Source organism: Streptomyces sp. CNS606, assembly GCF_000426325.1.
In genome coordinates, this window is sequence record NZ_KE384522.1 from 57,672 (window position 1) to 115,342 (window position 57,671).

The window sequence follows — 57,671 nt, forward strand, 5'->3', positions numbered from 1 at the left end:
GTCACGAGCGTGGCGATCAGGTCGTGGAACTGCGTGGCACGCAGCAGGGTCCAGGGCAGCCCGGAGGACACCACGAGTCCTTCCGAGGCGAGCTTCGACCGGTAGTAGGGGAACGGCACGTCGTCGATGCCGACGATGGAGACCAGCACCACGTGCGGGGCCTCCCCCTCCGCCGCGGCGGCGCGCACGGCCCGCATCAGCCGCCGGGTCAGCTCGACGTCGCGCGCCCCGGTCGCGCAGTGCACGATCGTGCCGACGCCCCGGACCGCCGCGTCGACGCCCGCGTCCCCGCCGAGGTCGGCCTGCGCCCACTCGTACGGCCGGTCGTCCCCGGCCGGGCGCGGCCGCCGGCTCATCACCCGTACGGGTGATGAGCCGGCGAGCAGGCGCGTCACGAGGGGCCTGCCCAGCCGGCCGGTTCCGCCGGTCACCAGGATCGGTCCGTCCACACCCGTCTCCTCCCGCCCCGCATCGCGGGCCCGGCGCGTCAGTTGCTGGGGAAGACCTCGCCGCCGCCCGGGTCGCTGTCCTGCTCGCTCTGCTCACGCAGCCTGCGTGCCTTGTCCTGCAGCCGCTCGCGTTCGTGCGGGTCGGCGGCGCGTTCGGCCGCCTCGCTCAGCTGCTGCGCCTTCTCCTGCATCTGCCGCACCCGGCCGCGCAGCTCGTCCTCGGCACTCATGACCGCTCCTCACGCCGTCCGTTCCCTCCAGCCAACCACCACCCCGCCCCCTCGGCACCTCGTGCGCTCACGCCGCGTAGGGCGCCACGATCCCCGGACCGCCGCGCAGGTCGTGTGCGGTGGGTGGTGGGGACGGCATCGGTCAGGTGCCGCGCTGGAGCTGGACCTGGCGTTCGGTCTCGGTGAAGCCGAGCCGCCGGTAGAGGTCGACGGCGTGGTAGTCGGGGTCGGCGACGATGACGAGGGTGTTGGCGCGGAGTTCGGTGAGCGCCCAGTGGCCGGCGTGCTGGACGACTGCGGTGGCGAGGCCGTGGCGGCGGTGGTCCGGGTGCGTCTCGACGTTCTGGTAGCGGGCGAGTCCGGAGCCGTCGGTGAAGATGCCAGCGCCGGCGGCCATCCGGCCGTCGACGAAGGCGCCGAACCAGGCGCCGTAGCCGTCCTCGCAGAGGCGGCGGAGGTCCGCCTGCCGGTTCTCGGTGAACGCGCGGTGGGCCGGGTCGGACGGGTCCCCGTCGTCGCACGACGCGTGGACGCGGGCGGCCTGCGCCCAGTCGTCGTCCCCGTGCAGCGGGCGGATGTCGACGCCGGGCGGGGTGCGGTCCGGCGCGGGCATCTCCTCGGCGGTGAGCACCGCGTTGACCTCGACGGTCACGCCGAGCCGCGCCAGTTCCGCCGCGTCGCCGGCCTCGCCGTCGACTCCGTCGACGCCCAGCGAGAAGTGGGTGGCCTCCGGGAAGTACTCCCCGAACTCGTGCGTCCAGTGGTCCGCGTCGCCGTCGCGGAGCGGGGAGGCGACCAGTACGTAGTTGCCCCACCAGAACCCGGGGTTCGTCGGGGTGCGCACCACCTGGTGCGTGGAGCGGTCCACGACGACGGACCCGCTCATCTCCAGCATCATCAGGTCCGTGCGGAACCCCAGCGATATGACATTCACCCGCCCGACCCTACGTGTCCCCCCACCCGCGGTCAGCTGCTTTCCCGGTTGCCCCCTTTGCCCCGCCCGCCGGGACCGAGGCCGGTGCGCATGGCGTTCAGGCGTCGTCGGGCAGCAGGCGGAACGCACGGTGCCGCGTCAGCGGCCGGATCGCCCGGAAGTCGCGCCGGTCGAGCGTGAGCACGCAGTCCGTCTCGTAGGAGGCGGCGACCACCGCGTTCACGGCGTCCACCAGGTCCAGGTCGAGGTCGGCGTACCGGGCGCGGAGGCTCAGCGCGTCGGCGAGCATGTCCGGACCGACCTCGGCGAGCACGGCACGGGTCTGCCGGAACCGTTGCACGAGCATCCGTACCGCCGTGTCGGCGGCCGAGCGACCGGCCCGGCTGCCGGTGACCTGGTGGATCTCCGTGACGGTGAGCGGAGGGTCTCACGCCGGGCGCTCAGCGGAGGCGGAGGTGGGCGGTGACGGTCTTGCCGCCGGTGGAGCGCGGGGTGATCGTGACGTCCCGGGCCAGGCCGCAGGCGAGGGCCCAACCGTAGCCGCCCGTTCCCGTGGGGCCGACGGACAGGTCGCCCGCCTCCGGAGGCATCCGGTCGCTGGCGTCGCTGACGGTGAGGGTGAGCCGGTCGTCCGCGCACCGGGCGTCGAAGCCGGTGATCCCGCCGCCGTGCCGGAGGGCGTTGCCGGCCAGTTCGGAGGTGACCAGCAGCGCGTCGGCGATCACGACGTCGTCGCACAGCGCCTCCGCGTACCGGGGGCCGAAGTAGTCCTTGAGCACCTCCAGGACGCGTTCACGGGCATGCGCCGCGCTGGCGGGCAGCGGGACCGCCGGGCTCCCGGACGCCTGCCGGACCGGGTCGTCGCTTCTCAGGTCTTCCATGTCCGTGCCTCCTCCTCACATGCCGTGTGCGCGCCGTCAGACCGCTCGCCCTCGTGGCGGGCGGGGACGTCGGGGGTGTCGGAGCGGGGAGGGGACGGAGCATCCATGAGGGTGAAGAACGCGTCGGTGCCGGTGATGGTGAACAGCCGGTACAGGGATGCGCTGAACGGTCCGGCCAGCACCATCTGCCGCCCCGCCGCGCGGTGTTCGCGCTGCGCGGCGAGCAGGGTGTGCAGGGCGGACGAGTCCGCGAAGTCGACGCGGGAGAGGTCCAGCACGGTGCTGCGCACCGCCGGATCGGCGGCCGAGGTGAGCGCCACCTCCAGGTCGGGGCAGGTGTCGGCGTCTATGGCGCCCACGACGCGGATCGTGAGCACGTCGCCGGTCACGTCCCGGTCGACGGCGAGGTGCGCCTCGTCGGAGGCGCGCTCCTGGCCGGACGCGGTGGTGTGCTCGGCGGGGGTGGCGTGCCCGGCCGTGCCGGGGGCCTCGTGACGGGTTCTGTAGTGCGGCGGTGACATGGTGGGCGTTCGCTCTTTCTCGTGCTCGTGACGGAGACCTGGACCCCGGCGCGCCAGGGGGGAACGGGGAGCCGGAGCCCAGGAGCGGTGACCGGCGGTCAGGCCGGGAGGACGGAGTCGTCCCGGGTACGCGCGCCGGGCAGCTGGTGGCGGGCGGCTATCAGTGCGGCGTCGACGTCGCGGGTGCCGGTGGCCACGCACAGGGTGTACGCGATGTCGTCCAGCCGCTGACGGGCTTCGGCCCCGCCGTCCTCGGCGTGCAGGGCCTGCAGGGCCTCGTACTGGGCGACGAGGTCGATCAGGACGGCGGGGTGGGCCAGGAGCATGACGGATTCCTCCGGTCTGCGGGCGGTCTGCGGACGGTGTACGGGCGGTGTACGGGTGGGGGCGGGCTTGCGCCGACGGGGCGTGCGTCGGGCGGGGCGGACGGGGCGGGCCTCAGGCGGCGACACCGACCGGCCACCGGGCGGCGTCATCGTGGACCTGTTCCCGCACCTGCGTGCAGGCGTGCTTGATCAGCCGGGACACGTGCATCTGGGAGAGGCCGAGTTCCTCGCCGATCCGGGCCTGCGTCATGTCGTGGAAGAAGCGGAGGTGCAGGATGCGGCGTTCCCGTTCGGGCAGGTCCGCGAGATGCGGCTTGACGGTCTCGCGGTCGAGGACGGCGTCGTAGCTGCCCTCCGTCCGCCCGAGGGTGTCCGCCAGCGAGAAGTCGTCCTGCCCGCCCTGGAGCTGGGCGTCCAGGGACAGGGCGCGGAAGCTCTCGATGGCCTCCATGCCGGTCAGCACCTCTTCCTCGGTGAGACCTGCCTGTGCGGCGATCCGGGCGATGGTCGGCGACCGGTCGTCGGCGGTCACGGCCAGTTCGCGGATGGCGACCCGCACCTTGTTGCGCAGTTCCTGCACGCGTCGTGGCACGTGCACGTGCCAGCTGTGGTCACGGAAGTGCCGCTTGACCTCACCGACGATGGAGGGCACCGCGTACGACGGGAACGGCCCCTGCGCGGGGTCGTAGCGGTCGACGGCCTTCACCAGGCCGAGTGCGGCGACCTGTTCGAGGTCCTCCAGTTGCTCGCCGCGGGCGCGGAACCGGCGGGCCAGCCGGTGGGCCATCGGCAGCCAGGCTTCGACCAGGCCCTCGATGAGCAGGTCCCGTTCCGGCCCTTCGGGCAGACCGGCCAGCCGACGGAAGTCGGCGTCGGTGTCGGGGTTGTCCTCGTGCCTGCGGGTGTGCTTCGTGGTGTCCCGTACGGCGCTCATGAGCGCTCCTGCTCCTCCCGGTCCGTGTGCTCTGACGGTCGCGGGAGGCCTGCACAACACCTCGGGGCCCAAGAGGAACTGGGAGGACTCCCGCGTGATGTGCCTGCTGTTCCGAAGCACTGATCGGTCTTCTGTCCGGCTGCGCCGATGCCAAACGGAGACGCACCGAACTCTTTTCGCCCGCCCTTGCTTCTGCTAGTCGCCACGCGAACCGGCGGGGGACGGACGCCGGGCCGCCGCGCCGGCCGCGGGCGGCGTGGGCTGCGCGCGGAGCCCCGGGGTGAGGGCCACCGTGACGGCGAGGGAGAGCAGGGCCATGGCGGTCATGGCGGTCGGCGGGGAGGTGACTTCGGCGACGGCACCGGCGAGGGCCGCGCCCACGCCCTGCAGGGCGAGCAGCCCGGCGGAGTACAGCCCCAAGGCGTGCCCGCTGGTCTCGTCGGAGGTGAGGGCCATCAGGCGTTCCTGGAGCAGCAGGCTCGCGGCGAAGCCGACGGAGGCGACGAGGACGGCGATCACCGCGACGGGCAGCGGCGGGTGGAGGGCGAAGAGCAGGTACGGCACGGCGAGCAGCGCCCGCAGCGGCATGCTGAGCCGCTGCCGCCACCGCGCGGGCACGAAGCGGCCGACGAGGGTGTCGCCGGCCAGCATGCCGACCGCTCCCGCAAGGAACAGCACGCCGGCCCGCTCCGGGTCGTACGCGACGAACAGCGATTCGCAGCCGACGATCAGACCGTTGGGCACCCACAGGGCGAGGTAGACGGCCCGGCGGGGTCGGGAGGACCAGAGCAGGGCGTTGGTGCGCCAGGTCTGCGTGAGGGAGGGGCGTCCGGCGGCGCGGGCGGGGTGGTGGGTGAGGCCGAGGCGGGCGACGACGGCTGCCGCGAGGTACAGGGCCACGGCGACCAGCAGCACGCCGCGCGGCGACAGCGCGGTGAGCAGCACACCGCCCACCGCGAAGCCGCAGATCTGCATGGTGCCGACGGACATGTTGAGGACGGAGCGGCCGATCAGGAAGCCGTCGCGGGCCAGGATCTGGTGGAGCAGGCCGTAGCGCACGCCGCCGCCGAGCGCGGCGACGGTGCCGAGGGCGAACAGGAGGAGGAAGGTGCCCCAGACGGGCAGGCCGGGCACGGTCTGCCCGGCGGTGCAGAGGGCGAAGACCAGGGCGAGTCCGGTGAGCGCGGCGCGCGGCGGCAGCCGGTCGGCGGCGGAGAGCAGTACGGTCGCGCCGAGCACCTGGGCCAGTGAGGGCCCGAACATCGCCAGCGCGGAGAGCAGCGGGGAGCCGGTCGAGGCGTACACGAGGGTGCCGAGGGCGAGCGTGCTGACGGTCGATCCGGCGACCTGGAGGGTGCTGGTGAGGAAGAGCGGCGTGAACTCGGGGGTGCGGAAGAGGTCGCGGTAGGTGTGCATGGGCGGAGTCTGTGGGGGGCGGCCGGACCGGGGTTAATGTTTCGCGGGGAGGCGAAAGCATGGGCTGGTGGCAGGTCGGTGCGGACACCCTGGCGGGCAGCCGCTTCACGGTGTCCCCGCTGGCCGAGACGACCGGCGCGTTGACGTCCCTCGCGCGGGGCGCGCCCGCGCTGCCCGCCGAACGCGCCTGGCTGGACGCGCATCTGCCCGCCTACCGGGCGCGGCTGGCGGCCGACCCGGTCACGGCGGAGCTGGTGCGGGCGGCGCTGGGCCGTACCTGGATCGCCGACTTCCTGGCCCGTCCGCCGCTCCCCGCGGCGGTCACGGCCCGCAGCACGCCGGACGTCGCGGAGGAGCTGCCCGCCGTACGGGACACGCCGCCGGACGCGGCGCGCGCGGACCTGGCCGTCGCGCTGCGCGGACCGCTGCCGCCGGTTCTCGCCGACCGGGACGATCTGCCGGGGCGCGCGGCCGACCTGCTGGAGTGGGTGTGGGCGGAGACCGTACGCCCGTACTGGCCGCGCCGCCGCCGGGTGCTCGAGGCGGACGTGCTGGCCCGCACCGACGCGGTGAGCCGCGGCGGCTGGGCGGCGGCCCTGGACGGCATGGGCGGCGGGTTGCGCTGGCTCGGCCGGGGGCGTCTGCGGATCAACGCTCACGACAACCCGCCGCGCCGGATCACGGACGCGGAGCTGGCGTTCGTGCCCGTGACGGCGCGTCACGGCTGGGTCGCGTGGCACACCGGGGCGGAGGAGTCACCCGCCCGGTACGCCGTGGTGTATCCGTGCGCCGGCCTGCTCGCCGAGCCGGAGCGGACACCCGCGCCCGAGGCGTTGGGGCGGCTGCTCGGCCCGGGGCGGGCGGCCGTGCTGGTGGCGCTGGACTCGCCGAAGAGCACCACGCACCTGGTGGCGCTGACGGGCCTGGCGCTGGGGTCGGTGGGCCGTCATCTGCGAGTGCTGCTCGACGCGCGCCTGGTCGGACGCCGCCGGGCGGGCCGCTCGGTCCTCTACTTCCGTACGCCTGCCGGGGACACGCTGGTCGCCGCGCAGCGGGAGCGGTGACGCGGGAGGCGCGGCAGCGGGGGCGGGGCAGGTCAGGTCGGGTCGGGTCGGGTCGGGTCAGGAACGCCACGGTGCGCGGCGGAAGGCGGACGAGGCGTCGTTCAGGGGGCGACCGAGGCTCTTCATCGGCGTCTGCCAGAACGCGCGGAGCACGGCGAGGATGCGCCCCCGGGTCGGGGCGTCGAGGGCGCGGGCGGCGGACACGGCGGCGGACACGCCGCTGTGGTGCAGGAGTTCCAGCAGGTGGTGGAGGGCTCCGGCGCCGGTCTCGGCGCCCGGGAGCTGGTCCGTGGCGTTGGCCAGGGTGCCGCCGGTCCGGCGGGCCGACTGGTCGAGGGCGCGGACGAGGCGGATGAGGTTCTCCGGGCCGTGATCGGCGTCCTCGGCGACGCGCCGTTCCAGCTCGTCGGCGGGGCGGAGCCGGTTCCAGGCGTCGACCAGTTCGGCCAGCGTGGTGTCCGTCGGCGGGGCGGCTTTTCCGTTCTTGGGCATCGTCGTACTCGCGGGTGGGAGGGGAACGCGCGGCAGCCCGGTTCGCGGTGGTGACGCACTGGGCCACGGCGGCGGACCCAGTGAAGTGTGAACGTTTTCGCAAGCGTGGACAGTACGCTTTTCCGGCAACGGGAGCGCGCTCCCGTTGCCGGGTTGTGGCGGGCCGGTGTCAGTCCTCGGGAGATTTCTCGGAAGAGCCGGTGGCCGCGTCCGCGGTTTCCCGGCGCTTGCGCCGGCCCTTGCCCACCGGCCAGCGCGGGCCACGGTCGTCGTCCGGGATGCCGACGAGCTCCTCGACGTCGAAGACGCGGGCGATCGGGACGTCGGAGCTGCTGTGGGCGACGATCGAGAAGGCGATGGTGACGGCGATGAGCGTGAACGCCTCCTCGCCCCGCGGGATGCCCGCCTGGAGCACCAGCAGCCCGTAGACGACGGAGGCGAAGCCCTTCGGTCCGAACCAGGCCGCGGTCAGGCGCTCCCGGCGGTCGAACTCCGTGCCGGCCAGGGAGAGCAGCAGCGTCGCCGGGCGGACCAGCACGATGGCCAGCACGGCCACCACGTAGCCGCCGAAGGAGAGGTCGGCGAAGAGCTGCGGGGTGAGGAGTGCGCCGAAGACCAGGAGGGCGGCGAACTTGGCCAGTTCGGCGAGGGCTTCGCCCAGCGGCTCGAAGGCGTGCTTGGCCTCCGGGGAGACGGCGGCGAGGACGGCGCCGGCGCTGAACGCGGCGAGGTAGGGGTTGGCGTGGGTGAGGTGGCACAGGGCGTAGAGGCCGGTACCGATGGCCAGGGGCAGCAGCGGCTGCAGCTTGGGTTCGGCGCCGAGCACGGGCAGCCGGATCAGACCGGCGACGAGCAGCGGTGCGGCGACGCCGAAGAGCAGGCCGAGGGCGAGTTCCAGGGAGATGGTGCCGAACGAGGCGTCGGCGGCATCCATCGTCGGCCCGGCGGCGGCGATGAAGATGAGCACGAAGGGCAGGGCGAGGCCGTCGTTGACGCCGCTCTCGACGTTCAGCAGCTGCCGCAGCCGTCCCGGCACCTCCTTGCGCCCCACGATGGCGCTGGCGAACACGGGGTCCGTGGGCGACAGCACGGCACCGACCAGGAACGAGGTCGTCCAGTCCAGGCCGACGAGGTAGTGGGTGAGCAGCGAGATGCCGAGGAAGCACAGCGGCATGCCCAGTCCGAGGGCGCGGGCGGGGTTCTTCCAGCGGGCGCGCAGCTCGGAGAACCGGACCTGCATGCCGTCGGTGAACAGCACGGCGAACAGGGCGAGGTCGGCCGTGACGGCGACGATCTCGCTCTCCGGCGAGATGTGGACGAGTCCCAGGAAGCCGTCGCTGACCAGCGCGCCACCGACCAGGAACAGCAGCGAGGTCGACAGCACGGACCGGGCGGCGAGCCCGGACAGCAGGACGGCGATCAGAAGAGCGGCACCGAAGACCGCGACGAGTACCACTCAGGGCCCCCCGGGGACGAGTAAAGAAGACGTCAAGCAGGGGCGACCTTATCCGACGTCGCCGCACACGCCCCGGGCGCCCGGATGGTCTCCGGGGTCAGGGCTTGAGTGCCACCCCCGCCCAGAGGCTCACCTCGTCGTCGCCCGGCGCCTTGCGGGGTTTCGGGAGCAGGGCGTGGGCGGGCAGGGGAACGGACACGCCGGGCCGCCACTTGTGCGCGAGGGTGATCCCGGGGTCCAGCAGGTCCAGTCCGTCGAAGAAGCGCGCCACCTCCTCGCGGCCGCGCGCCTGGGTGGGCACTCCCCTCGCGTTGTAGACGTCCACCAGACGCCCCACTCCCCCCGGGTCGATGTCGGCCGTCACGTGCGACAGGAACAGCGCCGACCCCGAGGGCAGCGCCGCCAGCAGGCGCGCGACGATCCCGTACGGATCGCGGTCGTCGGGGACGAAGTGGAGCACCGCGTTCATGGACAGCGCCACGGGCCGGGTGAGATCGAGCGTGCGGGCCAGTTCGGGCGCTCCGAGAATGCCGTCCGGCTGGGTGATGTCTCCCTCCACGTAGGCGGTGCGTCCGTCGGCGGAGCTCGCCAGCAGGGCACGCGCGTGGGTGAGGACGATGGGATCGTTGTCGGCGTAGACGACGCGGGCCTCCGAGTGCACGCCCTGGGCGACCTCGTGGAGGTTCGGACTGGTGGGAATGCCGGTGCCGATGTCGAGGAACTGGGTGAACCCGGAGCCGGTGAGCACGTGCACGGCCCGGTGCATGAAGGACCGGTTGGCGCGGGCGGCGCTGCGGGCGGCCGGCCACGCCTGCAGGGCTTCCTCCGCACCTATGCGGTCGACCTCGTAGTTGGTCTTCCCGTTGAGGTAGTAGTCGTACATACGGGCGGAGTGAGGCCGGTCGAGCCCCAGATCCCGTGGTGGGGTGTTGTCGGAACGGCTCGCTGTCATGGTGCCTCCGCGCGGGACTCGCCCGTGGATCGGTCGGTGGACGAACACCTGCATCGTAGGGACGACGACCGCCGCCCGTGATCGTTTTTGCACATCAACCACCGCGTCGGTACGGCCTTTTCGCCGGCGAGACCGTTTCCTGGGCGCCTGGGCGCCGGGCCGGACGGGCGCGACGCGTCCCGGTGCACCGCCCGCCACACGCTCGTGCATCCCGCCGAAACGGTTCGCCGAGCGCGTCCGGGTGACGGCGGCCGGGAACCGTCGTCGATGTCACCCTCGCCCGCTAGTCTGACGTTCGACCAACTTCACAGCATTCGGGGGGAAATCGCCATGCAGGCGAGGGGGAAGGTGCTGCCCGGAAACGGGCGCTGCAAGGATCTGGCGCGTGAGCTGCGGGCGTTGCGGGGGCGGAGCGGGCTGACGCTGGCCGCGCTCGCCGAGCGCACCTGCTACAGCAAGTCGTCGTGGGAGCGGTATCTCAACGGCAAGTCGGTGCCGCCGGAGGCGGCGGTCCGGGCGTTCGCGTCGGCGGTGGGCGTGCCTCCGGGGCGGTTACTGGTACTGCACGGCCTGGCCGAGACGAACGAGGAAGGCACCGGGGTCCCGGCGGAGCCCGAGCCGGAGGCGGCGGGGCCGCCGGTGGCGGGCGTGCCACCGGTGCCCGCCGGGCCGGGGGCGGACACGACCGGCCGGCCGCGCCGCAGGCTCGCCGTGCCGGCGCTGTGCATACTCCTCGGTCTGCTCATGGGCGTGGCGACGGGAATCGGCGTCGCGCTGCTCCCGGGCGACGGCGGCACGACGGCGGGGCCGGGGGCGTCCTCCCTCTCGGCGGAGGACGCGACGAACCAGGCGCCCGGATGCGTGGGCTTCGCGTGCAACGGCAGGGACGCGGAACGCTTCGGCTGCCACCTGGAGGTCTGGACGGCCGCCGTGCGGAAGGTCGGTGCACGGTACGTCGAGCTGCGGTACAGCCCCGTGTGCCAGGCCGCCTGGGCGCGCGTCAGCTACGCCGACGTCGGGGACGCGGCCGTGGTCGAAGGGCCGGAGGACCACAGCGCCCGTCGCACGATCGTCTACGGCCACGACGTCTACTCGCCGATGGTCGACGCACCCTTCCCCGCCTCCGCGCGCGCCTGCGTGACCCTGGCGGAGGGCCGGACGGTGTGCACGCCTCGCGGCGGGGCGTCCCCCGCTCCCGCCGCGTCGCCGCACGAGACCAGATCCTGAGCGGGACGCGCTCCCCGGGAGACGGCGTCCCACGTCCCGTCAGGTCTCATCCGGCGCGGGAAACCCGCTGGTCGGAGGCGTCCCGTCTCGTCCCGTCCCGGGACGGGCGGGATTCCTCGACGCCGCTGGGGGCGCTCCGCGAAGCTCGTTCCACCAGCCCCGACGAGGGGGCTGCCACCACCTACTGGGGGAAACGAACCATGCGACGACGCATCCTGCAGCGCGCGGCAGCACTGGCGTTCACGCTCGGCGCCCTGACCACGGTCGGCGCGACCGCCGCCCAGGCGGCGCCGGCCGGGAGCACCTACCAGGGCTGCCCGTACGGCGCGGTGTGCATCTACCCGAACGCGTCCTGGAACAACGGCAACCCGGAGCACGTCTACTGGAGCTACGGCGCGCACAACCTCACGGACGAGTACGGCGTGCACCGCCTCTTCAACAACCAGTCCGGCGGCGCGACGGCCCGCACCTGCACCGGCTTCAACGGCACCGGCTGCCAGGGATACCTGCAGGCCTTCTCCTACATCGACAAGAACCTGACGCCGATCAACTCCATCACGCTCCAGCCGTAACGCCGTCCGGCGGCGACGGCGACAGGCACGGTGACGGGCCGTGTCGGGCGGGTCTCCCCTGCGGAGGCCCGCCCGGCGGCGGTGGGAGACACCTCCGGTGGGCGGGTTGCTCAGCGGGCGAGCTCCGCCCACACGGTCTTGCCGACCGGCGTGCGGGGCTCGGCGCCCCAGTCGTCGGCGAGAGTCGCGACGAGAAGCAGGCCGTAGCCCGACTCGGCCGGCTCCAGCGGCGCTCGGGCGGTGAGCGGCGGGTACCGCTCGTCGCGCGCGTCGGACACCTCGATGCGGACGGTCGTGTCGGTGACGGCGAGGGCGAGGGCGAAGTCGCGCCCGGCGACGTGCCCGTGGCGCACGGCGTTGGCGCACAGCTCCCCCACGATCAGTTCGGCGTCACGGGTGACGCGGCTGTCGTACGGGTGCCCCCACGCGTCCAGCCGTTCGACGGCCAGCCGACGGGCCAGGCGTGCGCCCCGACGGCTGGAGCTGAAACGCATGCGGAAGGTGTGTGTCGCCGTGTGGGGTGGATTCTCTGCTTTCACAGCGTGAGCGTCCCGTCACCCGCCTAGCGTGAGGAAGGTCAGTCATGTGTACCGTCCGGCCGTCCGTGCGCCGGTACGGGTGCTGTACGGGTCGGTGACGGGAAGTGGGCGACGGTGGCGCGGGCACAGACGAAGGTCGAGGCGTGGCGTTGCTACGGGCGCCTGTTGAAGCTCTTCCGGGAGCAGAAGCGTCTGACGCAGACGGAGTTGGCCGAGGCCGTGGGGTACTCCTACGAGCACACCGCGTCGGTGGAGCAGGGCCGCCGCCCGGCCAAGCTGGACTTCACGGAAGCGGTCGAACGCGTCCTCCCGGCCAACGGCACCCTGCTCGCCCTCCAGGACGAGGTGGAGCTGGCGAAGCTGCCCGACTTCTTCCAGGACTTCGCGAAGCTCGAAGCAGAAGCAGTGAGCCGCTTCGAGTACGAGCCCCAGATCGTTCCCGGACTGCTCCAGACCGAGGCGTACGCCCGAAGCGTCCTCGCGGGCCACTGCCCGCCGCTGGACGAGGAAACCCGCGAACAGCACCTCGAAGCGCGACTTGGAAGGCAACGCCTGCTCACGCGCACGCCACTGGTGCAGTTCTCGTTCATTCTCTGGGAACCCGTGCTGCGCAATCCGGTCGGCGGCACAGGCACCCTGGGGGCTCAACTCCGGCGACTGGCAGGGCTCAAGGAACAGCCCAACGTCGAACTTCAGGTGCTCCCTGGGGACTACGGGATGCACCCCGGGCTGAACGGGCCCATGGTGCTGCTGGAGACGAACGCTCACCGACAGGTCGGGTACGTCGAGTCGCAGGAGGTGGGATGCGTGATCTCTGAGCCGCATAAGGTCAGCGCGTTCGCGCTGCGCTATGGGAAGCTTCGGTCGCTGGCCCTCAGCATGGAGGAGTCCGCACGGCTGATCGAGCGTGTAGTCGAGGAGCTATGAAGACCGAGTTGGCCTGGTACAGGAGCAGCTACAGCGGCAGCGGCGGCGGAAACTGCGTGGAGGTGGCCTTCGCCTGGAGGAAGTCGTCCTACAGCGGGTCGGACGGCGGAAACTGCGTAGAGGTCGCCGACGCACCGGATGCCATCCGAGTCCGGGACTCGAAGGTGGGCGAGCGGGGGCCGCAGGTCGCGGTCAAAGCTCTGGCCTGGGCTTCTTTCGTGGAGTTCGCCGCGAAGCAGGGCTAATCGGGTGTACCGTGGGTCACGTCACTTTTCGTCTCCGTAGCGACGAAAGCGGCCCCTAGCACGGTGCGCGAACACCAGCTAAGGGCCTACACCGACGAGTGGATAAGGCCCACTGACGATGCCCAGCCAGGTTAGCGCGCCCGCACGCGCCCCGTTCCTCCAGACCCCCGAAGACCTCATCGACGACCCCGCGCTCAGCGACGCCGCCCTCCGGCTCCTGCAGGCCCTGGTCAAACTCCCGCCCCGCAACCGGCGCAACAGCGACGCCGTCGCCACCTCCCTGCGCATGGGCAAGGACAAACTCAACGCCGCCCGCAAATGCCTGCGCGCACACGGCCACTGGCACGCCCGCAAACGCCAGAACCTCCGAGGCGAGATCCGCGACCAGCGCCTCGCCTCCCTCACCCCCCTCCACACCCCCGACCAGATCGCCGAAGGCTGGGCCGCCGCCGAAGAGGCCGCCCACCTCGGCAAGGACACCACCACCTCCCGCCGCCTGGGAGTACGCCTGGTCAACGCCCTCGCCTGGATCCCGCAACCGGCGACCGGGAAACCCGCCCCACGGCCCACCCGGCGACGACCCCCCGAAGGGGACAAGACACAGAAGAACCACACCCCCCACCCCCTCCCCACGAGCAGCACCCCGCAGCCCGACGAAGGCCCCGGACGCCTCGACGGACCCCTCGCCCCCTACGCCGAACGCGCCGAACACCTCCTCCACACCCTCCGCCGCACCGAACCCCGCCTCGCCCTCCCCGCCACGGACGCCCGCGAACTCGCCCACCTCGCCGGCCACTACCTCCTCCGCGGCGAAGGCGCCGAAACCCTCCGCGCCGTCACCCTCCAAGGACTCCCACCCGGCGACATCCACGCCCCCGCCGCCTTCCTCCGCCACCGCCTCCTGCGCTACCTCCCACCCCTCCCCCAATGGCCCACACCCCCGCCACCCACCACACCCACACCCCCGCCCACGGCCCCAAAGGTCTCCCTCACCAAACCCACCCCACCCCGCCCCGGCAGCCCCGCCCACATCATCCAGAACGGCGGCACCTGGCGCGAAGCCCTCCACGCCGCCGCAGGCACCGGCACTGGCACTGGCACCGGCACCGGCACCGGCACCGGCACCGGCTGACGGAGCCCGGACGCAGGCGGTCACCGCTGCTCACCCGGTCGTATGTACGCAGCGTTGTGCAAGGTGCGGCTCACTGGGTACGCGGGCAGAGTGAGGACGTAGCGAGAGAGGTGTTCATCAGATGATCCTTCGTCGAGTTGCCCGTCCCTTGTTGGCTGCGACCATCGTGTACGGCGGGATCAGTGCCCTGCGTGCGGTGGAGGCCCACGCACAGGCCGCAAAGCCGCTCCTGGACCAGACCGTCGGCAGGTACGAGGACCAGATCCCCGACAACGTGCCCACGGATGCCGAGACGCTGGTCAAGATCGACGCCGCCGTGAAGATCGCCGCAGGGTCGGCGCTGGCCTTCGGCAAGGCGCCGCGCGTGGCGGCGCTCTTCCTCCTGGGCAGTCTGATTCCGACCACCGCGGCCACCCACCGCTTCTGGGAGGAGTCGGACCCGGAGGCCCGGGACCAGCAGCTCGTGCACTTCCTGAAGAACTGCGGGCTGGCGGGCGGGCTGCTGCTCGCCGCGGCCGACACGCACGGCAAGCCGTCCGCGGCCTGGCTGGCGCGGCACAGCGCGCACACGGCCGGCAAGCGCATCGGCACCGCCGGGCACGCGGCCGAGCTGTACGCGGCGCACGCCCTGAAGCACCACAAGAAGAACGCCAAGCGCGGCGCCAAGCTGGCGAAGAGCATGGGCAAGGGCGGCACCAAGGGCAAGCTCTTCGGCCGGTCGAGGAAGAGTGGTCTCCAGAAGGTGCAGCACGCGGTTCTGGACGCTCAGCACGCCGTGCTGGAAGCCCAGCACGACGGCATGCGGAAGGGTCGCAATGCCTGGGGGAAGTCCAGGAAGCACGGGCTCAAGAAGGCCCAGCACAGCGTGGCGCAGGCCCAGAAGCAGCGGGACGACCTCGCCAAGAAGGCCCGGCAGGGCGTCAAGCAGGCGAAGAAGTCCGACCTTGCCAAGAAGGCGCGCCACGGCGTCAAGCAGGCGCGCACATCCGACCTTGCCAAGAAGGCGCAGCACGGTGCCAAACAGGCCCGCAAGTCCGACCTGGGCAAGCGTGCCGAGCATCGCGTGCGTGCCGCACAGCACGCGACGCAGGCCCGGGCCGAGCAGGCCCGCGGCTACGCCCACAGCGCGGTGTCGGACGCCATGCCCCGCTGACGCCGGGCACTCCCCGGGCGCGCGCGTTCCGCAGGCCGGATGCGGCGGGGGCGGACGGTTCATGGAGAACCGCCCGCCCCCGCCGTCGTGTGCGTCTAGGCTCCGCAGCACGGACGGCACAGGCTCCGGGGGCGGTGGTCACCGGAGGACGAGGGGGGCACCGCCATGGCGATCGACTACGTGAAGCGGCCGGAGGGTGGCGGCGGAGGAGGAGCCGCGGTCGGCCTGGAGAAGATGCAGCGGGCCGCGCCGGGCCTCGTGAGCCTGTACAAGCAGGCCGCCGTCAGCCTGGAGAAGCGGCGGCTGAGCGGCGTACGGGCGGCGGTGTACCTGGTGCTGGACCGGTCGGGGTCCATGCGCCCCTACTACCGGGACGGTTCGGCGCAGCGGCTGGCCGAGCAGACACTCGGACTCGCGGCGCACTTCGACGACGACGGCCGCGTGCCGGTGGTGTTCTTCTCCACCGGGGTGGACGGTGTGGCCGAGGTGTCGCTGACGGACTACGCCGGGCGGATCGGGGCGCAGCACGACGCGCTGGGGCACATGGGCCGGACGAACTACCACCTGGCCATGCAGGCCGTGGTGGACCACTACCGGGCGAGCGGGGCGAGCGACCCGGCGTTCGTGGTGTTCCAGACGGACGGCGGCCCGACGTCGAAGTCGGCGGCGGAGCGGGTGCTGTGCGAGAGTGCGGCGCTGCCGCTCTTCTGGCAGTTCGTCGGGTTCGGCAAGGACGAGTTCCGGTTCCTGCGGAAGCTGGACGCTCTTCCGGTGCCGGCGAAGCGGGTGGTGGACAACGCCGGATTCCTGCCGCTGGGCGCCGATCCGCTCGGCTGGTCGGACGCCGCTCTGTACGAAGGGCTGACCGACGAGTTCCCGCAGTGGCTCGCCGCGGCCCGCGCCGCGGGCGTACTGCGCTGAGCCCTGTCCGGCGCTCTCGTGGGCGCCGCTACCGGGGGTCGGGCAGGCGCATCTCGAACCAGGTGGACTTGCCGCGCGGCAGCAGGTCGACGCCCCAGCGGTCGGCGAGGCGGTCGACGAGCCAGAGGCCGCGTCCGCTGGTGTCCATCTCCGTGACGGGCAGCAGGCAGGGCAGGCCGCGCGAGGGGTCGCGGACCTCGACGCGCAGCCGGCCGCGCCGGCGGTGCATACGCAGGCCGAAGGTGCTCGCGCCGGTGTGGCGTACGGCGTTGCCGACGAGTTCGGAGACCAGCAGCACGGCGTGCTCGGCGGTGGTGGCGGGGGCGGCCCAGCCCTGACGCAGTACGGCTTCGGCGAGGCGCCGCGCGGTGGCCGCGGACTCCGGGCGGTTGGGCAGCCGCACCTCGTCCCGCGTCGGGTCGCCCACGAGTTCCACGACGGCGCCGAGGGTCGGCGGGCTGCCCGGGGCGCCCAGGACGACTCCCGTCTCCGTCGCTGCTCCGGTCATGCTCGCCACGTCACCCTGTCCGGTCATGCGGACCATCATGGCGCGTGCAAGCACACTTCGTGGCTGTTCCGGAATATTGCTGACCTGGGAGTCAGGTCGGAGATCTCCGGATCTGGCATATGCCGTGACCCCCTCTGCCGCCCTGATCACGTCGATGACCAGCGACTACGTTCCGCGCAGGCATGATCACTACCCGTCCGCGGGCACGTGACACCTCCCCCGGAAACGGCGCAGGGGTGACGCGCGGGCGGCATGCGCCACCCCACGCCACCCCGGCCGTTCGGGAGCCTCGCGGACGGGTCAGCGGAACCTGGCCTTGCCCGGGCCGTCCTCCACAAAGCTGCGCATGCCGGTCTCCCGGTCCTCGGTGGCGAACAGGCCCGCGAACCAGTTGCGTTCGATGGTCAGGCCGGTGTCGATGTCCGTCTCCAGCCCCGCGTCGACCGACTCCTTGGCCGCGCGCAGCGCCATGGCCGGGCCCGCGGCGAGCTTCGCGGCCCACGCGTGCGCCGCCTCGTACACCTCGGCGTCCGGCACGACCCGGTCGACCAGGCCGAGGGTGAGCGCCTCGTCCGCCTTGACCTGGCGTCCGGTGAAGATGAGGTCCTTCGCCTTGGCCGGACCGACCAGGCGGGACAGGCGCTGCGTGCCGCCGGCTCCAGGAATCAGGCCGAGCAGGATCTCCGGCTGGCCGAGCTTGGCCTTCTCGCCCGCGATGCGGATGTCGGCGCACAGCGCCAGCTCGCAGCCGCCGCCGAGCGCGTAGCCGGTGACGGCTGCGACGACCGGCTTGGGGATGCGGGCCACCGCGGTGAAGGCGTCCTGGAGACCCTTGGACCGGGCGACCATCGCCGCGTGGTCCATGCGCTGCATCTCCTTGATGTCCGCGCCGGCCGCGAACACCTTCTCGCCGCCGTAGATCACGACCGCGCGGACGTCCTCACGGGCGGTCGCCTCGTGGGCGAGTTCGAGGAGCCGGTCCTGGGTGGCGACGTCCAGGGCGTTCATCGGCGGGCGGTCCAGGCGGAGAGTGCCGACGCCGTCGGCCACTTCGAGAGTCACAGTCATACGGGCAGGTTAGCGTTCGTTCACACGCTTCGGTCCCCGCACCCGGCGCGAAGGGCGCCGGGTGCGGGGACCGGTCGTGTCGGCCGGGCCGCCCGGAGGGCTACTGCTCGGCGGTCCATTCCTCCCAGGACATGTTCCAGGCGTTGAGGCCGTTGTCCGGGGCGATGGTCTCCGGGTCGTCGGAGTTCTTCACCTGCACGACGTCACCGATGAGGGAGTTCTCGAAGAACCAGGCGGCCGCCACCTTCTCGTCCCAGCCGCCGCGCACGTCGTCCAGGCCGATGCAGCCGTGGCTGGTGTTCGTGGAGCCGAACGTGGCCGACGAGGCCCAGTAGTTGCCGTGGATGAAGGTGCCGGAGGTGGACAGCCGCATCGCGTGCGGCACGTCCTTGATGTCGTACTCGCCCTCGCCGTCGTCGTCCGTGAAGCCGACGGTCGCGCCGTTCATGCGGGTGACCACGTGCTTCTCGCTGATCACCATGATGCCGTTGTACGTGGGCGTGGCCGGGGCTCCGGCGCTGATCGGCACCGTCCGCAGCTTCTTCCCGTCACGGGTGACCGTCATCGTCTTCTTCTTCGCGTCGACCACGCTGACCTGCGAGCGGCCGATCTCGAAGGTGACCGACTTCTTCTGCGACCCGTAGACGCCGTCCGCGCCCTGAACGCCGTCGAGGTCGAGGTCGAGCGTGACCTCGGTGCCGGCCTCCCAGTACTCCTCGGGACGGAAGTCGAGGCGCTGGTTGCCGAACCAGTGGCCCTCGATGTCCACCCCGGGCTCCGCCGTCACGGAGATGGCCTTCTCCACGGCCTCCAGGTCCTCGATGGCCCGGTTGAAGGTGATCGAGACCGGCATGCCGACACCGACCTCGTCGCCGTCCTCCGGCTGGAAGAAGCCGACGAAGGAGTCGCCGGGGACGAGGGTGGAGAACTTCGCGTTCTCGGCGGCCTTGCGCCCCTCGGAGTCGGTGGCGACCGCGTTCACGGTGTAGGTCGTCTTGGTCCGCAGGTGCCCCTCGGGCTTCCACGCGCTGCCGTCGGCGGTGATCGCGCCGGGCACCTTCTCGCCGTCCGCGGTGCGCACCACGACCTCGGTGAGCTTCCCCTTCTCGGCGCTCACCGCCAGTTCGCCCGTGGTGGCGACGTCGTCGGCGCCGTCCTCCGGAGCGATGGTGACGACCGCATCGGACGGCCCGGTCGGCTTCGCCTTCTCCGGAGTCCGTTCGTCGGCGGCGCTGTTGCCGCCCCCGCAGGACGACACCACCAGCAGCAGCACGACGAGGAGGACGACGAGTCCCGCCGCCCCTCCCCCTATGAGGCGGGCCCGGCCGCCCGCCCGCGTCTCCGCCCCGTCCAGTATGGCCTTGAGTTCCACTGTGGCCTGTTCTCCCCTCGCGCACGAACGCGCTCCCCAGGTGGCGCCGTCGGGAGCGCACCACGCGCGTGTGACCGGTCAGACAACCACACACATGCGGGGGTTGTGCACCTGCAGTGTCACCGTTCGGTCGCGGTTTCCGCCGGTGAGGGGCATGCCGGGAGAAAACGTGCGCGGCTGCGGCGCAGGGTGAGCGCTCCGCGCCGGGCTGTCACCCGTTCGGCGTCACCGGGAGCGGTTCCGGCCCTCCCCGGAGGGCCCGGCGGGTGAGGATCGCCGTGTGCACCGTGGAACGGAGGCTCACTGGTGACGCAGGCACCCGCGCGGACGAACGACCCGGCGGACCCGCCGGCCGTGTGGCCGGGCAGTCCGCAACCGCTCGGCGCGCGCCACCACCTGGGGCCGGACCGGACCCCGGGCACCAATTTCGCACTGTGGGCGGGCGGCGCCGAGGCCGTCGACCTGTGCCTCTTCGACGACGACGGACGGGAGACCCGGCACCGGCTGGCCGAGCCGACCCACGAGATCTGGCACGGCTTCGTCCCCGGAGCCCGGCCCGGTCAGCGCTACGGCTACCGGGTGCACGGCCGCTGGGACCCGTGGACCGGCGCACGCTGGAACCCGGCGAAACTGCTGCTCGACCCGTACGCCCGCGCAGTGGACGGCGAGTTCGTGCTGACGCCCGAGGTGTACGGCCACGTCCGCGACTGGCCGCAGCAGGACCTCGCCGACACCGTGCGGGACGAGCGCGACTCCGCGCCGCACGTACCGAAGGGCGTCGTCGTCGACGACCGCGACAGCTGGACCGACGACCGCCGCCCCAAGACCCCGTGGGCCGACACCGTGCTCTACGAACTGCACGTGCGGGGCTTCACCCAGCGCCATCCCGGTGTGCCCGAGGAACTGCGCGGCACCTACGCCGGACTCGCCCACCCGGCGGCCCTCGACCACCTCACCGGGCTCGGGGTGACGGCCGTCGAACTGCTGCCGGTGCACCAGTTCGCGCACGAGGACCACCTGCTGCGGCGCGGTCTGCGCAACTACTGGGGCTACAACTCCGTCGGCTGGTTCGCCCCGCACGCCGCCTACTCCGCCTCCGGCACCCGAGGCCAGCAGGTCGGCGAGTTCAAGCGGATGGTGCAGGCGCTGCACGGCGCCGGGATCGAGGTGATCCTCGACGTCGTCTACAACCACACCGCCGAAGCGGACGAACACGGGCCCACGCTGTCGCTGCGCGGCATCGACAACCGCGCCTACTACCGCCTCGCCGACGACGCCCGCCGCTACACCGACTACACCGGCTGCGGCAACACCCTGCACGTGGTGCGGCCGCACACACTGCGGCTGATCACCGACAGCCTGCGCTACTGGGTGCAGGAGATGGGCGTGGACGGCTTCCGCTTCGACCTGGCGGCGGCACTGGCCCGCTCCCTGCACGACGTCGACATGCTCTCGCCGTTCCTGGCCGTCATCGCCCAGGACCCGGTGCTCCGGCGGGTCAAGCTGATCGCCGAACCGTGGGACGTGGGCGCGGGCGGCTACCAGGTGGGCGCCTTCCCGCCCCTGTGGACGGAATGGAACGACCGCTACCGCGACACCGTGCGCGACTTCTGGCGGGGCGCGCTGCCCGACGTGCGGGACCTCGGCTACCGCCTGTCCGGGTCCAGCGACCTGTACGCCCGGGGCGGGCGGCGGCCCTACGCCTCGGTCAACTACGTCACCGCCCACGACGGCTTCACCCTGCGCGACCTGGTCAGCCACGACCGGAAGCACAACGAGGCCAACGGCGAGGACGACCGGGACGGCACCGACAACAACCGGTCCTGCAACCACGGCGCCGAAGGCGACACCGAGGACCCGGAGATCCTGGCGCTGCGGCGACGGCAGCTCCGCAACCTGCTCACCACGCTGCTGCTCTCCACGGGCGTGCCGATGCTGACGGCGGGCGACGAGGCGGGCCGTACCCAGGGCGGCAACAACAACGCCTACTGCCAGGACGACGAGACGTCCTGGACCGACTGGAGCCTGCTCGACGATCCGGGATGGCGGGGGCTGTACGAGCTGACCGCGCGGCTGCTGCGGCTGCGCCGCGCCCACCCCGTGCTGCGGCGCAAGGCGTTCTTCTCCGGCCGCCCGCACGGCCCGGAGGGGGTGCGGGACCTCACCTGGTTCACCGGGTACGGCGAGGAGATGACCGAGGCCGACTGGTTCGCGCCGGGCGCCACCCTGGGGATGTACCTGCACGGGCGGGACCTGCCGCAGCGCGACGCCAAGGGCCGCCCGGTGACCGACGACTCGTTCCTGTGGCTGCTCCACGCCGGCACCACGACCGGAGCGTTCCGGCTGCCCGGCCCGCCCTGGGGGGCGGCGTACGAAGTGCTGGTGGACACTGCGCGCGAGGAGCAGGCCGAGCCGCCGGGCACACTGCTCCGTCCGGGTGACAAGCTGCCCCTGCCGCCCCGCTCGGTGCAACTGCTGCGCGCCCGGCCCCAGCAGGCGCGGGACGTCCGGTCGTAGGTCTGCGGACGGAGGCGGGAGGGGCGAAAAACCGAGTGTGCGGTGTCAGTGGCGAACCGTACGCTCGCTCCTGATGACTGCCACCGACCTCGCCGCCACCGACGACCGCTCCGACGACACGCCCGCCGCCCGCGGTGGCGACGGGCCGCCCCCGGAAGGGCAGCGGGCCGACGGCGGCGACGGCAGATCCGCGGTGCGGTCGCTGCTGCGGCTGTGGCCGTACCTCAAGCCGGTGCGGGCCCGGTTCTTCACGGCCGCGTTCATCGCGATCGTCGCGTCCTGCATGGGGCTGGTCATCCCGCTGGTCCTGAAGTGGATCGTGGACGGCCCGGTGGCCGCCCGCGACACGCGGGGCGTGTGGCTCGGCGGCGCGCTGCTGCTCGGCGTCGGCATCGCCGAGGCGGCGTTGTTCGGGCTGCGGCGCTGGCTGGTGGCGCGGCCGCTGGCGAGCGTCGAGGCGGCCATGCGCGCCGACCTGTACGCCCACCTGCAACGGCTCCCCGTGGCCTTCCACGACCGCTGGCCCAGCGGGCAGCTGCTCTCGCGGGCGACCACCGACCTGCAGCTGCTGCGCATGTTCCTCGCCTTCCCGCTGACGTTCCTGGTGGTCAACGGCACCACCATCCTGGTCGGCTGCGTGATCATGTTCGTGCAGGACTGGATGCTCGGCCTGGTCGTGCTCGCGCCGCTGGTGCCGCTCGGGGTGCTGTGCTCGTTCTTCGAGGCGCGCTACTTCATCGCTGCGCGTCGCGCGCAGGACCAGATCGGCGACCTCACCACCGTCGTCGAGGAGGCCGTGCTCGGCATCCGCATCATCAAGGGCTTCGGCCGCCACAAGAGCCAGGCACGGGCCTTCCGCGCAGTGTCCGGGCGGCTGCTCGGCACCGAGATCCACAAGGCCCGGCTGCTCGCCGGGATCTGGGCGTTCATCATGACGCTGCCCGAGCTGGCGCTCGGCGCGGCGCTGGTGCTCGGCACGATCCAGGTCGCCGAAGGCGACCTGTCGGCGGGCACGCTGGTGGCGTTCCTGTCCACGGCGCTGGCGCTGCGGTGGCCGGTGGAGTCGCTCGGGTTCCTGCTGGCGATGAGCAACGAGTCGGCGACGGCGACGGACCGCGTCTTCGAAGTCCTCGACGCCCGCGTCCCCGACGACGCGGGCACGGCCGGCGACCGGACCGCGGCCGTCGACAGGGTGGCGGACGACGACCCCGGCTCCGGCATGCGGTTCGAGGGCGTGACCTTCCGGTACCCGGACGCACCGCCCGGTGCGCAGCCGACCCTCGACGGTGTCGACCTCCACGTCCCGCCCGGCGAGACGATGGCCCTCGTCGGCGCGACCGGCAGCGGCAAGACGACGCTGACCGCGCTCGTCCCCCGTCTGCACGAGGCGACCGAGGGCCGCATCACCCTCGACGGCGTGGACGTCACCACCCTCCCCCGCGCAGACCTCCGCGCCCTCGTCGCCGTCGCCTTCGAGGACCCGACCCTCTTCTCCGCCACCGTGCGGGAGAACGTCCTGATGGGCACCGACGGCACCGGCACCCACCACGCCCCCGCCGCGGACGAGACCGCCCTGCACCGGGCGCTGCGCGTCGCGCAGGCCGACGGCTTCGTCGCCGCGCTGCCCCACGGCGTCGACACCGAGGTGGGCGAACAGGGGCTGTCCCTGTCGGGCGGCCAGCGCCAGCGCCTCGCCCTGGCCCGCGCCGTGGTCGGCTCCCCGCGCTTCCTCGTGCTGGACGACCCGCTGTCCGCCCTCGACGTGCACACGGAGGCCGCCGTGGAGGCGGCGCTGCGGGAGGTGCTGGCCACGACCACCGCCCTGGTCGTCGCGCACCGGCCCTCCACCGTGCTGCTCGCCGACCGGGTCGCGCTGCTGTCCGGCGGGCGCGTCACCGCCGTCGGCACCCACCACGAACTGCTGCACACGCACCCCGAGTACGCGGCACTGATGTCCGGCGACGACCGGCGCGACGCGGACGGGGACGGGGACGGCACAGATCCGGACACGGCCGCAGACGTCGTGTCCGGCACCGAAGGGAGCCTGAAGGCGTGACGACGACCGTCGACAGCGGCGCCACACCGGCCACGGACCCCGCGGCGGGGTCGGTGGCGGGCGAGGCCCTCCCCACCACTCCGCCGGGACCCGACCAGGACCCCTTCTCGCAGGACGTGCTGCCGGCCCCGCGCAACGCGCCGCGGACGCTGCTGCGTTCCCTGCTGCTCCCGCACCGGCCCCGCGTCGCGCTGGCGGCCGTCCTTCTGCTGCTCCAGCAGGCGGCGGTGCAGGCGGGCCCGCTGCTGGTGGCGTACGCGATCGACGCGGCCGTCCCGGCGATCCGGGACGCCGCCGACTACGGTCCGCTGATCGCCGTCGCCCTCGGATACCTGGTGTGCGCGCTGGCCGCGGGCGGGCTCCAGTACGCCTTCGTCACCACCGCCGCCCACGTGAACCAGCGGGTGCTGCTCGAACTACGCGGCCGCATCTACCGGCACGCCCAGGCGCTCAGCGTGGACTTCCACGACCGCTACACCTCCGGCCGGCTCATCTCCCGCGCCACCACGGACGTGGAGGCGCTGCGCGAGCTGCTGGACGAAGGGCTCCAGGAGCTGCTGACGGTCGTGGTGTCGGTGGGCTACATCCTGGCCATGCTGCTCTACCTCGACTGGGGGCTGGGCGCCTGCGCGCTCGCGTCGTTCGTGCCGCTCTCGCTGCTCGTGCGCTCGTTCCAGAACCGGTCGCGGCGCATCTACCGGACGCGTTCCACCGCGATCGCCGCGGTGATCGTGAAGTTCGCGGAGACGATGAACGGCATCCGCCCGGTGCAGTCCTTCCGCCGCGAGAAGCCGAACGACGCGGCCTTCCGCACGCTCAACGACCGCCACCTGAAGGTGAACGGGGACGCCATCCTGGAGATGGCGCGGTACGTCGTGGGCTCCCGTCTCACGGCGAACTTCGCGGTGGCGGCGCTCGTGCTGTGGGGGGCGTACCGGGTGGCGGACGGCGGGCTGGAACTCGGCGTGCTGGCCGCGGCGGCGCTCTACCTGCGTCGCCTGTACGACCCGATCGACCGGCTCGGCATGTTCCTCAACTCCTTCCAGTCGGCGAGCGCCTCGCTGGAGAAGGTCGCCGGCCTGCTGGCGCAGCAGCCGTCCGTGCCCGAGCCGGACGTGCCGCGCCCGCTGCCGGACCGCACCGGGGACACGCCGGGCCGCGAGGTGGTCTTCGACGGCGTCCGGTTCGCCTACCGCACCGGCGGGGAGGTGCTGCCGCAGTTCGCTCTCACGGTCCCGGCCGGGCAGACGGTCGCCGTGGTCGGCGCGACCGGCGCGGGCAAGTCGACGCTGGCGAAGCTGCTGGCCCGGTTCTACGACCCGACCGAGGGCCGGGTGCTGCTGGACGGCGCCGACCTGCGGGATCTGGACACCCGGACGCTGCGCAGCGGTGTGGTGATGGTGACCCAGGAGGCGTTCCTCTTCTCCGGAACGGTCGCGGAGAACATCGCGATCGGCCGCCCGGACGCCTCCCGCGCCCAGATCGAGGAGGCGGCGAAGGCCATCGGCGCGCACGACTTCATCGCCGCCCTCCCCGACGGCTACGACACGGACGTACGCAAACGCGGCGGCCGGATCTCGGCGGGTCAGCGGCAACTGGTGTCGTTCGCGCGGGCGCTGCTGGCCGACCCGGGCGTACTGATTCTGGACGAGGCGACCTCGTCGCTGGACATCCCGGGCGAGCGCGCGGTGCAGGAGGCGATGACGACGGTGCTCAAGGGCCGTACGGCGGTGGTGATCGCGCACCGGCTGTCCACGGTGGACGTGGCGGACCGGGTGCTGGTGATGGAGGACGGGCGCATCGTCGAGGACGGCCCGCCGTCGGAACTCACCGCCCGCGACGGCCGGTACGCCCGCCTGCACCGGGCCTGGCGGGACAGCCTGGCCTGAGCCCGCGCGGGCGCGGGGCCCGTACGAGCGCGGGCGCCGTGCGGCGTTTCGCCTCGTAGGGGCCGCTCCGGGTCTATCGCGCGGATTGCCCCGGAGCGGCCCGTACGTGACCGTCGCATGCCCGGAATGCGGACATGCCGGGTCAGCAAACGGTCAAGTTTTCGGATTGACGCGCGTCACCCTCCCGATGCCTTGGTGACATGGACGCGTCTACGTGGCAGGGTTCCCGTGGTTCACCGGACACGGCACGCCGAGTCCGACAACTGAACAGCGAGTTGCACGGAACGGTCGGATTTTTCGGCCATGTTGTTGTCGCGCCCCTGACAAGGCGCGGCGACGGTGCCACTCTGACTCCGGTCGGCTCCGCACTCCCCCATGACCCACCACCCACAGTGCGCCGCCACACCGGTTCCCCCCACACGCGTCACTCAGCTGCACACGTTCTGCACCCCACCGAGGCCGCACCACCCGAGCGGCCCCAGCAGAGTAGGAGTCACTGCGTGAGAACCCCATCCCCACACCGCGTCGGCAGACGCACCCGCACCGCAGCAGCCCTCGTGGCCACGGCCGCCATGGTCGCGGTCGGCATGCAGGCCACCGCCACCGCGGCCCCCGAGGGCGGCCGGCTGGACCCCGGTGCCCTCCCGGCGAACATCAGCGCGGCCGAACGCGCCGGTCTGATATCCGCGGCGGAGGACCGCCAGGCGGCCACCGCCGACGCGCTCGGGCTCGGCTCGAAGACCGAACTGCGGGTCAAGGACGTCGTGAAGAACCGCGACGGCTCGACCCACACCCGGTACGAGCGCACGTACGCCGGACTGCCCGTCCTGGGCGGTCAGGTCATCGTGCACCGCACCCCCGACGGCTCCGTCGACGGGGTCGACAAGGCCACCACCGCGCGCATCCAGGTGCCCACCACCAAGGCTGCCGCCAAGCACAAGCCGGCCAAGCCCGAGGCCAAGGGCAGCAAGGCGCCGCGCAAGGTCATCTGGGCCGCCGACGGCACGCCGACGCTGGCCTGGGAGAAGGTCGTCGGCGGTGTGCAGGAGGACGGCACGCCCAGCGAACTCCACGTCGTCACCGACGCGAAGACCGGCGAGAAGCTGTACGAGTGGCAGGCCGTGCACCAGGGCACCGGCAACAGCATGTACGCCGGCCAGGTCGAGATCGGCACCACCGGTTCCAGCGGCAACTACCAGCTGAACGACGCCCAGCGCGGCGGCCACAAGACGCTGGACTCCGACAACGGGAACCAGGTCTTCACCGACGCCGACGACGTCTGGGGCAACGGCTCGCCGTCCAACACCCAGACCGCCGCCGTCGACGCCCACTACGGCGCGGCACTGACCTGGGACTACTTCCAGCAGGTGCACGGCCGGGACGGCATCCGCGGTGACGGCGTCGGCGCCACCAGCCGCGTCCACTACGGCAACGCCTACTCCAACGCCTTCTGGCAGGACTCCTGCTTCTGCATGACCTACGGCGACGGCGCGGGCAACCAGAAGCCGCTGACCTCCATCGACGTCGCCGCGCACGAGATGTCGCACGGCGTCACCTCGAACACCGCGGGCCTCGTCTACAGCGACGAGTCCGGCGGCCTGAACGAGGCCACCTCCGACATCTTCGCGGCCGCCGTGGAGTTCCACGCGAACAACTCGGAGGACGTCGCCGACTACCTGGTCGGCGAGAAGATCGACATCCGCGGCGACGGCACCCCGCTGCGCTACATGGACGAGCCGAGCAAGGACGGCAGCAGCCTCGACTACTGGTCCTCCGGCGCGGGCGACGTGGACGTCCACTACAGCTCCGGCATCGCCAACCACTTCTTCTACCTGCTGTCCGAGGGCAGCGGCGAGAAGACCATCAACGGCGTCACGTACAACAGCCCGACGTACGACGACGAGGCGGTCACCGGCATCGGCATCGGCAAGGCCGAGCAGATCTGGTTCAAGGCCCTGGCCGAGAAGATGCTCCCGAACGAGACCTTCGCGCAGGCCCGCACGCACACCCTGCAGGCCGCCGGCGAGCTGTACGGCGCCGACAGCCCCGAGCAGCTGGCCGTGGCGCACGCCTGGGCCGCGGTGAACGTCGGCGACCGTCCCGGCGACCCCGGTGACCCGGGCGGCGAGGGTGAGTTCGAGAACACCGACGACGTGGCGATCCCGGACGGCGGCGCCGCCGTCACCTCGCCGATCGACGTCACCGAGGTCGGCGGCAACGCCCCGAGCGACCTGAAGGTGGCCGTCGACATCAAGCACACCTACCGTGGCGACCTGGTGATCGACCTGGTGGCCCCCGACGGCACCGCCTACCGGCTGAAGAACTCCGGCTGGGACTCCGGCGACAACATCAACCAGACGTACACCGTCAACGCCTCCTCCGAGGCCGCCGACGGCACCTGGAAGCTCCGCGTCCAGGACGTCTGGAGCCTCGACACCGGCTACATCGACAGCTGGAAGCTGACCTTCTAGGTCTTCGTCCCGCTGTGGGAACCTGCCGCCGTCCTGGCCGGCGCCGCGCGCAGAGATGCCGCGGTGGCCGCCAGGACGGCGGCGAACAGCAGCAGGTAGAGGTTGCCGTGGAGCGCCTCCAGCCCGTACCGCGACGGGAGTGCCACCAGCCCCAGCGGCGGGGCGTCCATCCGGTGCCCGGTCACGAAGTGCAGCGGCCAGGCGAACACCAGGAGGAACGCGCAGCCCAGCGCGAGCGCCACACGGCCGCGGGCAACGGGCCGCAGCCGCACCACCACGTAGACGGCCAGCGGGGCGAACCACACCCAGTGGTGACTCCACGACACCGGCGACACCGCCGCCGTGGTCAGCCCGCACAGCAGGACGCCGAGCAGCGGCAGACCGCGCCGGTGCACCATCGCCGCCAGACCCAGGCCCAGCACCGCCGTCGGCACCGCGACCGCCAGCCACAGCACGAGGGGCGGGTCCGCGATGCCCGTGGCGCGGGCGAGCAGACCGTTCATCGACTGGTTCATCGGGCTCGCGACCTCGCCGAGCCGCTCCGACCGCAGGAACGTGCCGCCCCAGTAGTCCAGGCTGTCGCCCGGCGCGGCGGCCAGGCCGATCAGCGCGGTGACCGCGGCGGTCCCGGTCGCGGTGGCCGCCTCCCGGTACCGGCGGGTGAGCAGCAGGTGGACGATGAACAGCGCGGGCGTGAGCTTGATCCCGGTCGCGACCCCGACCCCCACGCCGCGCAGCCTGCGCCGCCACCGCCCGTCGCGCTCCCCCGGGCCGGGCCGGCCGCCCGCCAGGTCGGCGAGCACGAGCAGCATGAGCAGCAGGTTGACCTGGCCGAGGTAGAGCGTCCAGGACACCGGTTCCAGCCACAGCAGCAGCGCGGTGAACGCCACGACGAGCCCCGCGCCACCTGCGGTGCGGCACCCGCCCGTTGCGAGCGGCCCGCCCGCGTGGCGCAGCGTCAGGTGTACCGAGACGGCGAGCAGGACGACCCCGGCCGGGAACACCAGTGCCTGCGCCACCGCGACCGGTACGACGGCCAGTGGCAGGAAGAGCAGCGCGGCGAAGGGCGGGTAGGTGAAGGACCAGGTCCCGTCCGGGCCCAGACCTCCCTGGTACAGCGGCACGCCGTCCAGCAGCGCCTGCGCTCCGGCCCGGTAGACCGACAGGTCGAAGAAGCCGCTCATGACCACGTACCCGGTCTCCCGCCAGTGCAGCCAGGCGAGTACGGCGAACAGCGCCGCCGACAGCCCGGCCACCAGGGCCGGCCGCCGCGAGAGCACCGTGTCGAGTGCCGGGCCTCCGCCCGCTCCGGCGGTGTCGGGGTGTCGGCTCATCCGGTTCCTCCCTGGGGGCGCGGTGCGCAGTCGAACAACGTCTCGGGGTGGCCCGGCGGGCCGGACGGCCTGCCGGGCGTGCGGTACAGCCGTGGTGGTACGGGCGTGCAGTGGTCGGCGACCCAGCGCGCGCGTTCCGCGGCGGCGGGCCCGCCCATCGCGCCGTGGAAGCCGCCGGTCATCACGTAGCGCAGCGCGCCGGAAGAGGTGAGCGCGTCGAGGCGCGCGAGGGTCGGGACAGGAGCCGCGCCGGTGAACCCGCCCATCGGCAGCACGCTCAGGCCGGCGCGCAGGTACGGGGACGCGGTGTTCGCCGTCGGTACGGCCAGGTGGTAGGTCTCGCCGCCGTACCGCGCGGTGACGAAGGCGCGTACGCCGGGCGCGGGTTCGAGCATGTTCATGTCCCCGGCCTCCGGGGGCAGGCGTACGCCGGGCGGGAAGCCGTGCAGCGAGGCCATGGCTCCGGGCGGGAGACCGTCGCCCGGCACCGTGTCGGGGTTGACGGTGGTCAGCCCCTCCAGGGGCCGGGACGACGCCGACACCGCCCACGCACCGGGGCCGAGCAGCAGGGCGGCCGCGGCCAGTCCGCTCGCCACCCGCGCGGACGTCCGGGCGGGTGCCGCGGTGCGCCCGGCCCGCCGGGAACGCGCGGCGGTCACCAGCACGCAGGCGCACCCGCAGGCCAGGACGGCGGCCGCCGCGTGCCACCACCGGCCGTCGGCGCGCAGGGCGAGCACCGCCGCCCACACGGCGCTCCCCGCGAGGGCGGCCGCCCACCACCGGGCGGAGTCCGCGCCGTCGCGGCAGGCGCGGACCGCGGAGGCCGCGCCGCCCGCGCAGAGCGCCGCGAGCGCGGGGGCCAGCGCGGCGGTGTAGTAGGTGTGCACCGCCGTGGCCGCGCTGAACACCACGCCGTGCACGAGCAGCCAGCCGCCCCACAGCAGCCACCCGGCCCGTACCGGATCGGTGCGCGCGGCGCCCCGGGAGGCCAGCAGTCCGGCGGCGAGGGAGACCAGGGCGAAGGGCAGCAGCCAGCCGATCTCCGGCCCCAGCGCGGAGCCGACGAGGCGTCCCGGACCGGGCGGGCCGCCGAAGTCGGCGAGGAAGCCGGTCACCTGTGCGGCGACGGGATCGGCGTGGCCGAGCCGGCTCAGCCCGTTGTAGTGCAGCAGCATCTCCCCCACCGCGTCGTGGGTGGAGCCGTCCACGTACGGACGCCGTCCCGCGGGCGTGAGCGCGACGAGCAGCGGCCACACGGCACTCGCCGCGAGCGTCACCCCGGCTGCTGCCGCCACCTGCCGCACGCGCGAGGCGAGCGGGCCCGGTGCGGCGCAGAGGTGGGTGAGCAGCAGGGCGGGCAGCACCAGATAGGCCTGGCCCATCTTGACGTGGAACGCCGCCCCGACCCATGCGGCGGCGACCAGCAATCGGCGTGGGCGCCCGTCCGCCGTCGCCAGGTGGCCGGCGCGCGCGGCGCACACCAGGAACAGCACGAGCAGGGTGTCGGGGAGGTTCACCCGGGCCAGGACGACGGTGACCGGACTCAGCGCGAAGGCGAACGCGGCCACCACTCCGGCGGTGTCCCCCTTCCAGCGGCGCACCGCCGAGGCCAGTACGGGCACCGTCGCGGCGGCGGCCAGCGCCTGCGGCAGCAGCAGCGCCCCGTCGTGGAAGCCGAACAGCCGGACGGACAGGGCCTGGAGCCACAGCGCTCCGGGCGCCTTGTCGACGGTCAGGGTGCCCGCCGGGTCCAGGGCTCCGAACCAGAAGGCGTGCCAGTCGGTGCTCATGGAGCGGACGGCCGCCGTGTAGTAGTAGTGCGGTTCGACCGCGGCGTGGGCCAGGAAGGTCAGCAGGAAGGTGAGCAGGGTGGCACCGCCGACCGCGGCCCCCGCCCCGCTCACCCACGGGCCCGGCCGTCCCGCGCGGCCGCCCGGCGGCGCGGGTGTGGTGCGTTCCGAGGTGTGCAGCATGTCCGTCCCCGGCCTCAGGCCACAGCCGGGTTGGCGAACGCCGGGTCGCCCAGCAGGTGGACGCGGCGCAGGTGGCGGGGGGCCCGGCTGGTGAAGCGCTCCCTGCCGTGCAGCAGCGCGTAGTTGTCCGCGATGAGCACGTCGCCGCTGTGCCAGGTGTGCGCGAGGAAGAAGCGCGGGTCGTGCAAGGCGTCGCGCAGTCCTGCCAGGAGCGCGGGGACGTCCTCGTCGCCGACGCCGTCGAAGGCGTGGGCGGGCCGGTTGAGGAAGTCCGGTTCGTCCTGCGGCGGCGGCTCGTTGAAGCGCAGGGTGGGCACGCCGCTGCGCGGGTGCGGCACGATCAGGGGGGAGGAGGCCCGGCCGCCGTAGTGGACGACGCTGCGGATGCGGTAGGTGACGGTGACCTTCCGCCACAGCGCCGGCACCTCGGGCGGGCAGTGTTCCAGCAGGGACACGGTGTCGCAGAAGACCGTTCGGCCCCCGTCGCCCCCGCCCGGTGCGCGGACGCAGTGGAAGACCTGGAACTCGGGGATGAGCGGCTTGTACATGCCGTCCCAGTGCAACGGGACGCTGCTGCTGTCGAAGATGTGGTCGGTGGGCTCCTCCGCCTCCCGCAGCTCCAGCACGTCGCCGAACGGCCAGGTCATCACCTCCCCCCAGGTGCGGCACCACCGGGCGAGCTCCTCCGGCTCGTCCGGGGCGTGGAAGCCGCGCAGCAGCACCAGCCGGTGTGCGCGCACCGCCTCGCGGAGGGCGGGCACGGGCAGGCCGGTGAGGCGGTCGTCGCCGTGGGGTGCGTCGATGCGCAGGCCGAACGGCTCGGCGGGCGCTGCGGCGGGCAGTCCGTCCAGGGCGGGGGTTGCGGGCATGGCGAACTCCTGTGGGGCGGGGGTGGGGTGGGTCGGGTTCCGGAGCCGGGCCTTCCGGACGGCGGCTCGCCGGACGCGTCAGGCCGCGCCGGGTGCGCGGGTCAGCGGCTCCGGGCGGTGCAGCGGCTCCGGGCCGCCCGTGGCGGACGGAGGCGTGTCCGGCAGGGCGCGGACGAAGTGGCTGGGCCGTCCTTCGCGGTGCACCAGGCGGGCTCCGGCCCGTTCGGTGTCGGCGCGGCGGCGCAGCACGTACCCGTCGTCGGACTCCACCGCGACGGCGTGCCAGGGCGTGAGCCAGCCGTCGTCCTCCGGCGTGAGGCGGATGCCGAACTTCGCGGAACCGCAGCGCTGCGGGTGGATGGAGAGCCGCACGGCGCGCGGGAAGTGCTCGGCGACCAGGCCGCCCCACGCGCGGCTGCGGGCGATGACGCCGTAGGCCCGGCGCCGGGCCTCGCGCTGCCGGGCGCTGCGCGTCCGGGACACGCCCGGGGTGAAGGAGTCCTCGAGGAGGAACCGGGTGAGGGCGCGGTAGAGGTCCAGCGCCTCGCCGCCGGCGCGGACCTCCTCCCGGATGCGCTCCGGGCGTTCGCCGTGGGTCTCGTCCAGAGCGCGCCGCATCGCGTCGTAGGAGCAGGCCTCCATGCCCGGCACGTCGTCGATGCTGAAGAGGGAGAGCGGCGCGGGGCGGCGCCGGGCCAGCATGCGCCGGATCTCGTCCTGGTAGGCCGTCACCACCTCGTCGTGCACGCCTATCAGGTCGCTGAAGACCCGTCCGTCCGAACAGATCACCAGCCGCATGCCCGGCGGGTACACCTCCCGCACCTGACGGCACAGCCCGGCGAGGAAGTCGAGCGCGACCTCCTCGGCGCGGTCCGGGAGGGTCCCCAGCACCTTCGCCGGGTTGGGGGACTTGCAGGGGAAGCCCGGCAGCACGCACTCGACCGGCACGCCCGCGCGGACGCTCGCCCGGACCGCGGGCAGATGGGCGGGTACGCACCGGGGGCAGGTCTCGGCGTCGCAGCCGGGTTCCGGGGCGCCCCGGCGATGGCGGAAGACGATGCGCAGAATCCTTGCGGAGATCTCTTCGGAGTTCACCGGAACGGGCTCCCTCGGGGCTGGTGGCTCGTGGGGGAGGGCCCGCCGCGCGGGGGCTTCGTCGCCCGGCGGGCCCCTGAGCGTGCGCCGCGCGCCGGACCGCCGGCGCAGCCGTCAGGGGGCGGCGGTCGCGCGGTCGCCGACCGGGCCGACGCGTCCTCACTGTCGCGCCGGAGGCGGTCTTGCCGCTAATCCGAGAGGTTCATAGTGTCGCCCTATGGTCCTCGAGATGCGTCATCTCCAGGCGATACGGGCGATCGCCGAGGCGGGCAGTCTCACCAGGGCCGCCGCCTCGTTGGGTGTCTCCCAGCCCTCCCTGACCGGCCAGTTGCAGCGGCTGGAGAACAGACTCGGCGGGCGGCTCTTCCTGCGCGACCGGCAGGGCGCGGTGCCCACCCCGCTGGGCGAACTCGTGCTGTCCAAGGCCCGTCAGGTGCTGCCCGCGATGGAGGACCTGGAGCACGAGACGGCGCGTTACACCGCCGAAGGCGTGGAGCGGATGCTGCGGTACGGATCGGTGCCGGGGCCGCTGATGGCCGGCCCGCTGCAGCATCTGAGCGCCTGTCACGGGGACCGGGTCACCTTACGCACCGAGTCCTCCGCCCGTCTGCTGGCGGACCTGGTCACGCAGGGCCACCTGGAGTTCGCGAGCATCCTGGACTACCCGGAACACCCGCTGCGGCTGGGCGCGGAACTGCGGCGGCACGTCGTCGCGGTGGAGCCGACGTTCGCGCTGGTGCCCGCGCGGGGTCCGCTGGCGGAACCGGCCGAGGTCGAGCCGTCGGCGCTGGCCGGTGCCGCCTGGGTGATGCCGCCGCTGCCGGACAACGGGCTGCGCGCCTGCGTGGCGGCGATGTCGGCGCGGGCCGGCTTCACCCCGCGGGTCGTGCACGAGACCGACGCCAGCGGCGCGCGCGACCTCATCGGCGAGGGCGGGTGCGTGGGCATCGGCCAGGCGACGTTCCGGGCGACGACGGGCATCGCCGTACGGCCGCTCGCGGGGTGCCCGGTGACCGTCCGCCACACCCTGATCTGGCTCGCCGGCCGTCAGCCGGCCGACCTGGTGCGGCAGATGGTGTCCTTCGTGGACGACGCCTACGTCGCCGCAGTGGCCCGCAGCCCGGCGTATCTGGACTGGCTCGACGACCATCCCGGGTTCGACGGTGCGGAGGAGCTGCGGAGCGCCCTGTCGGTGCGGGGACCGGCCGAGGAGTCGGCGACGAGCCGCTTCCGGCACTGACCGCGTGCCACGGCGGGGTCACCGCAGGAGGACGCCTCCCGCTCCGCCGGTCCCGGCCTCGTCCGGCGGGGCGGCGGTCAGGCCGAGTTCGGCCGGGCCGGACAGCAACGGGTGCGCGGGCAGGACCCGCACCGTGTAGCCGAACGACCCGGTGCGGTCCAGCGCCAGCGGCCCCTCGTACAGCCACCGGCCCTCCAGGTCCGGGCCGGTGCCCGCCTTGAGCGCCACCCGTACGGCGTCCGCACCGGCGAGGGCGTCCGACTCGTCCACCCGGCCGGCGACGGCCTGCACCTCGACCTCGTCCGGCGTCAGCGCCCCCAGGGCCACCCGCACCCGCACGGTCAGCGAGCTGCCCAGCTCCAGCGAGGCGCCCTCCGCCCCGGCGCCCGCGTGCTCGACCCGGTCCACCGCGACATGCGGCCACTCCTCCCGCACCCGGGACTTCCACGCGGCCAGCCGTCCGGCGGCCGTGCCGTCCAGGGTCCGGTGGGCGCGCGCGGCCGGAGCGTAGAGCCGTTCCACGTACTCGCGGACCATGCGGTCGGCCGGGACCTTCGGCGCGAGGCGGCGCAGCGTCTGCCGCACCCTCTCGATCCACCGCTCGGGCAGTTCGCCGCCGCTGACGCCCCGGTCGTAGAAGCACGGCGCGACCTGGTCCTGGACGAGCCGGTAGAGCGCGGCGGCCTCGATGTCGTCGCGCCGGGTCTGGTCCGCGGCGGCCTGGCCGTCGGCGGTGGGCACCGCCCAGCCGAAGTCCGGCTCGAACCACTCGTCCCACCAGCCGTCCAGCACCGACAGGTTGAGGCAGCCGTTCAGCGCGGCCTTCATGCCCGAGGTGCCGCACGCCTCCAGCGGGCGCAGCGGATTGTTCAGCCACACGTCGCAGCCGTGGTAGAGCTTGCGCGCCATGGCCATGCCGTAGTCCGGCAGGAAGACGACGCGGTGCCGTACCGCCGGGTCGTCGGCGAAGCGGACCAGCTCCTGGATGAGCCGCTTCCCGCCGTCGTCCGCGGGGTGCGCCTTGCCCGCGACGACGATCTGGACGGGACGGGTGGGGTGCAGCAGGAGTTCGGTGAGCCGGTCGGGGTCCCGCAGCATGAGGGTGAGGCGCTTGTAGGAGGGGACGCGGCGGGCGAAGCCGATGGTGAGCACGTCCGGGTCGAGCACGCCGTCGATCCAGCCCAGTTCGGCGCGGGCGGCGCCGCGCTGGCGGCAGGAGGCGTGCAGCCGGGTGCGCACCTCGTGCACGAGCTGCTCGCGCAGGGTGCGGCGCAGTTCCCACAGTTCGGCGTCGGTGAGCCGGTGTGCGTCGCGCGGCACCTCCGGGGCGGTCCAGGTCGGGGCGTGGACGCCGTTGGTGACGGAGGTGATGGGCACCTCCGCCGGGTCGAATCCGGGCCAGAGGCCGGCGAACATCTCCCGGCTGACGCGCCCGTGCAGGGTGGACACGCCGTTGGCGCGCTGGGCGAGGCGCAGGCCCATCACGGCCATGTTGAACAGCGCGGGGTCGCCGCCGTCGTAGGTCTCCCGGCCGAGGGTGAGCACCGCCTGCGCGTCGATACCGGGGAGTTCGCCGTCGTCGCCGAAGTGGCGGGCGACCAGGTCGCGGTCGAAGCGGTCGATGCCCGCCGGGACGGGCGTGTGGGTGGTGAAGACGGTGCCGGCCCGCACGGTCTCCAGCGCGGCGTCGAACGGGGCGCCCTCATGGGCGAGTTCGCGGATGCGCTCCAGGCCGAGGAACCCGGCGTGGCCCTCGTTGGTGTGGAACACCTCGGGTGCCGGGTGGCCGGTGAGCCGGCAGTACGCGCGCACGGCGCGCACCCCGCCGATGCCGAGCAGCATCTCCTGGAGCAGCCGGTGTTCGCTGCCGCCGCCGTAGAGCCGGTCAGTGACCTCGCGTTCGGCGGCACCGTTCTCCTCCACGTCGGAGTCGAGCAGCAGCAGCGGCACCCGGCCGACGCGCGCCAGCCGGACGTACGCGTGCAGGGACCTCCCGCCGGGCAGCGCGAGCGCGACCCGGACCGCCGTGCCGTCCTCCTCGCGCAGCAGTTCCAGGGGCAGCTCGTCGGGGTCGAGCACCGGGTAGTGCTCCTGCTGCCAGCCCTCGCGGGACAGGGACTGCCGGAAGTAGCCGTGCCGGTAGAGCAGCCCCACGCCGACCAGCGGCAGGCCGAGGTCGCTGGCCGCCTTCAGGTGGTCGCCGGCGAGGATGCCGAGGCCGCCGGAGTACTGCGGCAGGGCGCTGGTGATGCCGAACTCGGGCGAGAAGTAGGCGACGGCGCGGGGCAGTTCGTCGCCGGCCCGCTGGTACCAGCGGGGTTCGGTGAGGTAGTCGTGCAGGTCCCCGGCGACGACGGCCAGCCGGCGCAGGAAGCCCCGGTCGGCGGCCAGTTCCTCCAGCCGCGCGGCGGGAACGGCGGCCAGCAGGCGCACCGGGTCGCCTCCCACGGCCTCCCAGCTGTCCGGGGCGGCGGCCCGGAACAGCGCGCGGGTCTCCGCGTGCCAGGACCAGCGCAGGTTGCGGGCGAGTTCGTGCAGCGGGGCGAGCGGCTCGGGGAGGACGGGACGTACCGAAAAGCGACGGATTGCCTTCACGGGGGCGACGGTACCGGGCGGGCGGCGGCGTTCCCCGGACCGCAGCGGGCCGTTCGAGTGATGCTGCTCGGCGGCCCGCCCCGCGCGGGGCGGGCCGCCGTGCGGGGTCAGGCCGGCTGGGCGCCGGGGCGACCGTTCTCGACGACCCAGCGGGCGCGGGTGCGCACGGGTGCGCCCGGCCGGGAGACGTAGTCGACGACGCGGTTCTCGGCCGTCCACTCGGAGGGGGTGACGGTGTTCCGGACGTAGCCGCGGTTGCGGTTGAGGAACTTGATGTGCGGGTTCTCGGCGAGCTGGATCGGGTCGTTCGGCCCCTGCTCGGAGCCGTCGCCACCACTGGTGATGGAGGTGCCGACCAGTTCGGTGGCGACGGTGGCGGAGGCCGGGTCGTCGAAGTCCGCCTTGACGTCGTTGACGTAGTTGGCGTGCACGTCGCCGGTGATGATCACCGGGTTGGAAGTGCCGGCGGCGGTGAAGTGGTCGCGGACGGCCTCGCGTTCGGCGAAGTAGTTGTCCCAGGCGTCGTTGCTGAAGTCGGTGGCGGAGCCGGAGGCGAAGTCGCGCTGGGAGAAGAAGACCTGCTGGGCGAGGACGTTCCAGCGGGCCGTGCGGCCGGCCAGGTTGTCCAGCAGCCAGCCCCGCTGGCGGGCCCCGAGGAGGGAGCGGGAGGGGTCCGTGCGGTCGACGTCCTCGACCTGGTCGTCGCGGTACTGGCGGGTGTCCAGCAGGTGGAAGTCCATCAGGTCGCCGAACTGCATCCGGCGGAACATCTGCACGTCCGGACCGTACGGGCGCTGGGCACGGCGCAGCGGCATGTGCTCGTAGTACGCCTGGAAGGCGCGGGCGCGGCGGCGCAGGAACTCCTCGGGGTCGGTGTCCGGGTCGGAGTCGTCGCCGGCCCAGTTGTTCTCCACCTCGTGGTCGTCGAAGACGGCCATCCACGGGTGGGCGGCGTGCGAGGCCTGGAGGTCGGTGTCGGTCTTGTACTGGGCGTGGCGTATCCGGTACTCGGCCAGCGACCAGGTCTCGCCTGCGGGGACGTGGCCGCGCCCGAGGGTGCCCTGGGCGGGGCCCTCGTAGATGTAGTCGCCGAGGAACGCGACCAGGTCCAGGTCCTCCTCGGCGAGGTGGGCGTGGGCGGTGTAGTAGCCGTCGGGGTAGTTCTGGCAGCTGGTGAACGCGAAGCGGAAGCGGTCCACGCGCTGTCCGCGCGCCGGGGCGGTGCGGGTGCGTCCGACGGGGCTGAGTTCGAGTCCGGCGCGGAAGCGGTAGAAGTACTCCCGGCCCGGGCGCAGCCCGCCGACCTCGACGTGCACCGCGTGGCCGGAGGAGGAACGGGCCGGCTCCACGCCGACTCTGACGATGCGGCGGAACCTCTCGTCCTCGGCCACCTGCCAGAGGACCGGGACGGGACGGTCGGGCATGCCGCCGAGTCCGTCGGCGGCGAGCGGGTCCGGGGCGAGGCGCGTCCACAGCACGACACTGTCCGGATGCGGTTCCCCGGAGGCGACGCCGAGCGTGAACGGGTCGCGTATCCGGCGCTCCGCGGCGGGAGCGGCGGCCCAGGCGGTGGAGGTGCCCAGGGCGGAGGCGGCGAGGACGCCCGCGCCGACGGCACCGGCCGTCAGCATGTTCCGCCGGGTGACCGCGGGGAGGGTCCGGGCCGGTCCGGAGGCGGACCGTGACGACGAAGCCGAGCCGGTGACAGACATGCGCAGCCCTTCGGTTGTGGGGTCGGACGGACCGCCACCCGGTGCGCGGCGGGGCCCGCGCCATCAGGCCACGCGCACCTGACTCCCCCGCCACGGACGCGTGAACGGGCGCCCTCGACCTGGCTGCGTTCGCCTTACGTCCCGCGTTACGCACTTCGGGCCGCAAGAGGTGATTTCCGGACGAGATGAAGAGAAGAGCGTTTCGGGGTTTGTTTCGCCTCGTGTCCGGACCCCGGGCGTCGCGCCCGTTCCGGACGAGAGGTGCGCCCGCCTCCGCACCGGTTCCGCCGTAGGCACGGCGACGACCGGCTGCACCCGCCGATGCCGGCCGGAGGCCGTACACCCGTCCAGGCCAGAGCGGGATACCTCGACCGGGTGAAGCGGTGGCGCACGGGAAGGCGCGCAACCTTCGCGGGTCGGGCGAAGCGGATAGAAAGAGCAGATGCCCGCCCGCCTCCCGCACATCTCCCAGGTGAGCCCATGATCGGTCGCATCCCCGTGCTGGACGTCCAGCCCCTCGTCGACGGCGGGCGGCGGCCCGCGAAGGCGGTGGTGGGCGAGACGTTCACCGTGTCCGCCACGGTCTTCCGCGAGGGGCACGACGCCGTCGGAGCCAACGTCGTGCTCCGCGACCCGGCCGGCAGACAGGTGCCGTGGACGCCGATGCGGGAACTGTCCCCCGGCAGCGACCGGTGGGGCGCCGAGGTCACCCCGGATGCCGAGGGCCGGTGGACGTACATGGTCGAGGCGTGGAGCGACCCGGTGGAGACCTGGCGCCGCCACGCCCGCGTGAAGGTGCCCGCCGCCCTCGACGTCGAACTGACCCTGTCCGAGGGCGCGGAACTGCACGAGCGGGCGGCGGCCGGGGTGCCGAAGAACGACGGGCGCTCGGTGGTGCTGGCCGCCGTCGACTCGATGCGGGACGCCAAACGGTCCGGTGCCGCCCGGCTGGCCGCCGCGCTCGCCCCCGAGGTGACGGCCGTGCTCGGCCGGCACCCGCTGCGCGAACTCGTCACCTCCTCCCTCTCCCACGCCCTCCAGGTGGAGCGGCGGCGGGCGCTGTACGGCTCGTGGTACGAGCTGTTCCCCCGCTCGGAGGGAGCGGTCGTGCGGGACGGACTGCCGCCCGTGACGGGGACGTTCCGCACCGCCGCCGACCGGCTGCCCGCCATCGCCGCGATGGGCTTCGACGTCGTCTACCTGCCGCCGGTCCACCCCATCGGCAGGACGCACCGCAAGGGCCCGGACAACGCGCTGACCGCCGGTCCGCACGACGTCGGCTCCCCGTGGGCGATCGGCTCGGCCGAGGGCGGCCACGACGCGCTCCACCCCGACCTGGGCACCTTCGCGGACTTCGACCACTTCCTGCAACGGGCCCGGGAGCTGCGCATGGAGGTGGCGCTGGACTTCGCGCTCCAGTGCTCCCCGGACCACCCCTGGGTGCGCAAGCACCCGCAGTGGTTCCGGCACCGCGGCGACGGCACCATCGCCTACGCCGAGAACCCGCCGAAGAAGTACCAGGACATCTACCCGCTCGCGTTCGACGTCGACTTCCGCGGCCTGGTCCGCGAGACGCTGCGCGTGCTCCGCTTCTGGATGGAGCACGGGGTGCGGATCTTCCGGGTGGACAACCCGCACACCAAGCCGGTGGTGTTCTGGGAGAAAGTCATCGGCGACGTCAACCGCACCGACCCGGACGTGATCTTCCTGGCCGAGGCGTTCACCCGGCCGGCGATGATGCGGACGCTGGCGAAGGTCGGTTTCCAGCAGTCGTACACCTACTTCACCTGGCGCAACGACAAGCAGGAGCTGACGGACTACCTCACCGAACTCTCCGGCGAGACGGCCGCCTACATGCGGCCCAACTTCTTCGTGAACACGCCGGACATCCTGCACGCCTACCTCCAGGACGGCGGCCGCGCCGCCTTCGAGGTGCGGGCCGTGCTGGCCGCCACCCTCTCCCCCACCTGGGGCGTCTACGCCGGCTACGAGCTGTGCGAGAACGCCCCGGCGGCGGACGGCAGCGAGGAGTACCTGAACTCGGAGAAGTACCAGCTGCGTCCGCGCGACTGGGACGCCGCCGAGCGGTCGGGCCGCAGCATCTCCCCGCTGATCACCACCCTCAACCGGCTGCGCCGCCGCCACCCGGCGCTCCAGCAGCTGCGTTCGCTGCACTTCCACGAGACGGACAACCCGCACGTGATCGCGTTCTCGAAGCGCGCGGGCGGCTCGCCGCACGGCCACCGCCACGGCCGCGAGAACGCCCCCGCCGACACCGTCCTCGTCGTGGTCAACCTCGATCCGCACCACACCCACGAGGCGACGGTGTCGTTGGACACGGCGGCTCTCGGCCTCCCGTCCGCGCAGGTCGGCGACGGAGCCGGGACCTTCCCGGTGCGCGACGAGCTCACCGGGGAGACCTACCACTGGGGCAGCGAGAACTACGTGCGTCTGGAACCGGGCCAGGACCCGGCGCCGGCGCACGTCTTCGCGCTGCGACCGTCCCCATCGACCGGAGGGTCACCCGCCACATGATCGTCAACGAGCCCGTTCCCGACACCTTCGAGGACACCCCGGCGAAGGACCGCGACCCCGAGTGGTTCAAGCGCGCGGTCTTCTACGAAGTCCTCGTCCGCTCCTTCCAGGACAGCAACGGCGACGGCGTCGGCGACCTCAAGGGCCTCACCTCGAAGCTCGACTACCTGCAGTGGCTCGGCATCGACTGCATCTGGCTGCCGCCGTTCTTCACCTCCCCGCTGCGGGACGGCGGCTACGACGTCGCCGACTACACGGCCGTACTGCCGGAGTTCGGGGACCTCGCCGACTTCGTGGAGTTCGTCGACAACGCGCACGCCCGGGGCATCCGCGTCATCATCGACATGGTGATGAACCACACCAGCGACCAGCATCCGTGGTTCCAGCACTCCCGCACCGACCCCGACGGCCCTTACGGCGACTACTACGTCTGGGCCGACGACGACAAGCAGTACGCGGACGCCCGCATCATCTTCGTCGACACCGAGGCGTCCAACTGGACCTTCGACCCGGTGCGTCAGCAGTACTACTGGCACCGGTTCTTCTCCCACCAGCCGGACCTCAACTACGAGAACCCGCAGGTGCAGGAGGAGATGATCTCCGCGCTGCGGTTCTGGCTGGATCTCGGGATCGACGGCTTCCGGCTCGACGCCGTGCCCTACCTGTACGCCGAGGAGGGCACCAACTGCGAGAACCTGCCCGCCTCGCACGCCTTCCTCAAGCGGGTGCGCGCCGAGATCGACGAGCACTACCCGGACACCGTGCTGCTCGCCGAGGCCAACCAGTGGCCGGAGGACGTCGTCGACTACTTCGGCGACTACGCCAAGGGCGGCGACGAGTGCCACATGGCGTTCCACTTTCCCGTCATGCCGCGCATCTTCATGGCGGTCCGGCGCGAGTCGCGCTACCCCGTCTCCGAGATCCTGGCGAAGACGCCGCAGATCCCGTCCGGCTGCCAGTGGGGCGTCTTCCTGCGCAACCACGACGAGCTGACGCTCGAGATGGTCACCGACGAGGAACGCGACTACATGTACGCCGAATACGCCAAGGACCCGCGGATGCGGGCCAACATCGGCATCCGGCGCCGCCTCGCGCCGCTGCTGGACAACGACCGCAACCAGATCGAGCTGTTCACCGCCCTGCTGCTGTCGCTGCCCGGCTCGCCGATCCTGTACTACGGCGACGAGATCGGCATGGGCGACAACATCTGGCTCGGCGACCGCGACGCCGTCCGCACCCCCATGCAGTGGACCCCGGACCGCAACGCGGGCTTCTCGTCTTGCGACCCCGGCCGGCTGTTCCTGCCCGCGATCATGGACCCGGTGCACGGCTACCAGGTCACCAACGTCGAGGCGGCCATGAGCTCGCCGTCCTCCCTGCTGCACTGGACGCGGCGGATGGTGGAGATCCGCAAGCAGAACCCGGCCTTCGGCCTCGGCACCTACACCGAACTGCCCTCCACCAACCCGGCCGTGCTCGCCTTCCTCCGGGAGTACGAGGACGACCTCGTGATGTGCGTGCACAACTTCTCCCGCTTCGCGCAGCCCACCGAACTGGACCTCCAGGCGTTCAACGGGCGGCTGCCGGTGGAGCTGGTCGGGGGCGTGAAGTTCCCGCCGATCGGCGAGTGGCCGTACCTCCTGACGCTGGCCGGGCACGGCTTCTACTGGTTCCGGCTGCACAAGCGGACGCCCGCCGCCGCGGAGACGGAGCAGCCCACCCAGGCGGAGAAGTCGGCACGCGCCGACCGGGAGGCCGAGGCACGGGCGCACGGGGCTTCCGCGCCGGCGTGACGCCCCTTCCCCCTGCCCGCGCGGTGCCCCCGCGCGCCGGGCGGGCAGGGGCGCCGGCTTCACCCGCTTGCCGGACACGCACCCGCGACACGGCCCGGCACCTCCGAACCGCCCAGACGGCAATCCGGGACACTCGGCGTACCTTTCGTGCACCGGGGAAAGGACGGTCATGTCGGAAAGATCCCTGCCTCTCGCCGCCCCCGCGGCCACCCCGGCCGCGCCGCGTGAGCGGGGCACCGCCCTGCTGCGGTCGCTGACCCCCCTGCTCGCCGAATGGCTGCCACGCCAGCGCTGGTTCGCCGGCAAGGGCCGTCCGCTGGGCGACCTCGCCCTCGTCTCGGCCACGGAACTCCTGCCCGTTCCCGGCCCCGAAGGCACCACCCCGAACGCCGACGGCGGAATCGATCCTGCACCCGCCGGCCTGCTGCACCTGCTGGTCCGCACCCGCAGCGGCCCGTCCGCCGCCGACCGGACCGTCGACTGCTACCAACTCCTCCTCGGCGTACGGGCGGTACTGCCGCCCGACCTCGCGCCGGCCCACATCGGCACCCCCGCCGCCGGCCCGCTGCGCGGCCGTACCGTCTACGAGGCGCTGCACGACCCCCGCCTCGCCGGCGTCCTGCTGGAACGGCTGCGCAGCCCCGGGCGGCTGGGCCCGCTGCGGTTCACCCACGGAGCCTCCGGCGCCGTGATCCCCACCGACCTGCCCGCCCGGCTGCTGGCCGCCGAACAGTCCAACTCCTCGGTCGTGTACGGCTCCTCGCACATCCTCAAGCTGTTCCGCCGCGTCGGGCACGGCGTCAACCCCGACCTGGAGCTACCGCTCGCGCTCGCCCGCCACGGCTGCGACCGGGTGCCGGCGCCGACCGCCTGGTTCGAGGCCGAGCCGGAGACCGGGCGCAGCCCGGGTCTGACGCTGGGCGTGCTCCAGCCGTTCCTGCCCGGCAGCGGCGACGGCTGGCAGCTCGCGCTCCGGACCCTCGCCGCCCGCGCCGACTTCACCGGCGCCGCCCACGGCCTCGGCCGGGCGACCGCCGAGGTGCACGCCGGGCTGGCCTCGGCCCTGCCCACCACCGTCCTGCGACGGCCGCAACTCCTGCGCCTGGCGGAGTCGATGACCGAACGACTGAACCACGCTGTCGGCGCCGTGACGGCGCTGCGCCCGTACCGCGACGGGCTGCGGGAGGCGTACAGCGCCCTCACCGACCTGGCCCGCCGCGGCCAGACCCGGCTCGCCCAGCGCATCCACGGCGACCTCCACCTCGGGCAGGCCCTGCACACCCCGGCCGACGGCCGGTGGACGCTGATCGACTTCGAGGGCGAGCCCGCCCGCCCCCTCGCGGAACGGCGGCGCGCGCAGCCCGTCGTCCGGGACGTCGCCGGGATGCTGCGGTCCTTCGACTACGCGGCCTGCCACCCGCGCGGCTCCCGCGCCACCTGCGACGACGGCTGGGCCCAGGACTGGGCCGCCGCCAACCGCGCCGCCTACTGCGAGGGCTACGCCGCGGTCTCCGGTACGGACCCGCGCGAGGACGCGGCGCTGCTGCGCGCCTTCGAGACCGACAAGGCGGTCTACGAGGTGCTGTACGAGGCGCGGCACCGGCCCGCCTGGCTACCCGTCCCCATGTCCGCCGTCCGCCGCCTCGCCGCCACGCCCGCCGACCACCGGTGAGCGAGCCGCCGTGCGGCTCGGACCGGTCCGTGGCGAGGCGGCACCGCGTCGGAGGCGCCGACGCGGGGACCGGGGCGCGTCCGGACCCCGCACGCCCCGGCAGGGCGGGACGGCAGGGGGCTGGGGCGACGTTCCCACCGCATCGATTCCCGTCGCACGCACCAGCACCCACCCCGTATCGGAGGACGATCCGTGAGCTTCCATCCCGACGACCCGGCCGACACCACGCCCGGCCGCCACGGGCCGCCCCCGCGCGGCGGCGACGCGGGCACCCCGGCGACGGAGGCCGACGCCCGGCGTCAGGCGGGCCGCGAGCCCGCCCACGTCACGGCCAGCGGTGGCCGGCCGTCCGCCGGCACCTCCACAGCGGCCTTCCTGCTGCCCTCGACCGAGTGCGAACCGCCGCGCGGCGGGCCCGCGCACGAGGCGGCGCGGCACGGCGTGTCCGGTCAGGGCTCGCTCTTCGCCGCGGGTCCGGCTGCCGCCGAGGCGACCACCCGCGGCGACCGCCCGGAGGCGTCGGGGCACACCGCACCGGACGTCGTGCGGCACACGACGCCCGCGGCGCAGACGGCGGCCACGGAGCCGCCCGCCACCGATCCGTCGGCGCAGGGCGTGGCCACGGGGCCCGTCGGCTCACCCCGCACCGCGCGGAGCGCACACGGCGTGCGGGTCCCCGAGCCGCTCGGGGAGGCGGACCGGCGGCGGCTGCTGGAGGGCCGCCACCACGACCCGCACGCCCTCCTCGGCGCCCACCCCGGCCCCGGCGGCGTGGTCCTGAGGACCCTCCGGCCCTGCGCGCGCAGCGTCACCGTCGTCGCTGAGGGCCTGTGCGCGGAGCTGCACCACGAGGGCGACGGCCTGTTCGCCGGGCTGCTGCCGGTGGCGGAGATCCCCTCCTACGCACTCACCGTCCGCTACCCCTCCGGGGATGCCGGCGGGCCGGACCGGGAGGTGCGGGTCGAGGACCCGTACCGCTTCCTGCCCTCACTCGGCGCACTGGACCTGCACCTCTTCTCGGAGGGCCGCCACGAGGAGCTGTGGCGCGCCCTCGGCGCCCACCCCCTGACGCACGACGGCGTCACGGGCACCCGGTTCACCGTGTGGGCGCCGAACGCGCAGGGGGTGCGGCTCGCGGGGGACTTCACCTACTGGGACGGGGCGCAGTACCCGATGCGTTCGCTCGGCTCCAGCGGCGTGTGGGAGCTGTTCGTGCCGGGACTCGGCGAGGGCGCGCTGTACAAGTTCGAGATCACGGGCCCGGACGGCCACCGCTCGCTGCGCGCCGACCCGATGGCGCGGCGCACCGAGTGCCCGCCCGCGACCGCGTCCGTGGTCACCGCCTCGCAGCACGAGTGGCGGGACGCGGCATGGATGGAGCGGCGGGCGGGCCGGGAGTGGCACGCCTCGCCGCTGTCCGTCTACGAGGTGCACCTGCCGTCCTGGCGCCCGGGACTGACCTACCGGGAGCTGGCCGAACAGCTCCCCGCCTACGTCAAGGACCTCGGCTTCACGCACGTGGAGTTCATGCCCGCCGCCGAGCACCCCTTCGGCGGCTCGTGGGGTTACCAGGTGACCGGCTTCTACGCGCCGACGGCGCGGCTGGGCACCCCGGACGACTTCCGGCATCTGGTCGACGCACTGCACGCGGCCGGCATCGGCGTGCTGATGGACTGGGTGGCCGCGCACTTCCCCAAGGACGACTGGGCGCTCGCCCGCTTCGACGGCACGCCCCTGTACGAGCCGGCCGATCCCGCCCGGGCCGAACACCCGGACTGGGGAACGCTGGAGTTCGACTACGGGCGCCGGGAGGTCCGCAACTTCCTGGTGGCCAACGCGCTGTACTGGTGCGAGGAGTTCCACATCGACGGGCTCCGGGTCGACGCCGTCGCCTCCATGCTCTACCTCGACTACTCGCGCGAGGACGGCCGGTGGTCGCCGAACGCGTACGGCGGGCGCGAGAACCTGGACGCGGTGGCGTTCCTCCAGGAGATGAACGCGACGCTGTACCGGCGCTGCCCGGGCGTCCTCACCATGGCCGAGGAGTCCACCGCCTGGGACGGTGTCACCCGCGCCACCCATCACGACGGGCTCGGCTTCGGCTTCAAGTGGAACATGGGCTGGATGCACGACTCGCTGGTCTACATGTCCAAGGACCCGGTGCACCGGCGCCACCACCATGACGACATGACGTTCTCCATGGTCTACGCCTACTCGGAGAACTACGTGCTGCCCATCTCGCACGACGAGGTCGTGCACGGCAAACAGGCGCTGGTGTCCAAGATGCCCGGCGACTGGTGGCAGCGCCGCGCCAACCACCGCGCCTACCTCGGCTTCATGTGGGGGCATCCCGGCAAGCAACTGCTGTTCATGGGACAGGAGTTCGCGCAGGGCGCCGAGTGGTCGGAGGCCGCCGGCCCGGACTGGTGGCTGCTGGACCCGGCGTACGAGGCGGAGCCCGACCACCGGGGAGTGCGCGACCTGGTGCGCGAGCTGAACGGGCGCTACGCGGAGACGCCCGCGCTGTGGCAGCGCGACACCGACCCGGGCGGCTTCGCGTGGATCGACGGCGGCGCACGGGAGGACAACGTCTTCGCGTTCCTCCGGTACGACGCGGCGGGGCGCCCGCTGGCCGTCGTGTCCCACATGTCGCCGGTGGTGCGGAAGGACTTCCGCATCGGGGTCCCCCCGACCCCGGAGGGCACGTGGACGGAGACGCTGAACACCGACGCCCTCGATTTCGGGGGCTCCGGCATCCACAACTCCGGGCTGCTCACCCCCGAGCCCGTCGCGGCGCACGGCCACGCCGTGTCCCTCACGCTCACGCTGCCGCCGCTGGCCACGCTCTGGCTGCGCCCCGGCTGAGCCGCCCCTTCCCCCCGCTCCATCCCGTGCCGCCGACCGGAGTCAGTGCTTCCGGTCGGCGGCGCGCTGTGCGGTGGCCTCCAGCCGGGCGCGGTAGTCCCGCCACCAGTCGGCGTCGCCGGGCGGCATGTTGTCGTTGCCCTTGCGCATGCCGACCGCGCCGTCGAGCTGCTCGCGCAGGATGTCGGCCTGGCCGGCGTGGCGCTGGGAGTCGGCGATGACGTGGACGAGGACGCGGTGCAGGGAGACCTCCGCCCTGTCCTCCGGCCACCACGGGACGCGGCCGGTCGCGTTCAGCGGCAGCGCGGCGACCGTCGCGTCGGTGTGCTCCCAGGCCCGGTGGTAGAGGGCGATGACGGAGTCACGCGTCTCGTCGAGACCGGCCCACATGTCCTGGTTGGGGTCGGAGAGGTCCGAGAGCCACGGCGGCGGGTCCTCGGGCGGACGCCCGAAGGTCTCCCCGAAGTAGCCCAGCTCCACGCCCGCCAGGTGCTTGACGAGGCCCAGCAGGTTGGTGCCGGTGGGCGTCAACGGCCGGCGGACGTCGTACTCCGAGAGCCCCTCCAGCTTCCACAGCACGGCTTCGCGGGCCGCCTGCAGATAGCGCCGGAGGTCCGCCTTCTCCTGGCCGGCCGGTACGCCGGTGTCGCTGGTCATGGGCCGAGTCTCGCACCGCCCTCTGACAACGCCGGCGCACCGGGGCGGGCGCGCCGCGGCCAGGGCCTAACCGTCCACGCGTTCCACCGGCTGGCGCAGGACGGTCCGCAGCTTCTCGGGGGCGGTCCGGCGGGGATCACCGAGGTAGACCTCGTGATGCCGGGCCGTGGCCCGCAGTCCGTGGTCGGCGAGGTAGGTCCCGTGCAGCTCCTCCATCACGGGGGTCTCGTCGTCGTAGGAGCCGATGTGCAGCACCTGGGCGCTCAGCCCCTCGTGCAGGGTCAGGTGCCGGAGCCGGGAGATCGCGGGCAGCTTCTTCTTGGTCAGCGCGCTGTGCCGGGCCTCTTCGACGCGGTCCTCGGTGATCCAGGAGGGCATGCTGATCAGCATGGTCCACTGCCAGGCGTCCTTGTCCCGGCGGGTGAAGGCGTCGAGCCGGTCCGACCACCACAGCCCCTCCAGCGGAGCGACGACGAAATCGCCGCCCTCCGTGGCTCTGGCGGCGAACTTGAGGGTGTAGGCGACGGCGTAGAGCGCGCCGACCGCCTCGGCGTAGGCGGGCGCGGTGTTCGGGTCCCCGGCTCCGTCGACGGCGACGAACTGCTGCTCCGGAACGTCCACGAGGGCCCATCGGGTGTTCCGGGGCGCGTAGAGCTCCTTCTGGGCCCGCTTGACGTCGTACGGCGCCATGAGTGTCTCCCCTTCCGGAAGGTGCGTAGGGCCATGGTCGCGCGGACGGGCCCCTCTCCCACGGCTTTCCGCCGTGGGAGAGGGGCCCGTCGCACCATCCGCGGGGATGCCCGGGTCAGCGGGCGCCTGCCGGCTCCTTGTCGAGGGAGGGCGGCGGGGTGGACGCGTCCGCCGAGTCGTCCGGCGGGACGTCGTGGCCGTGCGACGCCTCCATCTGCGCCTCGTCGAAGGGCCGGTGCCCGGCGAGGACGGCCGCGGCCTGCTCCTTGTCGATCTCCTTGGTCCAGGTGCCCACCAGCACCGTGGCCACCGCGTTGCCGGCGAAGTTGGTCAGCGCGCGGCACTCGCTCATGAAGCGGTCGATGCCGACGATCAGGCCGACGCCGTCCACCAGGTCGGGGCGGTGCGACTGCAGGCCGCCGGCGAGGGTGGCCAGGCCGGCGCCGGTGACGCCCGCCGCCCCCTTGGAGGCGATGATCATGAACACCAGCAGCGAGATCTGCTCGCCGAGGGACAGCGGGTTGCCGGTGGCCTCAGCGACGAAGAGGGACGCCATGGTCAGGTAGATGGCCGTGCCGTCCAGGTTGAAGGAGTAGCCGGTGGGGACGGTGATGCCGACGACCGGGCGGCTGACTCCGAGGTGCTCCATCTTCGCGATCAGCCGGGGCAGCGCCGACTCCGAGGAGGACGTCGAGAGGATCAGCAGGAACTCCCGGCCCAGGTACTTCAGGAGGGAGAAGATGTTGACGCCCGCCACCATCCGCAGGATCAGGCCCAGCACGACGAAGACGAACAGCGCGCAGGTGACGTAGAAGCCGATCATGATGACCGCGAGGGACTTCAGCGCGTCCAGGCCGGTCTCCCCGACCACCGCGGCGATCGCGCCGAAGGCGCCCACCGGGGCGAGCCACATGATCATCCACAGCACGCGGAAGACCAGCCGCTGCAGGTGGCCGATGCCGCGCAGGATCGGTTCGCCGGAGGAGCCCATCGCCTGGAGGGCGAAGCCGACCAGCAGGGCGACCAGCAGCGCCTGGAGGACCTCGCCCCCGGTCAGCGCGGAGATCAGGGTGGTGGGGATGACGCCGAGCAGGAACTCGACGGTGCCGCCGCTGCCGCCCTCCGCCTCGGCGGCGCCGGCCTTCGCGGCCTCCTCGGTCAGGTTCAGGCCGCTGCCCGGGTCCAGGACGTTGCCGACGACCAGGCCGATGGCCAGCGCGACGGTCGACATCGCGAGGAAGTAGCCCAGCGCCAGACCGCCGACGGCGCCGACCTTGGCGGCCTTCCGGACCGACCCGACGCCGAGGACGATCGTGCAGAAGATGACCGGGGAGATCATCATCTTGATCAGGTCGACGAAGCCGGAGCCCAGCGGCTTGAGCTCCACGGCCACGCCGGGCGCGACGAAGCCGAGGAGGATGCCGGCCAGCACCGCGACGATCACGGCGATGTAGAGGTAGTGCGTACGGTCCCGCTTGGCTGCGGGCTTCTGCGTCGCCGGGGCGGCGGAGCCCTGCGGCGGGGTCTCGGACGGCGGCGTCTGGCCTGGCACGTCGACTCCTCGGGGGGGGGTGAGCGGCTGTCGGAATCCCGGCGAATATGCACCCCCGGAGTGGTGCAGGTCACGGTTACGTGCATTACGTGCACGGAAACGGCGGGGAGACGGCGGGGAAGGCCCTCGTACGGCGGCGTCGCCGCGGCTCGCGCGCCCGGGGGCCGCGTCACGGTGCATGCGCCGTCCGGCCGCCGCCGTGCACACTGGCCGGTATGCGCGTCCCCCGACCCCGCAGCCTGGCGGGCCAGCTCTTCGCGATGCAGGTCGTGCTGGTCGCCCTGCTGGTCGCGGGGTGCGCGGTCTACGCCTACGTCCAGGACCGCGGACAGGCGCGGGAGTCCGCCCGGCAACAGGCCACGGCCACGGCCCTGGCGGTGGCCGACTCCCCCTCCGTGCGGAAGGCGATCCGTACGGAGCATCCCACGCGGACCCTCCAGCCGTACGCCGAACGCGTACGGCAGGACACCGGAGTGACCTTCATCACCATCATGGACCCCGAGGGCACCCGGTGGACGCACCCGAACCCGGAGCGCATCGGCGGCACCTTCGTCGGCCACCGCGGCCCCGCGCTGGAGGGCCGCACCTTCCACGAGACCTACACCGGCACGCTCGGCCCCTCGGTGCGGGTGGTCACCCCCGTCCGGGACGACGGCCGCATCGTCGGCCTGGTCAGCGCGGGCATAGCGGTGGAGCGGATCAGCGCGCAGGTCGCCGAGCAGGTCACCGCCCTGCTCGGGGTGGCCGGCCTGGCGCTGACCCTCGGCGGGGTCGGCACCTACTGGGTCAACGCGCGACTGCGCCGGCACACGCACGGCATGAACGCCACCGAGCTGAGCCGGATGCACGACTACCACGAGGCGACGCTGCACGCGGTGCGCGAGGGGCTGGTGATGCTCGACGGACAGCGCCGCATCGCCCTGATCAACGACGGCGCCCGCGCGCTGCTCGGACTGCACGCCCCGGCGGGCGGCGACGCGGCGGCGAGCGACGACGCGACGGTGGGCCGGTACGTCGCCGACCTGGGCCTGCCGCCGTCGCTGACCGGTGCACTGCTGGCCTCCGAGCCACGCGTGGACGAGGTGCACCTGACGGACGACCGGGTCGTGGTCGTCAACACCTCGCCCGTCACGGGTGGTGAACGGCGCGGCACCGTCGTCACCCTGCGGGACCACACCGAACTCCAGACGCTCACCGGCGAACTGGACTCCGCGCGGGGTCTCGCCGAGGCGCTGCGCTCCCAGGCGCACGAGGCCGCCAACCGGCTGCACACCGTGGTGTCGCTGATCGAACTGGACCGGGCGGAGGAGGCGATGGAGTTCGCCACCGAGGAGCTGGAGCTGGCGCAGGCGCTCACCGACCAGGTGGTGGCCGCCGTCGCGGAACCGGTGCTGGCGGCGTTGCTGCTGGGCAAGGCGGCGCAGGCCAACGAGCGGGGTGTCGAGCTGACGCTCACGCCGGACAGCCGCATCGACGACGGTCTCGTCCCGCCCGAGCTTCCGTCCCGCGACCTGGTGACCGTCGTCGGCAACCTCATCGACAACGCGGTGGACGCCTCCGCCCGCGTGGCCGACGGCGCCGCGCCGGACGGGTCCGACGGGCCGGACGCGCCCGGCCTCCTCCGCCCCGCCCCGCGCCCGGCGGGCGCACCCGCGGCAGCTGAGGGCGCCGGCGGCACCCGTACCGGGGGCGCGGGGGCGCCCCCCGACACGACGGAGCACGTCGCGGGGACCTCCCGGGCCGCAGGGCCCAGGGGGAGGGGCCGGGGCACGACCTCCGCCCCGGCACGGGTCACGGTGACCGTGCGGGTACGGGAGGACGGCACGGACCGCGCGCGCGAACTGCTCGTCCGCGTCGCCGACTCCGGCCACGGCATCGACCCGGCGGACGCCGACGCGGTCTTCCACCGGGGCTGGTCCACCAAGGGCGACCCCGGCGGCCGGGGCCGCGGCCTCGGCCTGGCCCTCGTCCGGCAGACCGCCCGCCGCCACGGCGGCGACGTGACGCTCGCCGAAGCCCCCGGCGGCGGCGCCGAGTTCACCGTGGTCCTCCCCCTCGGCCGGGCCGCACCGCGGACGGCGGCCCCGCCGCGCCCCCGCACCGGCGACGCCGCCCGCACCGGAGGCGGCCGGTGAAGCCCCCCGGCAGAACACCGGACGGCGCGACCGGCCCGCCGCAGGCGATCCGCGTGCTCGTCGTCGAGGACGACCCCGTGGCCGCCGACGCGCACGCGACCTACGTCGCGCGGGTGCCCGGCTTCGAGGTCGCGGGCGTCGCGCACACCCGCGCGGAAGCGGCACGCACGCTGGACCGCACCCCCGTCGACCTGATCCTGCTCGACCTGTACCTGCCCGACGGACACGGCCTGGCGCTGCTGCGCGCGTTGCGCGGAGCGGGACACTCCGTCGACGTGTTCGCCGTGACCTCCGCACGCGACCTCACCGTCGTGCGGGAGGGCGTCGTCCTCGGCGTGGTGCAGCACGTGCTGAAGCCGTTCACCTTCCCCACCCTGCGCGACCGGCTGCGCCAGTACGCCGAGTTCCGGCAGAGCACCGGCGGCGACGGGGGCGGCGGAGAGGCGGGCAGCCAGGCCGAGGTGGACCGGGCACTGTCCGCGCTGCGCGCGCCGCAACCCGCCACGCTGCCCAAGGGACTGGCCGCCGCCACCCTGGAGACCGTCACCGCGGCCCTGCGGGACGCCGGGGAGGACGGCCTGACGGCGGCGGCCGCCGCCGAGCAGGTGGGCGTCAACCGCATCACCGCCCGCCGCTACCTGGAGCACCTGGTGACCGCCGGGCGGGCCGAACGGCGGCCGCAGTACGGGCAGGTGGGCCGCCCGGAGTTCTGTTACCGCTGGCTCACGCGATATTGACCTTGGACGGTGACGGCCGTACGGTCCCGGGCAGCAGACCACGAGGCCGACGGCGGACCACCGGTGGCCCGCCACGGCCGTGGCCGAGGAGGTCATGCTCGTGCGCCCCACCGCTCCGCTGATGCTCACCGTCGCCGCGGTCCTCGCCGCGGGCACGCTCACCGCCTGCGGCGGCGACTCCGGCGACGACCCGAACACGCTTCAGGTCGCGTTCCCCAAGGACACCAACAACAAGGTGACGGTGCGGGACGACTACGTCGAGTACGTCGCGAAGCAGTTCGAGAAGGCCCACCCGGGCAAGACGGTCGAGCTGGTGCCGATCCAGGCGTCCCAGCAGGACTACTACACCAAGATCCAGCAGATGATGCGCTCCCCGCAGACCGCGCCGGACCTGGTCTACGAGGACACCTTCCTCATCAACTCCGACATCGAGAGCGGCTACCTCCTCCCGCTCGACCCCTACCTGAAGAAGTGGAAGTACTGGGACCGCTTCGAGGACTCGGCGAAGACCGCCGCCAAGGCCCGCAACGGCAAGACCTACGGCGTGCCCGACGGCACCGACACCCGCGCGCTGTGGTTCAACCGGGAGATCTTCGCGAAGGCCGGGCTCCCGGAGGACTGGAAGCCGCAGACCTGGGACGACGTGCTCCAGGCCGCGCGCACGATCGACCGCGAGGTGCCTGGCGTCATCCCGCTCAACGTCTTCACCGGCAAGGCCGCCGGTGAGGCCGCGGCCATGCAGGGCTTCGAGATGCTGCTGTACGGCACCGGCCGCGACCCGCTGTACGACCCGCAGTCCGAGAAGTGGGTGACCGGCAGTCAGGGCTTCGTGGACAGCCTGGAGTTCATCGACACCGTGTACGCGGACGGCCTCGGCCCCGACGTGTCCGACGCCCTGTCCCCCAACATCCAGACCCGGGTGCCCACCGAACTGCTGCCCGAGGGAGACCTGGCCATCGCGCTGGACGGCTCCTGGCTCGGCAACCAGTGGCTCGACACCGGCGGCCGCCCCTGGCCGGACTGGTCCGGGACGATGGGCATGGCGCCGATGCCGACGCAGGACGGGCAGCAGCCGGGCAGCGTCAGCATGTCCGGCGGCTGGACGTGGTCCATCCCGGAGAACTCCGGCAACCACGACCTCGCCTGGAAGCTGATCGAGACCCTCCAGACCCCGGAGAACGCCCGCGAGTGGTGCATCCGCGGCGCCCAGATCGCCGTCCGGGAGGACGTGGCGCAGCACCCCGAGTACCGGAAGTCCATGCCCGGCATCGAGTTCTTCACCGACCTGGTCGAGGTGACGCACTACCGGCCCGCGCTGCCCGTGTACCCGCGCGTCTCCGGCGCGCTCACGGAGGCCATGGAGAAGGTGACGACCGGCGACGCCTCGCCCCGGGAGGCGGCGAAGACGTACGACGAGGAGCTGCGCACCCTCACCGACGGGGCGGTCGTCCAGCGGTGAGCGTCGCGAAGACCGCCGACGGGCCCGTCCGTCCGCCGCGGCGCCGGGACACGGCGGCGCACGACCCGGCCGGGCGCGGGCCGCGGGGCCTGCGATGGCTGCCGGTCGCCCCGGCCACCGCCATGCTGCTGCTGTTCCTCGCCGGGCCGATCGGCTACTGCTGCTGGATCGCCTTCACCGACACGCAGCTCACCGGGCAGGCGTCCGCGTCGTTCGTCGGCCTGGAGAACTTCCGCCGCGCGTTCGCCGACCCCGACTTCCTGAACGCCGTGGTACTCACCCTGGTGTTCACCGTGGTCTCCGCGATCCTCGGGCAGAACACCCTGGGCCTGGCGCTGGCCGCGCTGATGCGGCGCGCGAGCCGCCTCGTACGGTCGCTCACCGGGGCGGTCGTCATCTGCGCCTGGGTGCTGCCGGAGATCGTCGCCGGCTTCCTGCTCTACACCTTCTTCAGCAGCCGCGGCACCCTCAACGACGTGCTCGCCTGGCTCCAGCTCCCCGAGCAGAACTGGCTGTTCACGCTGCCGATCCTCGCGGTGTCGTTCGCCAACGTGTGGCGGGGCACCGCCTTCTCCATGCTCGTCTACTCCGCGGCGCTGTCCGACGTGCCGCACGAGGTGACCGAGTCGGCGGAGGTGGACGGCGCGAGCGGATGGCAGCGGATGTGGCACATCACGCTGCCGATGATCCGCCGCTCCATCGGCACCAACCTGATGCTCAACACCCTCCAGACGCTGTCCGTCTTCGGGCTGATCTGGGCGATGACCCGCGGCGGCCCCGGGCAGCGCAGCACCACCCTGCCGGTGTTCATGTACGACACCGCGTTCAACAAGGCGCTCATCGGCTACGGCACGGCCGTCGCCCTGCTGCTGCTCCTCGTGGGCGCGCTGTTCTCCGTCGTCTACCTGCGCCTGCTGCGCGAGGAGGTGTAGCCGGTGCCGCCCACCGTGCCCCGGGAGGTGCCGCCCGGCGCCGACTCCGCCTCCACCACGCACGCCGCGCCGAAGCCGACGCCCGACTCGCTGGACCTGCCGCGCCCGCACCTGGACCGCGACCTGCGCACCCGGCTCCGGCCCGGCCTGTCCCTGCGGCCCTCGGTGCTGCTCAGCCGGCGCCGCCGGCAGCGGCTCGCCGCCGACCTCGGCCTGCTCGCGGTCGCCGCCGCCTTCGTGGTGCCCCTGCTGTGGCTGGCCTTCGCCTCCCTGGACACCGAGGCGACGCTGCGCGTCGCGCCGCCCGGGGACCCCACGCTGGACAACTTCTCCGCGGTGCTCACCGAGGAGATCACCTTCCAGCCGATGCTCAACAGTCTGCTGATCTGCGGCGGCGCCACCCTGATCACCATGGTGTGCGCGGCGCTGGCCGCCTACCCGCTGTCCCGTTTCCGGTCCCGCTTCAGCCGGCCGTACCTGCTGACCATCCTGTTCAGCACCTGCCTGCCGATCACGGCCGTCATGGTCCCGGTCTACGGCCTCTTCGTCCAGATCGACCTGATCGACACCCGCTACGGCACCGCGCTGTTCCTCGCCACCTCCCAACTGCCGTTCGCCGTCTTCCTGATGAAGAACTTCATGGACGGCGTGCCGGTGGTGCTGGAGGAGGCGGCTTGGACGGACGGCGCGAGCTGGCGCCAGTCCCTGCTGCGCGTCGTCCTGCCGCTGATGGGCCCGGGGCTCGGCGTCGTGACCGTCTACTCGTTCATCATGATGTGGGGCAACTTCTTCGTCCCCTTCATGCTGCTCGTCGACCCGGCGAAACTGCCCGCGTCGGTCACCCTCTTCACCTTCTTCGGCAACTACGGCGCGGTCGCGTTCGGGCAGCTCGCCGCCTTCTCCGTGCTGTACTCGACGCCGGTCATCCTGCTGTACGTGCTGATCTCCCGCCGACTCGGCGGCGGATTCACCCTCGGTGGCGCCGTCAAGGGCTGAATCACGCCAGCGTCTGGTCGTTCCCCTAGCGGGGCGCCGGTTTACTTCCCGCAACGTCGCCGGGGGGCGGCCGGAGGGGGAGTACATGCCGGTGAGCACCACTGTGCCGGGCGCGCGGGCCGAGGATCCGTCCGCCCTGGTGGGCTGGATCGCCCGGAGCGTCGCCGAACGCGCCGGGCTCCCCCCGGAGTCGGTGGACCCGACCACGCCGTTCGCCGACTGCGGCCTCTCCTCGCGGGACGCCGTCGCCCTGCTCGGCGACCTGCAGACGCACCTCTCGCAGGACCTTTCCCCCGCCCTGATGTGGGAACACCCCACCCCGCAGGCGCTCGGCACCCACCTCGCGAGCGCGCCGTCCGCTGCCGCCGCTCCGCACCCGCCGTCCGGGCCGAAAACCGACCCCCCGGCCGTGGAGGAGGCCACGTCCCGGCACGAGGCCGGCGCCGTGGCGGTGATCGGAATGGGGTGCCGCTTCCCCGGCTCCGACGGGCCGGCCGCCCTGTGGCGGCACCTGATCGCGGGGGACGACCTGGTGTCGGCCCCGGGGGCCCGGCGTGAACTGCTCGGCGACCACGGCC

48 protein-coding genes (2 of these 48 cut by a window edge) are annotated in these 57,671 nt (G+C 73.1%); 23 read left to right on the top strand and 25 right to left on the bottom strand.

Annotated elements, in window-relative coordinates:
* From K304_RS0124970 to K304_RS0125010, 9 genes are all read right to left on the bottom strand, one after another.
* Nucleotides 1-449, bottom strand: the 5' portion of a protein-coding gene (locus tag K304_RS0124970) for an SDR family oxidoreductase (RefSeq protein ID WP_027765935.1). The gene continues 319 nt to the left of window position 1, outside the view; the window shows 449 of its 768 coding nt (coding positions 1-449); the start codon lies at nucleotides 447-449; its stop codon lies off the left edge, out of view.
* Between the two features lie 38 nt (nucleotides 450-487).
* On the bottom strand, nucleotides 488-679 hold the full coding sequence (locus tag K304_RS0124975; protein WP_027765936.1) for a DUF6381 family protein: 192 nt from the start codon (nucleotides 677-679) through the stop codon (nucleotides 488-490).
* Between the two features lie 142 nt (nucleotides 680-821).
* Nucleotides 822-1,613, bottom strand: a complete 792-nt coding sequence (locus K304_RS0124980; RefSeq protein WP_027765937.1) for a GNAT family N-acetyltransferase — start codon at nucleotides 1,611-1,613, stop codon at nucleotides 822-824.
* A 97-nt stretch (nucleotides 1,614-1,710) separates the two neighbouring features.
* Nucleotides 1,711-1,959, bottom strand: a complete 249-nt coding sequence (locus K304_RS31195; protein WP_199779680.1) for a hypothetical protein — start codon at nucleotides 1,957-1,959, stop codon at nucleotides 1,711-1,713.
* Between the two features lie 94 nt (nucleotides 1,960-2,053).
* The gene (locus K304_RS0124990; RefSeq protein ID WP_051308827.1) at nucleotides 2,054-2,494 is read right to left on the bottom strand and encodes an ATP-binding protein; all 441 of its coding nucleotides are present in this window, start codon (nucleotides 2,492-2,494) and stop codon (nucleotides 2,054-2,056) included.
* A complete protein-coding gene (locus tag K304_RS32650; protein WP_106965665.1) occupies nucleotides 2,482-3,015 on the bottom strand; it encodes an STAS domain-containing protein in 534 nt (177 codons plus the stop codon). Before K304_RS32650 ends, K304_RS0124990 begins: the two co-directional genes overlap by 13 nt.
* Before the next feature lie 98 nt (nucleotides 3,016-3,113).
* Nucleotides 3,114-3,341: a DUF5133 domain-containing protein gene (locus K304_RS0125000; protein WP_027765939.1), complete on the bottom strand. Its 228-nt coding sequence runs from the start codon at nucleotides 3,339-3,341 to the stop codon at nucleotides 3,114-3,116.
* A 112-nt stretch (nucleotides 3,342-3,453) separates the two neighbouring features.
* Nucleotides 3,454-4,275, bottom strand: coding sequence for a SigB/SigF/SigG family RNA polymerase sigma factor (locus tag K304_RS0125005; RefSeq protein ID WP_027765940.1), 822 nt, complete (start codon nucleotides 4,273-4,275; stop codon nucleotides 3,454-3,456).
* Between the two features lie 195 nt (nucleotides 4,276-4,470).
* Complete coding sequence (locus K304_RS0125010; RefSeq protein WP_027765941.1) at nucleotides 4,471-5,691, bottom strand: membrane protein; 1,221 nt, start codon at nucleotides 5,689-5,691, stop codon at nucleotides 4,471-4,473.
* Nucleotides 5,692-5,750: 59 nt separating this feature from the next.
* On the opposite strand from K304_RS0125010, the gene K304_RS0125015 reads away from it, so the two are divergent.
* Nucleotides 5,751-6,755 carry a helix-turn-helix domain-containing protein gene (locus K304_RS0125015; RefSeq protein ID WP_027765942.1) on the top strand — a complete coding sequence of 335 codons (1,005 nt, stop codon included), beginning with the start codon at nucleotides 5,751-5,753 and terminating at the stop codon, nucleotides 6,753-6,755.
* A gap of 57 nt (nucleotides 6,756-6,812) precedes the next feature.
* Here K304_RS0125015 and K304_RS0125020 read toward each other — a convergent pair whose 3' ends face one another.
* From K304_RS0125020 to K304_RS0125030, 3 genes are all read right to left on the bottom strand, one after another.
* Nucleotides 6,813-7,247: a hypothetical protein gene (locus tag K304_RS0125020; protein ID WP_027765943.1), complete on the bottom strand. Its 435-nt coding sequence runs from the start codon at nucleotides 7,245-7,247 to the stop codon at nucleotides 6,813-6,815.
* Between the two features lie 169 nt (nucleotides 7,248-7,416).
* Nucleotides 7,417-8,703 carry a cation:proton antiporter domain-containing protein gene (locus K304_RS31205; protein ID WP_078529705.1) on the bottom strand — a complete coding sequence of 429 codons (1,287 nt, stop codon included), beginning with the start codon at nucleotides 8,701-8,703 and terminating at the stop codon, nucleotides 7,417-7,419.
* Between the two features lie 97 nt (nucleotides 8,704-8,800).
* Nucleotides 8,801-9,655: an SAM-dependent methyltransferase gene (locus tag K304_RS0125030; RefSeq protein ID WP_027765944.1), complete on the bottom strand. Its 855-nt coding sequence runs from the start codon at nucleotides 9,653-9,655 to the stop codon at nucleotides 8,801-8,803.
* A gap of 330 nt (nucleotides 9,656-9,985) precedes the next feature.
* On the opposite strand from K304_RS0125030, the gene K304_RS0125035 reads away from it, so the two are divergent.
* The gene (locus K304_RS0125035) at nucleotides 9,986-10,882 is read left to right on the top strand and encodes a helix-turn-helix domain-containing protein (RefSeq protein ID WP_051308828.1); all 897 of its coding nucleotides are present in this window, start codon (nucleotides 9,986-9,988) and stop codon (nucleotides 10,880-10,882) included.
* Between the two features lie 200 nt (nucleotides 10,883-11,082).
* Nucleotides 11,083-11,454 (top strand): hypothetical protein, encoded by a 372-nt coding sequence (locus K304_RS0125040; protein WP_027765946.1) that lies wholly within the window; start codon nucleotides 11,083-11,085, stop codon nucleotides 11,452-11,454.
* Nucleotides 11,455-11,564: 110 nt separating this feature from the next.
* On the opposite strand, the gene K304_RS0125045 is transcribed toward K304_RS0125040, so the two are convergent.
* Entirely contained in the window at nucleotides 11,565-11,948 is a 384-nt protein-coding gene (locus K304_RS0125045) for an ATP-binding protein (protein ID WP_037791981.1), read from the bottom strand.
* Between the two features lie 159 nt (nucleotides 11,949-12,107).
* Between K304_RS0125045 and K304_RS31210 the strand changes: the two genes are divergently transcribed.
* The 5 genes from K304_RS31210 (at nucleotide 12,108) to K304_RS0125070 (ending at nucleotide 16,371) form a co-directional block, all read left to right on the top strand.
* The gene (locus K304_RS31210; protein ID WP_037791984.1) at nucleotides 12,108-12,920 is read left to right on the top strand and encodes a Scr1 family TA system antitoxin-like transcriptional regulator; all 813 of its coding nucleotides are present in this window, start codon (nucleotides 12,108-12,110) and stop codon (nucleotides 12,918-12,920) included.
* Nucleotides 12,917-13,165: a DUF397 domain-containing protein gene (locus K304_RS0125055; protein ID WP_027765948.1), complete on the top strand. Its 249-nt coding sequence runs from the start codon at nucleotides 12,917-12,919 to the stop codon at nucleotides 13,163-13,165. The genes K304_RS31210 and K304_RS0125055 overlap by 4 nt, the downstream gene beginning before the upstream one ends.
* 118 nt (nucleotides 13,166-13,283) lie before the next feature.
* On the top strand, nucleotides 13,284-14,297 hold the full coding sequence (locus tag K304_RS33530) for a hypothetical protein (protein ID WP_027765949.1): 1,014 nt from the start codon (nucleotides 13,284-13,286) through the stop codon (nucleotides 14,295-14,297).
* Between the two features lie 121 nt (nucleotides 14,298-14,418).
* Nucleotides 14,419-15,450, top strand: a complete 1,032-nt coding sequence (locus tag K304_RS32655) for a DoxX family membrane protein (RefSeq protein WP_078529707.1) — start codon at nucleotides 14,419-14,421, stop codon at nucleotides 15,448-15,450.
* Between the two features lie 165 nt (nucleotides 15,451-15,615).
* Complete coding sequence (locus tag K304_RS0125070) at nucleotides 15,616-16,371, top strand: VWA domain-containing protein (protein ID WP_037791985.1); 756 nt, start codon at nucleotides 15,616-15,618, stop codon at nucleotides 16,369-16,371.
* Between the two features lie 28 nt (nucleotides 16,372-16,399).
* Here the strand turns inward: K304_RS0125070 and K304_RS0125075 are convergent, their stop codons facing one another.
* The 3 genes from K304_RS0125075 to K304_RS0125085 all read right to left on the bottom strand — a co-directional run bounded on the left by K304_RS0125075 (nucleotide 16,400) and on the right by K304_RS0125085 (nucleotide 19,319).
* Entirely contained in the window at nucleotides 16,400-16,918 is a 519-nt protein-coding gene (locus K304_RS0125075; RefSeq protein WP_027765951.1) for an ATP-binding protein, read from the bottom strand.
* Between the two features lie 261 nt (nucleotides 16,919-17,179).
* Nucleotides 17,180-17,947, bottom strand: coding sequence for an enoyl-CoA hydratase/isomerase family protein (locus tag K304_RS0125080; RefSeq protein ID WP_027765952.1), 768 nt, complete (start codon nucleotides 17,945-17,947; stop codon nucleotides 17,180-17,182).
* A gap of 100 nt (nucleotides 17,948-18,047) precedes the next feature.
* On the bottom strand, nucleotides 18,048-19,319 hold the full coding sequence (locus K304_RS0125085) for an Ig-like domain-containing protein (RefSeq protein ID WP_027765953.1): 1,272 nt from the start codon (nucleotides 19,317-19,319) through the stop codon (nucleotides 18,048-18,050).
* 306 nt (nucleotides 19,320-19,625) lie between these two features.
* Here K304_RS0125085 and glgX point away from each other — a divergent pair, with 306 nt between their 5' ends.
* The 4 genes from glgX to K304_RS0125105 all read left to right on the top strand — a co-directional run bounded on the left by glgX (nucleotide 19,626) and on the right by K304_RS0125105 (nucleotide 28,252).
* Nucleotides 19,626-21,836 carry a glycogen debranching protein GlgX gene (gene glgX, locus K304_RS31220; RefSeq protein WP_486591803.1) on the top strand — a complete coding sequence of 737 codons (2,211 nt, stop codon included), beginning with the start codon at nucleotides 19,626-19,628 and terminating at the stop codon, nucleotides 21,834-21,836.
* 73 nt (nucleotides 21,837-21,909) lie between these two features.
* Nucleotides 21,910-23,892, top strand: coding sequence for an ABC transporter ATP-binding protein (locus K304_RS31225; protein WP_078529709.1), 1,983 nt, complete (start codon nucleotides 21,910-21,912; stop codon nucleotides 23,890-23,892).
* Nucleotides 23,893-23,945: 53 nt separating this feature from the next.
* Nucleotides 23,946-25,781 (top strand): ABC transporter ATP-binding protein, encoded by a 1,836-nt coding sequence (locus K304_RS0125100; RefSeq protein ID WP_027765954.1) that lies wholly within the window; start codon nucleotides 23,946-23,948, stop codon nucleotides 25,779-25,781.
* A gap of 572 nt (nucleotides 25,782-26,353) precedes the next feature.
* The gene (locus K304_RS0125105) at nucleotides 26,354-28,252 is read left to right on the top strand and encodes a M4 family metallopeptidase (RefSeq protein WP_027765955.1); all 1,899 of its coding nucleotides are present in this window, start codon (nucleotides 26,354-26,356) and stop codon (nucleotides 28,250-28,252) included.
* Here the strand turns inward: K304_RS0125105 and K304_RS31230 are convergent.
* The 4 genes from K304_RS31230 to K304_RS31240 form a co-directional block, all read right to left on the bottom strand.
* Nucleotides 28,249-29,586, bottom strand: a complete 1,338-nt coding sequence (locus K304_RS31230) for a glycosyltransferase 87 family protein (RefSeq protein ID WP_051308830.1) — start codon at nucleotides 29,584-29,586, stop codon at nucleotides 28,249-28,251. The two genes, K304_RS0125105 and K304_RS31230, sit on opposite strands and share 4 nt — an antisense overlap.
* Entirely contained in the window at nucleotides 29,583-31,559 is a 1,977-nt protein-coding gene (locus K304_RS31235; RefSeq protein WP_051308831.1) for a glycosyltransferase family 39 protein, read from the bottom strand. Before K304_RS31235 ends, K304_RS31230 begins: the two co-directional genes overlap by 4 nt.
* 14 nt (nucleotides 31,560-31,573) lie before the next feature.
* The gene (locus K304_RS0125120; protein ID WP_051308832.1) at nucleotides 31,574-32,428 is read right to left on the bottom strand and encodes a TauD/TfdA family dioxygenase; all 855 of its coding nucleotides are present in this window, start codon (nucleotides 32,426-32,428) and stop codon (nucleotides 31,574-31,576) included.
* A gap of 78 nt (nucleotides 32,429-32,506) precedes the next feature.
* Nucleotides 32,507-33,523, bottom strand: coding sequence for an isocyanide synthase family protein (locus K304_RS31240; protein ID WP_051308833.1), 1,017 nt, complete (start codon nucleotides 33,521-33,523; stop codon nucleotides 32,507-32,509).
* A 229-nt stretch (nucleotides 33,524-33,752) separates the two neighbouring features.
* On the opposite strand from K304_RS31240, the gene K304_RS31245 reads away from it, so the two are divergent.
* Complete coding sequence (locus K304_RS31245) at nucleotides 33,753-34,763, top strand: LysR family transcriptional regulator (protein WP_158687423.1); 1,011 nt, start codon at nucleotides 33,753-33,755, stop codon at nucleotides 34,761-34,763.
* A gap of 18 nt (nucleotides 34,764-34,781) precedes the next feature.
* Here the strand turns inward: K304_RS31245 and glgP are convergent, their stop codons facing one another.
* Nucleotides 34,782-37,358 carry an alpha-glucan family phosphorylase gene (gene glgP / locus K304_RS0125135; protein WP_027765957.1) on the bottom strand — a complete coding sequence of 859 codons (2,577 nt, stop codon included), beginning with the start codon at nucleotides 37,356-37,358 and terminating at the stop codon, nucleotides 34,782-34,784.
* Between the two features lie 107 nt (nucleotides 37,359-37,465).
* Nucleotides 37,466-38,989 (bottom strand): alkaline phosphatase D family protein, encoded by a 1,524-nt coding sequence (locus tag K304_RS0125140; RefSeq protein WP_199779682.1) that lies wholly within the window; start codon nucleotides 38,987-38,989, stop codon nucleotides 37,466-37,468.
* Nucleotides 38,990-39,550: 561 nt separating this feature from the next.
* Here K304_RS0125140 and K304_RS0125145 point away from each other — a divergent pair.
* The 4 genes from K304_RS0125145 to glgB all read left to right on the top strand — a co-directional run bounded on the left by K304_RS0125145 (nucleotide 39,551) and on the right by glgB (nucleotide 47,935).
* The gene (locus K304_RS0125145; RefSeq protein WP_027765959.1) at nucleotides 39,551-41,605 is read left to right on the top strand and encodes an alpha-1,4-glucan--maltose-1-phosphate maltosyltransferase; all 2,055 of its coding nucleotides are present in this window, start codon (nucleotides 39,551-39,553) and stop codon (nucleotides 41,603-41,605) included.
* Nucleotides 41,602-43,398 carry a maltose alpha-D-glucosyltransferase gene (treS, locus tag K304_RS31250; protein ID WP_486591804.1) on the top strand — a complete coding sequence of 599 codons (1,797 nt, stop codon included), beginning with the start codon at nucleotides 41,602-41,604 and terminating at the stop codon, nucleotides 43,396-43,398. The genes K304_RS0125145 and treS overlap by 4 nt, the downstream gene beginning before the upstream one ends.
* Nucleotides 43,399-43,567: 169 nt before the next feature.
* Nucleotides 43,568-45,070 (top strand): maltokinase N-terminal cap-like domain-containing protein, encoded by a 1,503-nt coding sequence (locus K304_RS0125155; protein ID WP_027765960.1) that lies wholly within the window; start codon nucleotides 43,568-43,570, stop codon nucleotides 45,068-45,070.
* Nucleotides 45,071-45,685: 615 nt separating this feature from the next.
* Complete coding sequence (glgB, locus tag K304_RS0125160; protein WP_106965676.1) at nucleotides 45,686-47,935, top strand: 1,4-alpha-glucan branching enzyme; 2,250 nt, start codon at nucleotides 45,686-45,688, stop codon at nucleotides 47,933-47,935.
* A 42-nt stretch (nucleotides 47,936-47,977) separates the two neighbouring features.
* On the opposite strand, the gene K304_RS0125165 is transcribed toward glgB, so the two are convergent.
* The 3 genes from K304_RS0125165 to K304_RS31255 form a co-directional block, all read right to left on the bottom strand.
* Nucleotides 47,978-48,592, bottom strand: coding sequence for a DinB family protein (locus K304_RS0125165; protein WP_027765962.1), 615 nt, complete (start codon nucleotides 48,590-48,592; stop codon nucleotides 47,978-47,980).
* 66 nt (nucleotides 48,593-48,658) lie between these two features.
* Nucleotides 48,659-49,282 carry a GyrI-like domain-containing protein gene (locus K304_RS0125170; protein WP_027765963.1) on the bottom strand — a complete coding sequence of 208 codons (624 nt, stop codon included), beginning with the start codon at nucleotides 49,280-49,282 and terminating at the stop codon, nucleotides 48,659-48,661.
* A gap of 115 nt (nucleotides 49,283-49,397) precedes the next feature.
* The gene (locus tag K304_RS31255; RefSeq protein ID WP_078529713.1) at nucleotides 49,398-50,834 is read right to left on the bottom strand and encodes a cation:dicarboxylate symporter family transporter; all 1,437 of its coding nucleotides are present in this window, start codon (nucleotides 50,832-50,834) and stop codon (nucleotides 49,398-49,400) included.
* Between the two features lie 215 nt (nucleotides 50,835-51,049).
* On the opposite strand from K304_RS31255, the gene K304_RS31260 reads away from it, so the two are divergent.
* The 6 genes from K304_RS31260 to K304_RS31265 all read left to right on the top strand — a co-directional run.
* Nucleotides 51,050-52,969 (top strand): sensor histidine kinase, encoded by a 1,920-nt coding sequence (locus K304_RS31260; protein WP_037791987.1) that lies wholly within the window; start codon nucleotides 51,050-51,052, stop codon nucleotides 52,967-52,969.
* A complete protein-coding gene (locus K304_RS0125185) occupies nucleotides 52,966-53,706 on the top strand; it encodes a response regulator (RefSeq protein ID WP_051308835.1) in 741 nt (246 codons plus the stop codon). The genes K304_RS31260 and K304_RS0125185 overlap by 4 nt, the downstream gene beginning before the upstream one ends.
* A 100-nt stretch (nucleotides 53,707-53,806) precedes the next feature.
* Entirely contained in the window at nucleotides 53,807-55,165 is a 1,359-nt protein-coding gene (locus tag K304_RS0125190; RefSeq protein WP_027765965.1) for an ABC transporter substrate-binding protein, read from the top strand.
* A gap of 122 nt (nucleotides 55,166-55,287) precedes the next feature.
* The gene (locus K304_RS0125195; RefSeq protein ID WP_051308877.1) at nucleotides 55,288-56,097 is read left to right on the top strand and encodes a carbohydrate ABC transporter permease; all 810 of its coding nucleotides are present in this window, start codon (nucleotides 55,288-55,290) and stop codon (nucleotides 56,095-56,097) included.
* Between the two features lie 147 nt (nucleotides 56,098-56,244).
* On the top strand, nucleotides 56,245-57,093 hold the full coding sequence (locus K304_RS0125200; protein WP_051308878.1) for a carbohydrate ABC transporter permease: 849 nt from the start codon (nucleotides 56,245-56,247) through the stop codon (nucleotides 57,091-57,093).
* 91 nt (nucleotides 57,094-57,184) lie between these two features.
* Nucleotides 57,185-57,671, top strand: partial view of a type I polyketide synthase gene (locus tag K304_RS31265; RefSeq protein ID WP_158687424.1) — the beginning only. It continues 7,700 nt past the right edge of the window; only the first 487 of its 8,187 coding nucleotides appear in the window; its start codon is at nucleotides 57,185-57,187; its stop codon lies beyond the right edge, outside the window.

Bases quoted from the DNA above. Each gene is read 5' to 3' on its own strand.
- K304_RS0124975 (WP_027765936.1), bottom strand. From the start codon at position 679: ATGAGTGCCGAGGACGAGCTGCGCGGCCGGGTGCGGCAGATGCAGGAG.
- K304_RS31195 (WP_199779680.1), bottom strand. From the start codon at position 1,959: ATGCTCGTGCAACGGTTCCGGCAGACCCGTGCCGTGCTCGCCGAGGTC.
- K304_RS0124990 (WP_051308827.1), bottom strand. From the start codon at position 2,494: ATGGAAGACCTGAGAAGCGACGACCCGGTCCGGCAGGCGTCCGGGAGC.
- K304_RS32650 (WP_106965665.1), bottom strand. From the start codon at position 3,015: ATGTCACCGCCGCACTACAGAACCCGTCACGAGGCCCCCGGCACGGCC.
- K304_RS0125000 (WP_027765939.1), bottom strand. From the start codon at position 3,341: ATGCTCCTGGCCCACCCCGCCGTCCTGATCGACCTCGTCGCCCAGTAC.
- K304_RS0125005 (WP_027765940.1), bottom strand. From the start codon at position 4,275: ATGAGCGCCGTACGGGACACCACGAAGCACACCCGCAGGCACGAGGAC.
- K304_RS0125010 (WP_027765941.1), bottom strand. From the start codon at position 5,691: ATGCACACCTACCGCGACCTCTTCCGCACCCCCGAGTTCACGCCGCTC.
- K304_RS0125015 (WP_027765942.1), top strand. From the start codon at position 5,751: ATGGGCTGGTGGCAGGTCGGTGCGGACACCCTGGCGGGCAGCCGCTTC.
- K304_RS0125020 (WP_027765943.1), bottom strand. From the start codon at position 7,247: ATGCCCAAGAACGGAAAAGCCGCCCCGCCGACGGACACCACGCTGGCC.
- K304_RS0125030 (WP_027765944.1), bottom strand. From the start codon at position 9,655: ATGACAGCGAGCCGTTCCGACAACACCCCACCACGGGATCTGGGGCTC.
- K304_RS0125035 (WP_051308828.1), top strand. From the start codon at position 9,986: ATGCAGGCGAGGGGGAAGGTGCTGCCCGGAAACGGGCGCTGCAAGGAT.
- K304_RS0125040 (WP_027765946.1), top strand. From the start codon at position 11,083: ATGCGACGACGCATCCTGCAGCGCGCGGCAGCACTGGCGTTCACGCTC.
- K304_RS0125045 (WP_037791981.1), bottom strand. From the start codon at position 11,948: ATGCGTTTCAGCTCCAGCCGTCGGGGCGCACGCCTGGCCCGTCGGCTG.
- K304_RS0125055 (WP_027765948.1), top strand. From the start codon at position 12,917: ATGAAGACCGAGTTGGCCTGGTACAGGAGCAGCTACAGCGGCAGCGGC.
- K304_RS33530 (WP_027765949.1), top strand. From the start codon at position 13,284: ATGCCCAGCCAGGTTAGCGCGCCCGCACGCGCCCCGTTCCTCCAGACC.
- K304_RS32655 (WP_078529707.1), top strand. From the start codon at position 14,419: ATGATCCTTCGTCGAGTTGCCCGTCCCTTGTTGGCTGCGACCATCGTG.
- K304_RS0125070 (WP_037791985.1), top strand. From the start codon at position 15,616: ATGGCGATCGACTACGTGAAGCGGCCGGAGGGTGGCGGCGGAGGAGGA.
- K304_RS0125075 (WP_027765951.1), bottom strand. From the start codon at position 16,918: ATGATGGTCCGCATGACCGGACAGGGTGACGTGGCGAGCATGACCGGA.
- K304_RS0125080 (WP_027765952.1), bottom strand. From the start codon at position 17,947: ATGACTGTGACTCTCGAAGTGGCCGACGGCGTCGGCACTCTCCGCCTG.
- K304_RS31225 (WP_078529709.1), top strand. From the start codon at position 21,910: ATGACTGCCACCGACCTCGCCGCCACCGACGACCGCTCCGACGACACG.
- K304_RS0125105 (WP_027765955.1), top strand. From the start codon at position 26,354: ATGGTCGCGGTCGGCATGCAGGCCACCGCCACCGCGGCCCCCGAGGGC.
- K304_RS31230 (WP_051308830.1), bottom strand. From the start codon at position 29,586: ATGAGCCGACACCCCGACACCGCCGGAGCGGGCGGAGGCCCGGCACTC.
- K304_RS31235 (WP_051308831.1), bottom strand. From the start codon at position 31,559: ATGCTGCACACCTCGGAACGCACCACACCCGCGCCGCCGGGCGGCCGC.
- K304_RS0125120 (WP_051308832.1), bottom strand. From the start codon at position 32,428: ATGCCCGCAACCCCCGCCCTGGACGGACTGCCCGCCGCAGCGCCCGCC.
- K304_RS31245 (WP_158687423.1), top strand. From the start codon at position 33,753: ATGCGTCATCTCCAGGCGATACGGGCGATCGCCGAGGCGGGCAGTCTC.
- K304_RS0125140 (WP_199779682.1), bottom strand. From the start codon at position 38,989: ATGCTGACGGCCGGTGCCGTCGGCGCGGGCGTCCTCGCCGCCTCCGCC.
- K304_RS0125145 (WP_027765959.1), top strand. From the start codon at position 39,551: ATGATCGGTCGCATCCCCGTGCTGGACGTCCAGCCCCTCGTCGACGGC.
- treS (WP_486591804.1), top strand. From the start codon at position 41,602: ATGATCGTCAACGAGCCCGTTCCCGACACCTTCGAGGACACCCCGGCG.
- K304_RS0125155 (WP_027765960.1), top strand. From the start codon at position 43,568: ATGTCGGAAAGATCCCTGCCTCTCGCCGCCCCCGCGGCCACCCCGGCC.
- K304_RS0125165 (WP_027765962.1), bottom strand. From the start codon at position 48,592: ATGACCAGCGACACCGGCGTACCGGCCGGCCAGGAGAAGGCGGACCTC.
- K304_RS0125170 (WP_027765963.1), bottom strand. From the start codon at position 49,282: ATGGCGCCGTACGACGTCAAGCGGGCCCAGAAGGAGCTCTACGCGCCC.
- K304_RS31260 (WP_037791987.1), top strand. From the start codon at position 51,050: ATGCGCGTCCCCCGACCCCGCAGCCTGGCGGGCCAGCTCTTCGCGATG.
- K304_RS0125195 (WP_051308877.1), top strand. From the start codon at position 55,288: ATGCTGCTGCTGTTCCTCGCCGGGCCGATCGGCTACTGCTGCTGGATC.